Annotated in this window: 60 protein-coding genes, 1 tRNA gene, 2 pseudogenes and 1 riboswitch (2 of these 64 cut by a window edge); of the genes and pseudogenes, 36 read left to right on the top strand and 27 right to left on the bottom strand. The window is 60.5% G+C overall.

The annotated features are described in order from the left end of the window. A protein-coding gene (locus ATY80_RS04990; protein ID WP_088691309.1) for a hypothetical protein crosses the window boundary here: on the bottom strand, nt 1-295 show its 5' portion. Its footprint begins 77 nt before the window's first position; only the first 295 of its 372 coding nucleotides appear in the window; it begins with the start codon at nt 293-295; its stop codon lies off the left edge, out of view. A 365-nt stretch (nt 296-660) separates the two neighbouring features. Between ATY80_RS04990 and ATY80_RS04985 the strand changes: the two are divergent. Next, nucleotides 661-1,618 (top strand): annotated as a pseudogene (locus ATY80_RS04985) (phytanoyl-CoA dioxygenase family protein). A gap of 131 nt (nt 1,619-1,749) precedes the next feature. Here ATY80_RS04985 and ATY80_RS04980 read toward each other — a convergent pair. Then, a complete protein-coding gene (locus tag ATY80_RS04980; protein ID WP_088691308.1) occupies nt 1,750-2,223 on the bottom strand; it encodes a VOC family protein in 474 nt (157 codons plus the stop codon). Nucleotides 2,224-2,425: 202 nt separating this feature from the next. Here ATY80_RS04980 and ATY80_RS04975 point away from each other — a divergent pair, with 202 nt between their 5' ends. From ATY80_RS04975 to ATY80_RS04965, 3 genes are read left to right on the top strand one after another with little or no spacing between them, the layout of a single operon-like run. Continuing rightward, nucleotides 2,426-4,222, top strand: a complete 1,797-nt coding sequence (locus ATY80_RS04975; RefSeq protein WP_088691307.1) for an acyl-CoA dehydrogenase C-terminal domain-containing protein — start codon at nt 2,426-2,428, stop codon at nt 4,220-4,222. Between the two features lie 36 nt (nt 4,223-4,258). After that, nucleotides 4,259-5,467: an acetyl-CoA C-acetyltransferase gene (locus tag ATY80_RS04970; protein WP_088691306.1), complete on the top strand. Its 1,209-nt coding sequence runs from the start codon at nt 4,259-4,261 to the stop codon at nt 5,465-5,467. A gap of 12 nt (nt 5,468-5,479) precedes the next feature. After that, the gene (locus ATY80_RS04965; RefSeq protein WP_088691305.1) at nt 5,480-7,693 is read left to right on the top strand and encodes a 3-hydroxyacyl-CoA dehydrogenase NAD-binding domain-containing protein; all 2,214 of its coding nucleotides are present in this window, start codon (nt 5,480-5,482) and stop codon (nt 7,691-7,693) included. Nucleotides 7,694-7,761: 68 nt separating this feature from the next. Here ATY80_RS04965 and ATY80_RS04960 read toward each other — a convergent pair whose 3' ends face one another. The 5 genes from ATY80_RS04960 to ATY80_RS04940 all read right to left on the bottom strand — a co-directional run bounded on the left by ATY80_RS04960 (nt 7,762) and on the right by ATY80_RS04940 (nt 13,413). After that, on the bottom strand, nt 7,762-8,190 hold the full coding sequence (locus ATY80_RS04960; protein ID WP_088691304.1) for a plastocyanin/azurin family copper-binding protein: 429 nt from the start codon (nt 8,188-8,190) through the stop codon (nt 7,762-7,764). A 131-nt stretch (nt 8,191-8,321) separates the two neighbouring features. Continuing rightward, a complete protein-coding gene (locus tag ATY80_RS04955) occupies nt 8,322-9,437 on the bottom strand; it encodes an NAD(P)/FAD-dependent oxidoreductase (protein WP_088691303.1) in 1,116 nt (371 codons plus the stop codon). A gap of 45 nt (nt 9,438-9,482) precedes the next feature. Continuing rightward, complete coding sequence (locus ATY80_RS04950; protein WP_088691302.1) at nt 9,483-9,956, bottom strand: VOC family protein; 474 nt, start codon at nt 9,954-9,956, stop codon at nt 9,483-9,485. Between the two features lie 70 nt (nt 9,957-10,026). Next, nucleotides 10,027-11,436: a DUF1254 domain-containing protein gene (locus tag ATY80_RS04945; RefSeq protein ID WP_088691301.1), complete on the bottom strand. Its 1,410-nt coding sequence runs from the start codon at nt 11,434-11,436 to the stop codon at nt 10,027-10,029. 354 nt (nt 11,437-11,790) lie between these two features. After that, the gene (locus ATY80_RS04940) at nt 11,791-13,413 is read right to left on the bottom strand and encodes an ABC-F family ATP-binding cassette domain-containing protein (protein ID WP_088691500.1); all 1,623 of its coding nucleotides are present in this window, start codon (nt 13,411-13,413) and stop codon (nt 11,791-11,793) included. A gap of 280 nt (nt 13,414-13,693) precedes the next feature. Between ATY80_RS04940 and ATY80_RS04935 the strand changes: the two genes are divergently transcribed. Then, on the top strand, nt 13,694-14,329 hold the full coding sequence (locus tag ATY80_RS04935; RefSeq protein WP_088691300.1) for a TerC family protein: 636 nt from the start codon (nt 13,694-13,696) through the stop codon (nt 14,327-14,329). A 23-nt stretch (nt 14,330-14,352) separates the two neighbouring features. Here ATY80_RS04935 and ATY80_RS04930 read toward each other — a convergent pair whose 3' ends face one another. Continuing rightward, the gene (locus tag ATY80_RS04930; RefSeq protein WP_088691299.1) at nt 14,353-14,964 is read right to left on the bottom strand and encodes a DUF922 domain-containing protein; all 612 of its coding nucleotides are present in this window, start codon (nt 14,962-14,964) and stop codon (nt 14,353-14,355) included. Between the two features lie 257 nt (nt 14,965-15,221). Between ATY80_RS04930 and ATY80_RS04925 the strand changes: the two genes are divergently transcribed. Further along, nucleotides 15,222-16,142: a sulfite exporter TauE/SafE family protein gene (locus ATY80_RS04925; RefSeq protein ID WP_088691298.1), complete on the top strand. Its 921-nt coding sequence runs from the start codon at nt 15,222-15,224 to the stop codon at nt 16,140-16,142. Beyond that, nucleotides 16,142-16,948, top strand: coding sequence for a TIGR02186 family protein (locus ATY80_RS04920; protein WP_088691297.1), 807 nt, complete (start codon nt 16,142-16,144; stop codon nt 16,946-16,948). The genes ATY80_RS04925 and ATY80_RS04920 overlap by 1 nt, the downstream gene beginning before the upstream one ends. Here ATY80_RS04920 and ATY80_RS04915 read toward each other — a convergent pair whose 3' ends face one another. Further along, nucleotides 16,949-17,455, bottom strand: coding sequence for a helix-turn-helix domain-containing protein (locus tag ATY80_RS04915; protein ID WP_088691296.1), 507 nt, complete (start codon nt 17,453-17,455; stop codon nt 16,949-16,951). It abuts the gene before it with no gap. A gap of 95 nt (nt 17,456-17,550) precedes the next feature. On the opposite strand from ATY80_RS04915, the gene ATY80_RS04910 reads away from it, so the two are divergent. Continuing rightward, the gene (locus ATY80_RS04910) at nt 17,551-18,114 is read left to right on the top strand and encodes a dihydrofolate reductase family protein (RefSeq protein WP_088691295.1); all 564 of its coding nucleotides are present in this window, start codon (nt 17,551-17,553) and stop codon (nt 18,112-18,114) included. 43 nt (nt 18,115-18,157) lie between these two features. Here ATY80_RS04910 and ATY80_RS04905 read toward each other — a convergent pair whose 3' ends face one another. Continuing rightward, the gene (locus ATY80_RS04905; protein ID WP_088691294.1) at nt 18,158-19,225 is read right to left on the bottom strand and encodes a cyclic nucleotide-gated ion channel; all 1,068 of its coding nucleotides are present in this window, start codon (nt 19,223-19,225) and stop codon (nt 18,158-18,160) included. Nucleotides 19,226-19,388: 163 nt separating this feature from the next. On the opposite strand from ATY80_RS04905, the gene ATY80_RS04900 reads away from it, so the two are divergent. From ATY80_RS04900 to ATY80_RS04890, 3 genes are all read left to right on the top strand, one after another. Further along, entirely contained in the window at nt 19,389-19,865 is a 477-nt protein-coding gene (locus ATY80_RS04900; protein WP_088691293.1) for a GNAT family N-acetyltransferase, read from the top strand. A 106-nt stretch (nt 19,866-19,971) separates the two neighbouring features. After that, entirely contained in the window at nt 19,972-20,553 is a 582-nt protein-coding gene (locus ATY80_RS04895; protein ID WP_088691292.1) for a transglycosylase SLT domain-containing protein, read from the top strand. 149 nt (nt 20,554-20,702) lie between these two features. Further along, nucleotides 20,703-20,933, top strand: a complete 231-nt coding sequence (locus ATY80_RS04890; RefSeq protein ID WP_088691291.1) for a hypothetical protein — start codon at nt 20,703-20,705, stop codon at nt 20,931-20,933. A 29-nt stretch (nt 20,934-20,962) separates the two neighbouring features. On the opposite strand, the gene pdeM is transcribed toward ATY80_RS04890, so the two are convergent. The 4 genes from pdeM to ATY80_RS04870 all read right to left on the bottom strand — a co-directional run bounded on the left by pdeM (nt 20,963) and on the right by ATY80_RS04870 (nt 26,438). Then, the gene (gene pdeM, locus ATY80_RS04885; protein ID WP_088691290.1) at nt 20,963-21,688 is read right to left on the bottom strand and encodes a ligase-associated DNA damage response endonuclease PdeM; all 726 of its coding nucleotides are present in this window, start codon (nt 21,686-21,688) and stop codon (nt 20,963-20,965) included. A 118-nt stretch (nt 21,689-21,806) separates the two neighbouring features. Further along, nucleotides 21,807-24,317 (bottom strand): ligase-associated DNA damage response DEXH box helicase, encoded by a 2,511-nt coding sequence (locus tag ATY80_RS04880; RefSeq protein ID WP_088691289.1) that lies wholly within the window; start codon nt 24,315-24,317, stop codon nt 21,807-21,809. A gap of 51 nt (nt 24,318-24,368) precedes the next feature. Then, nucleotides 24,369-25,619, bottom strand: a complete 1,251-nt coding sequence (locus tag ATY80_RS04875; RefSeq protein WP_088691288.1) for an FAD-dependent oxidoreductase — start codon at nt 25,617-25,619, stop codon at nt 24,369-24,371. 63 nt (nt 25,620-25,682) lie between these two features. Continuing rightward, nucleotides 25,683-26,438, bottom strand: a complete 756-nt coding sequence (locus tag ATY80_RS04870) for an ABC transporter substrate-binding protein (RefSeq protein WP_088691287.1) — start codon at nt 26,436-26,438, stop codon at nt 25,683-25,685. A gap of 173 nt (nt 26,439-26,611) precedes the next feature. On the opposite strand from ATY80_RS04870, the gene ATY80_RS04865 reads away from it, so the two are divergent. Beyond that, nucleotides 26,612-27,112, top strand: coding sequence for an Rrf2 family transcriptional regulator (locus tag ATY80_RS04865; RefSeq protein ID WP_088691286.1), 501 nt, complete (start codon nt 26,612-26,614; stop codon nt 27,110-27,112). Nucleotides 27,113-27,137: 25 nt separating this feature from the next. Then, nucleotides 27,138-27,599, top strand: a complete 462-nt coding sequence (locus tag ATY80_RS04860) for a carboxymuconolactone decarboxylase family protein (protein ID WP_088691285.1) — start codon at nt 27,138-27,140, stop codon at nt 27,597-27,599. 44 nt (nt 27,600-27,643) lie between these two features. Here ATY80_RS04860 and ATY80_RS04855 read toward each other — a convergent pair whose 3' ends face one another. Further along, the gene (locus ATY80_RS04855; protein ID WP_088691284.1) at nt 27,644-28,279 is read right to left on the bottom strand and encodes a YitT family protein; all 636 of its coding nucleotides are present in this window, start codon (nt 28,277-28,279) and stop codon (nt 27,644-27,646) included. Between the two features lie 210 nt (nt 28,280-28,489). After that, a complete protein-coding gene (locus tag ATY80_RS04850) occupies nt 28,490-29,422 on the bottom strand; it encodes a methyltransferase domain-containing protein (protein WP_088691499.1) in 933 nt (310 codons plus the stop codon). Nucleotides 29,423-29,567: 145 nt separating this feature from the next. Here ATY80_RS04850 and ATY80_RS04845 point away from each other — a divergent pair, with 145 nt between their 5' ends. The 3 genes and pseudogenes from ATY80_RS04845 to ATY80_RS04835 form a co-directional block, all read left to right on the top strand. Further along, nucleotides 29,568-29,834: a DUF6460 domain-containing protein gene (locus ATY80_RS04845; RefSeq protein ID WP_088691283.1), complete on the top strand. Its 267-nt coding sequence runs from the start codon at nt 29,568-29,570 to the stop codon at nt 29,832-29,834. 1 nt (nt 29,835) lies between these two features. Beyond that, a complete protein-coding gene (locus ATY80_RS04840) occupies nt 29,836-30,333 on the top strand; it encodes a CAP domain-containing protein (protein WP_088691282.1) in 498 nt (165 codons plus the stop codon). Between the two features lie 145 nt (nt 30,334-30,478). Continuing rightward, nucleotides 30,479-30,955, top strand: a pseudogene (locus tag ATY80_RS04835) (MATE family efflux transporter); the annotation flags it as partial. Here ATY80_RS04835 and ATY80_RS04830 read toward each other — a convergent pair. Both ATY80_RS04830 and ATY80_RS04825 read right to left on the bottom strand, forming a co-directional pair. After that, nucleotides 30,931-32,019 carry a quinone-dependent dihydroorotate dehydrogenase gene (locus tag ATY80_RS04830; protein WP_088691281.1) on the bottom strand — a complete coding sequence of 363 codons (1,089 nt, stop codon included), beginning with the start codon at nt 32,017-32,019 and terminating at the stop codon, nt 30,931-30,933. The pseudogene ATY80_RS04835 and the gene ATY80_RS04830 overlap by 25 nt on opposite strands. Then, nucleotides 32,016-32,429: a DUF952 domain-containing protein gene (locus ATY80_RS04825; RefSeq protein WP_088691280.1), complete on the bottom strand. Its 414-nt coding sequence runs from the start codon at nt 32,427-32,429 to the stop codon at nt 32,016-32,018. The genes ATY80_RS04830 and ATY80_RS04825 overlap by 4 nt, the downstream gene beginning before the upstream one ends. A gap of 48 nt (nt 32,430-32,477) precedes the next feature. On the opposite strand from ATY80_RS04825, the gene ATY80_RS04820 reads away from it, so the two are divergent. The 5 genes from ATY80_RS04820 (at nt 32,478) to ATY80_RS04800 (ending at nt 35,597) form a co-directional block, all read left to right on the top strand. Further along, nucleotides 32,478-32,876: a hypothetical protein gene (locus ATY80_RS04820; protein WP_088691279.1), complete on the top strand. Its 399-nt coding sequence runs from the start codon at nt 32,478-32,480 to the stop codon at nt 32,874-32,876. Between the two features lie 89 nt (nt 32,877-32,965). Further along, nucleotides 32,966-33,613, top strand: a complete 648-nt coding sequence (locus tag ATY80_RS04815; protein ID WP_088691278.1) for a response regulator transcription factor — start codon at nt 32,966-32,968, stop codon at nt 33,611-33,613. 102 nt (nt 33,614-33,715) lie between these two features. Beyond that, nucleotides 33,716-34,381 (top strand): helix-turn-helix transcriptional regulator, encoded by a 666-nt coding sequence (locus ATY80_RS04810; RefSeq protein ID WP_088691277.1) that lies wholly within the window; start codon nt 33,716-33,718, stop codon nt 34,379-34,381. A gap of 11 nt (nt 34,382-34,392) precedes the next feature. Further along, a complete protein-coding gene (locus ATY80_RS04805; protein ID WP_088691276.1) occupies nt 34,393-35,130 on the top strand; it encodes a thermonuclease family protein in 738 nt (245 codons plus the stop codon). Nucleotides 35,131-35,183: 53 nt separating this feature from the next. Then, the gene (locus ATY80_RS04800; protein WP_088691275.1) at nt 35,184-35,597 is read left to right on the top strand and encodes a tellurite resistance TerB family protein; all 414 of its coding nucleotides are present in this window, start codon (nt 35,184-35,186) and stop codon (nt 35,595-35,597) included. Here ATY80_RS04800 and ATY80_RS04795 read toward each other — a convergent pair. Beyond that, a complete protein-coding gene (locus ATY80_RS04795) occupies nt 35,594-36,469 on the bottom strand; it encodes a transporter substrate-binding domain-containing protein (RefSeq protein WP_088691274.1) in 876 nt (291 codons plus the stop codon). The two genes, ATY80_RS04800 and ATY80_RS04795, sit on opposite strands and share 4 nt — an antisense overlap. A 275-nt stretch (nt 36,470-36,744) precedes the next feature. Here ATY80_RS04795 and ATY80_RS29450 point away from each other — a divergent pair, with 275 nt between their 5' ends. From ATY80_RS29450 to ATY80_RS04785, 3 genes are all read left to right on the top strand, one after another. After that, nucleotides 36,745-37,353 carry a hypothetical protein gene (locus ATY80_RS29450; RefSeq protein ID WP_245306753.1) on the top strand — a complete coding sequence of 203 codons (609 nt, stop codon included), beginning with the start codon at nt 36,745-36,747 and terminating at the stop codon, nt 37,351-37,353. Nucleotides 37,354-37,401: 48 nt separating this feature from the next. Next, nucleotides 37,402-37,998, top strand: a complete 597-nt coding sequence (locus ATY80_RS30115) for a glycosyltransferase (protein ID WP_348626624.1) — start codon at nt 37,402-37,404, stop codon at nt 37,996-37,998. A 671-nt stretch (nt 37,999-38,669) separates the two neighbouring features. Next, the gene (locus ATY80_RS04785; RefSeq protein WP_088691273.1) at nt 38,670-40,685 is read left to right on the top strand and encodes a methyl-accepting chemotaxis protein; all 2,016 of its coding nucleotides are present in this window, start codon (nt 38,670-38,672) and stop codon (nt 40,683-40,685) included. Nucleotides 40,686-40,819: 134 nt separating this feature from the next. Here ATY80_RS04785 and ATY80_RS04780 read toward each other — a convergent pair whose 3' ends face one another. Next, nucleotides 40,820-41,005 carry a hypothetical protein gene (locus ATY80_RS04780; RefSeq protein WP_088691272.1) on the bottom strand — a complete coding sequence of 62 codons (186 nt, stop codon included), beginning with the start codon at nt 41,003-41,005 and terminating at the stop codon, nt 40,820-40,822. 336 nt (nt 41,006-41,341) lie between these two features. Between ATY80_RS04780 and ATY80_RS04775 the strand changes: the two genes are divergently transcribed. Continuing rightward, entirely contained in the window at nt 41,342-42,367 is a 1,026-nt protein-coding gene (locus ATY80_RS04775; protein WP_088691271.1) for a glycosyltransferase family 2 protein, read from the top strand. 43 nt (nt 42,368-42,410) lie between these two features. Here ATY80_RS04775 and ATY80_RS04770 read toward each other — a convergent pair whose 3' ends face one another. The 3 genes from ATY80_RS04770 to ATY80_RS04755 all read right to left on the bottom strand — a co-directional run bounded on the left by ATY80_RS04770 (nt 42,411) and on the right by ATY80_RS04755 (nt 44,129). Further along, nucleotides 42,411-42,617, bottom strand: coding sequence for a CsbD family protein (locus tag ATY80_RS04770; RefSeq protein ID WP_088691270.1), 207 nt, complete (start codon nt 42,615-42,617; stop codon nt 42,411-42,413). Nucleotides 42,618-42,736: 119 nt separating this feature from the next. After that, the gene (locus ATY80_RS04765; protein WP_088691269.1) at nt 42,737-43,528 is read right to left on the bottom strand and encodes a putative nucleotide-diphospho-sugar transferase; all 792 of its coding nucleotides are present in this window, start codon (nt 43,526-43,528) and stop codon (nt 42,737-42,739) included. Nucleotides 43,529-43,760: 232 nt separating this feature from the next. Beyond that, complete coding sequence (locus ATY80_RS04755; protein WP_141105535.1) at nt 43,761-44,129, bottom strand: hypothetical protein; 369 nt, start codon at nt 44,127-44,129, stop codon at nt 43,761-43,763. 213 nt (nt 44,130-44,342) lie between these two features. Between ATY80_RS04755 and ATY80_RS04750 the strand changes: the two genes are divergently transcribed. Then, nucleotides 44,343-44,717: a hypothetical protein gene (locus ATY80_RS04750; RefSeq protein ID WP_245306752.1), complete on the top strand. Its 375-nt coding sequence runs from the start codon at nt 44,343-44,345 to the stop codon at nt 44,715-44,717. Nucleotides 44,718-44,752: 35 nt separating this feature from the next. Next, the gene (locus ATY80_RS04745; RefSeq protein ID WP_088691265.1) at nt 44,753-45,229 is read left to right on the top strand and encodes an HD domain-containing protein; all 477 of its coding nucleotides are present in this window, start codon (nt 44,753-44,755) and stop codon (nt 45,227-45,229) included. A gap of 42 nt (nt 45,230-45,271) precedes the next feature. Here ATY80_RS04745 and ATY80_RS04740 read toward each other — a convergent pair. Further along, nucleotides 45,272-45,345 (bottom strand) — tRNA-Gly (locus ATY80_RS04740). 260 nt (nt 45,346-45,605) lie between these two features. Here ATY80_RS04740 and ATY80_RS29440 point away from each other — a divergent pair. Genes ATY80_RS29440 through ATY80_RS29410 form a run of 7 tightly spaced genes read left to right on the top strand, consistent with a single transcriptional unit; the run spans nt 45,606 to nt 50,459 of the window. Further along, the gene (locus ATY80_RS29440) at nt 45,606-45,758 is read left to right on the top strand and encodes a hypothetical protein (RefSeq protein ID WP_245306751.1); all 153 of its coding nucleotides are present in this window, start codon (nt 45,606-45,608) and stop codon (nt 45,756-45,758) included. A 17-nt stretch (nt 45,759-45,775) separates the two neighbouring features. After that, nucleotides 45,776-46,297 carry a hypothetical protein gene (locus ATY80_RS29435; RefSeq protein WP_245306750.1) on the top strand — a complete coding sequence of 174 codons (522 nt, stop codon included), beginning with the start codon at nt 45,776-45,778 and terminating at the stop codon, nt 46,295-46,297. Beyond that, entirely contained in the window at nt 46,219-47,643 is a 1,425-nt protein-coding gene (locus ATY80_RS29430) for a hypothetical protein (protein WP_245306749.1), read from the top strand. The genes ATY80_RS29435 and ATY80_RS29430 overlap by 79 nt, the downstream gene beginning before the upstream one ends. 32 nt (nt 47,644-47,675) lie before the next feature. Continuing rightward, a complete protein-coding gene (locus ATY80_RS29425) occupies nt 47,676-48,320 on the top strand; it encodes a hypothetical protein (protein ID WP_245306748.1) in 645 nt (214 codons plus the stop codon). Continuing rightward, nucleotides 48,305-48,952, top strand: a complete 648-nt coding sequence (locus ATY80_RS29420; protein WP_348626623.1) for a glycosyltransferase — start codon at nt 48,305-48,307, stop codon at nt 48,950-48,952. The genes ATY80_RS29425 and ATY80_RS29420 overlap by 16 nt, the downstream gene beginning before the upstream one ends. Next, a complete protein-coding gene (locus ATY80_RS29415; RefSeq protein WP_245306747.1) occupies nt 48,871-50,019 on the top strand; it encodes a glycosyltransferase in 1,149 nt (382 codons plus the stop codon). Before ATY80_RS29420 ends, ATY80_RS29415 begins: the two co-directional genes overlap by 82 nt. Before the next feature lie 2 nt (nt 50,020-50,021). Continuing rightward, nucleotides 50,022-50,459: a hypothetical protein gene (locus ATY80_RS29410; RefSeq protein WP_245306746.1), complete on the top strand. Its 438-nt coding sequence runs from the start codon at nt 50,022-50,024 to the stop codon at nt 50,457-50,459. A gap of 37 nt (nt 50,460-50,496) precedes the next feature. On the opposite strand, the gene ATY80_RS04715 is transcribed toward ATY80_RS29410, so the two are convergent. Further along, nucleotides 50,497-51,591: a 2'-deoxycytidine 5'-triphosphate deaminase gene (locus ATY80_RS04715; protein ID WP_189637083.1), complete on the bottom strand. Its 1,095-nt coding sequence runs from the start codon at nt 51,589-51,591 to the stop codon at nt 50,497-50,499. Nucleotides 51,592-51,663: 72 nt separating this feature from the next. After that, nucleotides 51,664-51,742: riboswitch (SAM riboswitch) on the top strand. 45 nt (nt 51,743-51,787) lie between these two features. Between ATY80_RS04715 and ATY80_RS04710 the strand changes: the two genes are divergently transcribed. Continuing rightward, nucleotides 51,788-52,972 carry an O-succinylhomoserine sulfhydrylase gene (locus ATY80_RS04710; protein ID WP_088691263.1) on the top strand — a complete coding sequence of 395 codons (1,185 nt, stop codon included), beginning with the start codon at nt 51,788-51,790 and terminating at the stop codon, nt 52,970-52,972. A 200-nt stretch (nt 52,973-53,172) separates the two neighbouring features. Continuing rightward, nucleotides 53,173-53,565, top strand: coding sequence for a Co2+/Mg2+ efflux protein ApaG (gene apaG, locus ATY80_RS04705; protein WP_088691262.1), 393 nt, complete (start codon nt 53,173-53,175; stop codon nt 53,563-53,565). On the opposite strand, the gene ATY80_RS04700 is transcribed toward apaG, so the two are convergent. Together ATY80_RS04700 and argF are read right to left on the bottom strand one after the other, a co-directional pair. Continuing rightward, nucleotides 53,566-54,561 (bottom strand): Hsp33 family molecular chaperone, encoded by a 996-nt coding sequence (locus tag ATY80_RS04700; protein ID WP_088691261.1) that lies wholly within the window; start codon nt 54,559-54,561, stop codon nt 53,566-53,568. Between the two features lie 92 nt (nt 54,562-54,653). Further along, nucleotides 54,654-54,821, bottom strand: the end of a protein-coding gene (gene argF / locus ATY80_RS04695) for an ornithine carbamoyltransferase (protein ID WP_088691260.1). Its footprint extends 750 nt past the window's final position; the window shows 168 of its 918 coding nt (coding positions 751-918); its start codon lies beyond the right edge, outside the window; it ends in the stop codon at nt 54,654-54,656.

Here is a 54,821-nt window from a genome sequence, read left to right as displayed (position 1 = left end):
TGTCGGAAACATTGTCGACGCTGGCGCCATCGGCGGGGTGCCAGCGATGATAGTGCGGACTGGTGGTGATCAGCGTGATCGCCTTGCCGGCCATCTTGCCGTCGAGACGGTAGCGCATCTCGGCGAGCGGCCAGATGCGTTCATAGTCATCCATTGAAATGCGGACTTTCAGTGCCTTGCGGCTGACCGCTTCGCTGCGCGAGCCGTCCTCGTGCTCCACCGCCGGCAGTTCCAGCGTGACTTCCTCGGCTCCGTCGAGAATGGAATTGAACTCCTCCGGCCATATCCGTCTCATAAAATCGCTCCTCCAAGCTCTTTCATCGGTCTGCCTGTGAAATGTAGCCGGTCCCGCCGCAGAAGCAACCGGTAGCGGGCGCTGTGAGGAGGATTCGGCCTCCCCCGCGGTGGCCATTCACTGCGACAAGATAACGCGCCGTCGGGAAGAACTATCGGATGGCCAGCGCAACACTCGCCCGACGCAGTGCAAATGCTTCACCGCACTCGACATGGACCAATGACTGCCAGAATAAGGGATACATCAATTATTCTAGAATATACACGGCCTCATATTGCATTGCATCATTGCGGTGAGCTGTCTAGTCTGGACCAGCGTCAGGGGGGAAACGCCATAAGAAGCCATCTTCGCGAGAAGGATGTTAGATGCTTGATACGCCGAGCTCAAAAGACCTGGAAACCATAGCGCGCACAGGTGGGACCTTTAGACGTATGGCCGCCCGCGTTCCGACCTATTTGAAACGGATCTGAGGGAAAACCCCACCTGGTTGCCGATGTTCCTTTTCGCCCGAATGATACCGTTTCGTCGGGCACACTCACCGCCAAACGTGTTCCACCGGTGGTGGACGATGCTCCGTCGATGTTCGGCGAGATAAAAGCGGCGGACGTCGCGGCGGAACTGAGAAGAACCGGTATCTTTTCCGGTCTGACACTCCCCACAGCAGTTCAAGAGGAAATTGCGCGCTTCGCCAACGAGACACCGTGCTTCGGCAACTTCGACCGGAGAATCGAATTTCTAGCCAGCGAGCATGCCGAAGCCGAGCAGCGCTTCGGGCGCACGATATTGAGCGGCCATCATTTCGATCGGATTGTAAGATGCGAGGCAGCGCTTGCCGTGCAGAAGGACCCGCTGCTTCTGAACGTGGCAAAGCATTGTCTTGGCGGCGAAACGAAGCTGATCACAACCCGTACCTGGTGGAGCTTTCCGACCAAGACCGCTTCGGAAGCCGATCTAAGCCGGGCATCGTTCAAGTTCCATTTCGATCTCGATGATTGGCGAATGCTGAAATTCTTCTTCTATCTGTCGGATGTGGACGCCGATGCTGGGCCGCATGTCTACGTCCGGGGCAGCCACAACCGACGTCGCATGAAACACCAGTTGACGCTGCTCGTCGGGCATCCATCGGAAGAGGTCCTGGGCTTTTACGGCGAAGAGAATGCCGTCACGCTGACCGGGAAAGCCGGTACCGGTTTTGTCGAAGACCCCTTCGGCTTCCACATGGGAACCCTGGCGAAGCACACGCCGCGCCTGATGATGGAAGCCGGATTTGGAGTATCGAAACCGTCGAAACGCCGCTATCACGGAGAGCCCGTGATACGTTAGGCGATCACTTCGCCCGCAGGCCACGGCGCCTTTAACCCCAGGGAGCCATTCTCGACCACATGGCCGAAGCGGCTCCCAGGAATTCCCAGTGAGCCGACGTGGCCCACTACGGCCATAGTCGCCGCCGCCTCTTACCGATAGGCCTGCTCCAGTTGCGCGATATCGAGCTTGATCATGCCGAGCATGACTTCGGTAACCCGCTTTGCGCGCTCCCGGTCGGGATCGGCAACCATCTCGATCAGCGCACGCGGAACGATCTGCCAGCAAAGGCCCCAGCGATCCCGCAGCCAGCCGCACTGCTCCTCCGCCGCGCCGTTGTCAAGGAAGGCGTTCCAGATCCTGTCGATCTCCGCCTGCGTCTCGCACTGTACCGAGATTGAGAAGGCGTGGTTGAAGGCATCGAGCGGACCGGCTTGCATGGCCACGAAATCTTGGCTCCCGAGCTTGAACTCGGTGATGATGACGCTGCCCGGAGGGCCGCTAGGTGTCTCGGCCGGAAGGACGGTCGTGCGGCCCCTCGACGAATTTGGAATCGTCGCCACATAGAATTCGACGGCTTCCTGGACATCCTTCTCGAACCAGAGATTCGACGTCACCTTAAGCATGGATTGTCCTCCTCATTGCTGCTCTGACGAAATGTTCGACAGTTCGAGGACGTTCCGGCCCGGCTCTTTCCGACAACGGCGCGGATCATTTTCACAAATTCGCGCGACATCAACATTTGACGTTTACGCAAACGTCAATATTTTGTAAGAGACTCTCAAATGCCGGTTTCGTCCGGCGTGCCGAATTGGAGGAATTCGAACGATGCCAGTCTACAAGGCCCCGGTTAACGACACGCTCTTCGTGCTGAACGACGTGCTCGGCCTGGAACGCTACAATAATCTCCCGGGGTTTGCCGACGCGACGCCTGACATGATCGAGGCGATCCTCGGCGAGGCCGCGAAGGTTGCCGAGGAAGCGCTCTTCCCGCTCAACTATTCCGGCGATCAGGAAGGCTGCGTACGCCACGACGATGGTTCGGTCTCCGTGCCTAATGGTTTCAAGGGCGGCTATGACGCCTATTGCCAGGGCGGCTGGATCGGGCTTGCCGTTCCCGAGGAATTCGGCGGCCAGGGTCTTCCCTATGCGCTGCATGCCGCCGTCGGCGAATATACCTCCGCCGCCAACATGTCGCTGATGATGTATCCCGGGCTGACCCAGGGTGCGATCGCGGCTATCCTCGTTCATGGATCGGACGAGCAGAAGCAGACTTACCTGCCGAAGATGGTCTCCGGCGAATGGTCCGGCACCATGAACCTCACCGAGCCGCATTGCGGCACCGATCTCGGCCTCCTGCGCACCAAGGCGGTGCCTCAAGGTGACGGCAGCTACAAGATCTCCGGCCAGAAGATCTTCATCTCCGCCGGTGAGCACGACATGACGGACAACATCGTGCATCTCGTACTGGCCCGCATCGAGGGTGCACCCGAGGGCACCAAGGGCATTTCGTTGTTCATCGTGCCGAAATATCTCGTCACGGCGGATGGCACGGTTGGCGAGCGCAACCAGGTCTCCTGCGGTGCGATCGAGCACAAGATGGGCATTCACGGCAATGCCACCTGCGTCATGAATTATGACGGGGCGACCGGCTTCCTCATCGGCGCTGAGAACAGGGGCCTCAGTGCCATGTTCGTGATGATGAACGAGGCGCGTCTCAGCGTCGGCCTGCAGGGACTGGCAATCTCCGAGATCGCCTACCAGAACGCCGTCAACTACGCCCGCGAGCGCATCCAGGGCCGTTCTCTGTCAGGCCCGAAGGCGCCGGACAGACAAGCCGATCCGATCATCGTGCATCCCGACATCCGCCGCTCGCTGATGACGATCCGCGCCTTCAACGAGGCCGGCCGCGCCTTCCTGCTATGGACGGCGCTGAAATCCGATATCGCCCACCGTTCGGCGGACGAGAAGGAGCGCCAGACGGCCGACGACATTCTCGGCCTCGTCACCCCAATCCTCAAGGGCGTCCTGACCGACAAGGGCTTCGACCACGCCGTCATGGCCCAGCAGGTCTTCGGCGGCCACGGCTACATCGAAGAGCACGGCATGAGCCAGTATGTGCGCGATGCGCGCATCGCCATGATCTACGAAGGCGCCAACGGCATTCAGGCGCTCGATCTCGTTGGCCGCAAGCTTGCACAGAACGGTGGCCGCGCCGTCATGGCGCTGTTCAAGGAGATCGGTGATTTCTGCGAAGAGAACCGCAACGACGAGCAGATGACCTTCTTCACCAAGAACCTGAAGAAGGGCTTGAACGACGTGCAGGCGGCGACCATGTGGTTCATGCAGCACGCCATGGCCAAGCCTGACAATGCCGGCGCCGGCTCGACCGACTACATGCACCTCTTCGGCCTTGTCGTACTCGGCTATATGTGGGCGAAGATGGCGAAGGCTGCCGAGGACGGCCTTGCGGCAGGAGAGGCGGAGCGCGAGGCGTTCCTTCGCAACAAGCTGATCACCGCCCGTTTCTTCATGGAGCGGATCATGCCGGAAACGGCGCTGCGCAAGGCCCGGATCGAGACCGGCGCGGAAACGATGATGACCTTGGCCGCCGAGGCCTTTTGAGTTCAACGGCGCCCGCGCCGATAGGGAGATAGAGGAATGACCGAGGTTTTCATTTACGACCACGTGCGTACGCCACGCGGCCGGGGCAAGAAGGATGGCTCGCTGCACGAGGTGCCGTCGGTGCGGCTGGCAGCAAAGACGCTGGAGGCGATCCGCGATCGCAACGGGCTTGATACGGCAACGGTTGACGACATCGTCATGGGCTGCGTCGACCCTGTCATGGAAGCAGGCGCGGTGATCCCACGCGGTGCCGCCTTCGAGGCAGGCTACTCCACCAAGGCGCCCGGCATGCAGATCTCCCGCTTTTGCGCCTCCGGTCTCGACGCGGTGAATTTCGGCGCGGCGAAGATCGCCCAGGGTGCCGATGACATCGTCATCGCAGGCGGCGTCGAGAGCATGTCGCGCGTCGGCCTCGGCATGTCCGGCGGCGCATGGTTCATGGACCCGTCGGTGAACTTCCCTGCCTACTTCATGCCGCAAGGCGTATCGGCCGACCTGATCGCCACCAAGTACGGCTTCTCGCGCGACGACGTCGACGCCTATGCTGTCGAGAGCCAGAAGCGCGCGGCAAATGCCTGGGAGAAGGGCTACTTCAAGAATTCCGTCATCCCGGTGAAAGACCAGAACGGCCTTGTTATCCTCGCCCATGACGAGCATATGCGCCCGGGTACAGACATGCAGGCCCTGGCGGCGCTCAACCCCTCCTTCCAGATGCCGGGCGAGATGGGCGGCTTCGAAGCCGTCGCCATCCAGGCCCATCCGGAAGTAGAGCGCCTCAACTATGTCCACCACGCCGGCAATTCCTCCGGCATCGTCGATGGCGCGGCCGCCGTGCTGCTCGGCTCCAAGGCCGGCGGCGAGAGCATGGGCGTGAAGCCCCGCGGCCGCATCAAGGCCTTCGCCAACATCGGCTCCGACCCGGCGCTGATGCTGACCGGCCCGGTCGACGTTACCGAGAAACTGCTGAAGCGCACGGGCATGACGCTTGCCGACATCGATCTCTTCGAACTCAACGAGGCCTTTGCCGCCGTCGTGCTGCGCTTCATGCAGGCCTTCGAGGTCCCGCACGACAAGATCAACGTCAATGGCGGCGCAATCGCCATGGGCCACCCGCTCGGCGCCACCGGTGCGATGATCCTGGGCACGGTGCTGGACGAACTGGAGCGGCGCGACCTGAACACCGCGCTCGTCACGCTCTGCATCGGCGCCGGCATGGGCACGGCAACGGTAATCGAACGCGTCTAAGGGAGAGAGACGATGACCTACAAGAACTTCACCGTCGAAACAGACGCAGACGGCATCGCGCTTGTCACTTGGGACATGCCCGGCAAGTCCATGAACGTCTTCACCGAGGAGGTGATGGACGAGTTGAATGCCATCGTCGACGCCGTGGTTGCGGATGGCGCCGTCAAGGGCGCGGTCATCACCTCGGGCAAGTCGAGCTTTTCCGGCGGCGCGGATCTCTCGATGATCAAGTCGATGTTCTCGCTCTACCAGCACGAGAAGGCCACCAACCCTGATGGCGCCGCCCAGAAGCTGTTCGATCTCGTCGGCCGCATGACCGGCCTGTTCCGCAAGATCGAAACCTCGGGCAAACCCTGGGTCTCGGCGATCAACGGCACCTGCATGGGCGGCGCCTTCGAAATGTCGCTCGCCTGCCACGGTCGCGTCGCCTCGAATGCCAAGTCGGTGAAGATGGCACTGCCCGAGGTCAAGGTCGGCATTTTCCCCGGCGCCGGCGGCACGCAGCGCGTCTCGCGCCTGGCGGATGCCCAGTCTGCCCTGCAGATGATGACGACGGGCCAATCGCTGACGGCAGCGCGCGCCAAGGCGATGAACCTCGTGCATCAGGTCGTCGAGCCGGATCAGCTGATCCCTGCCGCCAAACAGATGATCAAGGACGGACTGAAGCCTGTCGCCCCCTGGGACGAGAAGGGCTTCAAGGCGCCCGGCGGCGGCATCTGGACGCCGGCGGCAGCGCAGCTCTGGCCGGCCGCACCGGCGATCCTGCGCCGCGAGACATCAGGCAACTATCCGGCAGCCCTCGCCATCCTCAAATGCGTGTATGAAGGCCTGCAGGTGCCCTTCGACACCGGCCTCAAGATCGAACAGCGCTACTTCACCGAGATCCTGCAGACCAGCGAAGCCTTCTCGATGATCCGTTCGCTCTTCATCTCCATGCAGGAGCTCGGCAAAGGGGCCCGCCGCCCCGCCGGAGTCCCAAAAGCGGAGTTGAAGAAAGTGGGTGTCGTCGGCGCCGGTTTCATGGGAGCCTCGATCGCCTATGTAACCGCCGCCGCCGGCATCCCCGTCACCCTTGTTGACCGTGACATCGAGGCCGCAACCAAGGGCAAGGGCGTCGGCGAAGGCTTGGTGAAGGACTCAATCGGTAAGGGCCGCCTTACGCAAGATGAGGGTGCAGCACTACTCTCGCGCATCATCCCCTCCGCTGATTATGCCGACCTTGCCGATGCCGATCTCGTCATCGAGGCCGTGTTCGAGGATCGTGAGGTCAAGAAGGCCGTCATCGAGGCCGTTGAGGCCGTGTTGCCTGAAGGCGCCATCTTCGCCTCCAACACCTCGACGCTGCCGATCACGGGTCTTGCTAAGAACTCCAAGCGCCCGGCCGATTTCATCGGCGTGCATTTCTTCTCGCCGGTCGAGAAGATGATGCTGACGGAGGTCATTCTCGGCAAGCAGACCGGCGACAAGGCGCTGGCCGTCGCGCTCGATTATGTCGCCGCGATCAGGAAGACGCCGATCGTTGTCAACGACACGCGTGGCTTCTTCGTCAACCGCTGCGTCTTCCGCTACATCCACGAAGCCTATGATATGCTGATCGAGGGCGTCCCGCCCGCGATGATCGAGAATGCCGCCAAGATGGCCGGCATGCCGGTTGGACCGCTATCCCTCAATGACGAGGTGGCGATCGATCTGTCGCAGAAGATCCTCAAGGCCACCGTCGCCGATCTCGGCGAGGCCGCCGTCGATCCGAAGCACATGGCGCTGATCAACAAGATGGTCGACGAGCTCGACCGTCGCGGCCGCAAGAATGGCAAGGGCTTCTACGATTATCCAGCGAAACCGGCCAAGAAGTCGCTTTGGCCGGACCTGAAGACCTTCTACCCGCAGAAGAAGGCGGAGGAGGTCGATGTCGAAGTTCTGAAGCAACGTTTCCTCGCCACTATCGCGCTGGAGGCGGCGCGTACCATCGAGGAAGGCATCGTTACCGATCCGCGCGAGGCCGACGTCGGCTCCATCCTCGGCTTCGGCTTCGCCCCCTACACCGGCGGCGTACTCTCCTACATCGACGGCATGGGCGTGAAGACCTTCGTGGGGCTCTGCGAGAAGCTTGCGGCAACCTACGGCGCACACTTCAAGCCGACGGCACTGCTGAAGGACATGGCCGCCAAGGGCGAGACCTTCTATGGCCGTTTTGATCCTCATACGAAGGAGAAGGCGGCGGCTTAATCCGCCCCGGGCACTCTCAAGCAAAAGCCAGCCGGTGCTTTCGGCTGGCTTTCGGTCTCCGCTGACAGCTATCTGGTAACCGTCAGGCCGGCCTGCATGCCAGCTTCGTAATGCCCTTTGATATTGCATAGCAGCAGATAGGCGCCGGGGGCGAGTTTCGCTTTCAACTGCCCGTCTGCACCCGGCTTAAGGTCCGAGACTTCGCCGATGCTCTTGAGCTGCTTTTCGTCGACCCGATGTCTGGAAGCAATCACCGGGATCTTCTGGTCGGGAGATTTCAGCTTGACGAGCACCATCTCGTGCTCCTCGGTCATCGCGTCGTTGTGAACGGCGAAGATCGTTTCGCCCGCCTTGATCGTGGTCTGGTCCAGCGTCAGCGTCATCGGCCCTCCGCCCTCGCCACCTTCGGTGACCTTCACGGTCGTCGCCGCCCATGATGGCGAAGCAATTGCGACCGCGGCAGATGCGGCGAGAGCGTACCATGCGTACCTGTTCATCAAATCAGCCTTTCCGTTGCAGCCCGCGCTTCGTGTAGGCAGCACGTCTGACACTCACCTGAAGGGCTGGTTCAACCGTCACAGGCTCCGCAACGCGACGTCGGCGCTCGGAACGGGCGGTGTGCAACGCCTCATCTGCCGGCGATCGATGCGGCAATCTTCTCCGCCTCACGGCCTATTTCCCGGAGCAGGCCGGTCGGCACGGCGGTGAAGCCGCAAAAGTAAAGGCCGTCATTCGCCGGCTGCAGCACGCCGCGGCCAGGGCCGTCGGCGTCGCCAAATCGCTGTGGGAAATCGGGCAGAAGCGCCTCGAGCCCGGGCCGGCAACCGGTCGCCAGGACGATCGCGTCGAAGATCGCGGATCGGCCGTCGACGAAATGCACGCGCCACTCCTCTGACGTCGAGATTGCGGGGAACACCTTGATATCCCCCGACCGGATGCGCTCGATCGTTCCGATATTGATCAGAGGCGTGCGGCCCCGTTCGATGATACCGGCCAGTGGCCCGTCTTTTGCCCGCTTCAGCCCAAATTTCCCGAGATCGCCGAACCGCAGGCTGAGGATCAGCGCGTTCACAGCATCGACCAGGCGATAGGGAAGGAACTGCTCAGCGATGGCGATGCTGGCGCTCGTCAGTCCGAACAGCTCGAGCGGCACGACATTGACCGGGCCGCGCACGGACATCGCGACATCGAAGCCGGCCTCGGCGCATTCAAGCGCGATCTCGCCGGCCGAGTTGCCAAAACCGACAACGAGGACGCGCTCGGCCGCAAGCTCCCCAGCATTCCTGAACTCCGAGGAGTGCAGAAGCTTGCCGGCAAACCGCCCCTGCCCTTCCCAGGTCGGCCGTATCGGCGCGTTCGCGAGGCCGGTCGCCATGATGATATTGCTTGCCTCGAATGTTCCGTCGGAACTCTCCACGGTCCACGTCTTGTGCTTTCGGATCGCCGTCGCGAGCACGCCAAATCTGACCTCGATGTCGTTCGACGAGCTGTAGGTTTCGAGATACTCGATGACCTGCAGCCGCGACGGGTACCTTGGAAACCGTCGCGGCATCGGCATTCCCGGCAGCGCTGAGTGCATCTTGTGGGTGTGCAGACGAAGGCGGTCGTAGTGGTGATGCCAGGACGCTGCCAACGTATCGCCCTTCTCGAGCACCAGAAACGAGCGGCCCCGTACGTGCAGCGCCGCGGCGCAGGCCAATCCCGCCGGTCCGGCTCCGATGATGATCGTCTCTGCATCCGTCATGGAGATCTCGCAGCTGCCAGAGGTCTGCGCGAATTATACTATGGACTAGCCGCGCCGCGCCGCTTCGATCGCCGCGACGTCGATCTTCCTCATGGTCATCATCGCATCGAAGGCGCGCTTTGCCTCGTCACCGCCGATCGCCAGCGCTTCGGTCAGCACCCGTGGGGTGATCTGCCAGGACAGGCCCCATCTGTCCTTGCACCAGCCGCACTCGCTTTCCTGGCCGCCGTTGCCGACGATTGCGTTCCAATAGCGGTCGGTTTCCTCCTGGTTGTCGGTGGCGATCTGAAACGAGAAGGCTTCGTTGTGCTTGAACACAGGCCCTCCGTTCAGGCCGATACAGGGAATGCCGGCAACGGTGAACTCGACCACCAGCACATCTCCCTGCTTGCCGTCGGGATAATCTCCGGGCGCACGGATGACGGCACCCACCGCGCTGTCGGGAAAAGTTTCGGCGTAGAACCGGGCTGCAGCCTCGGCGTCCTTGTCGTACCACAGGCAGATCGTGTTCTTGGCCATTGCGCGAGTCCTTTCGCTCTTCGCTTGCTATTCCCTTCCTTGACATAAGAGGCAAGCCACCTTTCTCCACCTAGCGCGTGGTGATTTTGACCACATCGGGTAGAATCCATTTCTTGTCGAAGAACTCCTTCGTCGGACCATAGGCGCGGAACATCAGTTCGAACGACCGCTTCGGATCGGTCGGCACCCAGTTGGCGTCCTTGCCCTTCGGGGCCTTGGGACCAAAGTAGAGATCGACAGAACCATCGCTGTTCTTCACTAGATCGGGAATCTGCGATGAGCGGCTTGCACGCGCGACATTCTTGATCAGCGCGTGCGTCTGCCGGTCATAGGCCGTCACCGACCAATACTGCTGAACGGGAACATCGGCGGGTATATTCAGGTGATAGGTCCCGCTGCCGTCGAAGGCGTCGCCGTTCTTGTCGCGGATCGAGATCGAATAGAATTGGCCGGCCCCCAGCCTCTTGATGCCGATATAGGCGTAGCTGTAAGCGACGCCGCGATGGTCGACCGGATAGGCGTCCGGCGCATCGAAGTTGGATTGCGCGGCGGTGATAAGATCCGGATAGGCCGGGAAAGTCCATCGGCTCTTTTCGGTAAAGAATGGCGGCAGGCCGGCATCGTATTTTGCCTCCAGCAGCGTCTCGGCCTCCTTGATGCCCTTGGTCAGCAAGGATTTCGTGTGCTGATCCGGCTCAAATGGTTTGCCCTTCTCGATTCCGAGGGACTTCAGCTGGTCGATCATCACGCGGTCGCGGGCGATCCAGGGTTCTTCCTGGATGACACGATTCAGATTGTCGAAAAAGCTCTCGTCCCATCTGATCGTGGAGTCGAACACGGTATCCTTGACGTCGGAGAAGACGGTCTCCGACGGATTGCCTGCGGTCGACAGGGGATAGACCCTAAGCTTCCTTCCGTAGTCGATGGAGGCCTGGACATCGGCATCGTCATGGCTTGCGAGGTTCGAACGAAACAGCATGTAGCCGCCGTAGACTTCGGACTGCAGTGGAATGAACCCGTCCGGCAGCTTTTCCTTGTAGCCTGGAGGCAGGACGACGAACTTGCCGCCCTTGCCCTTGTCGTATCCAAGCAGGCCGGCATCCTCGAGCGGCAACTGCCATGCGGTAACGATGTTGCCGTTGAAGGAGGCCTTTTCCCCGGCCGGTGGCAGATCGAGAACGACAGGGCCATCCTTCGTGCTGAAGAAAACCATGAAGTACAGGGCGTCGGGATTGGGCGTCAGCGTCTGGTTTCTCCAATCCAGCGGACGCCCCCAGTAGATGACCTGTCCGACCTTCCCTGGTGTCTTGGCAAGCATTTCCTGCCGCATCAGATCGTAGTTGACTGCCGGTATTCCCCATACGACGGCCTGGACCGCCTTGCGCTCTATTTCCTGGTCAAATGTCTGCCGCATCGCCTTGTCCGCAGAAAGCGCGGGGCCCGCGAGCAGCAATGTGCACAGTAAAGCGATGAACCTCATGATGGCATTCCTCCGATCCTGATGCGCTTTGGGGAGTGAATGCCTGAGAAACGCAAATCGGAAGTACGTTACGGTAAATCGGCCCGCAAAAGGCGGCGGCCATCCCCGCCTGCTGCCGCGGCCGCGCATGCCGGGCAAGCTGGCGACGGCACAGCACGATTCCGGCTATCACCTCTATTCCCGCCTTACGCGCCAACGAGGACCGGCGCCAGATCATTCACGGCGGAATACCGTGATCTGGAGCGCCGCTTGGCCGAGGCGGCGAGGGATAGCCGGGCCGACCTCAAAGGACGGCATCCCGGCGAGGCATCTGCTTTGTATCGAACGCACAGGCCGGCGGTCGCGACGTTCTTCTCAGCCCTGCAGGCCGGGTGCCTCGTAACCGGTGCGCTCGACGTATTCCGTATAGCCACCGCCATACTGATGGATGCCGTCAGGGGTCAGCTCCAGCACGCGGTTGGAGAGCGCCGCGAGGAAATGCCGGTCGTGCGAGACGAACAGCATCGTGCCCTCATATTGCGACAGCGCCTTGATCAGCATTTCCTTGGTATCGAGATCCAGATGGTTGGTCGGCTCGTCGAGGACGAGCAAGTTCGGCGGATCGAAGAGCATCTTGGCCATGACCAGCCGCGCTTTTTCGCCACCCGACAACACGCGGCACTTCTTTTCGACGTCGTCGCCGGAGAAGCCGAAGCATCCGGCAAGTGCGCGCAGCGGGGCCTGCCCCGCCTGCGGGAAGGAATCTTCCAGCCATTCCAGCACCGTCCGCTCGCCGTCGAGCAGATCCATCGCATGCTGCGCGAAATAGCCCATCTTGACGCTGGCGCCGAGAGCGACGCTGCCCTGATCCGGTTCGGTGGAGCCAGCCACCAGCTTCAGCAGGGTCGACTTGCCGGCGCCGTTGATGCCCATGATGCACCAGCGTTCCTTGCGGCGGACCATGAAGTCCAGACCTTCGTAGATGGTCCGGCTGCCGTACTTCTTGTGAACATTCTTGAGGTTGATCACGTCTTCGCCGGAGCGTGGTGCCGGCAGGAAGTCGAAGGCGACGGTTTGGCGGCGCTTCGGCGGCTCGACCCGGTCGATTTTCTCAAGTTTTTTCACGCGGCTCTGCACCTGCGAGGCGTGCGAGGCGCGCGCCTTGAAGCGCTCGATGAACTTGATTTCCTTGGCAAGCATCGCCTGCTGGCGCTCGAACTGCGCCTGCTGCTGCTTCTCGTTCTGCGCCCGCTGCTGCTCGTAGAACCCGTAATCGCCGGAGTAGCTGTTCAGCGAGCCGGCGTCGATCTCGATGATCTTGCCGACGATGCGGTTCATGAACTCGCGGTCGTGCGAGGTCATCAGCAACGCGCCGTCGTAGGTCTTCAGGAAATCTTCCAGCCAGATCAGGCTCTCGAGGTCCAAGTGGTTGCTCGGTTCGTCGAGCAGCATGACATCAGGGCGCATCAGCAGAATGCGCGCGAGTGCCACGCGCATCTTCCAGCCGCCCGACAGCGCACCGACATCGCCATCCATCATTTCCTGCGTGAAGCTCAGGCCGGCCAAAACTTCGCGCGCACGGCCCTCGAGCGCATAGCCGTCTAGCTCCTCGTAGCGCGCCTGGACTTCGCCGTAGCGCTCGATGATCCGGTCCATCTTGTCGAGCTTGTCGGGGTCGATCATTTCCGCTTCGAGCTCACGCAGCTCCGCTGCGACGACGCTGACGGGGCCGGCGCCTTCCATGACCTCGGCCACGGCGCTGCGGCCCTCCATCTCGCCGACATCCTGATTGAAATAGCCGATCGTCACACCCTTTTCGGCGGCGACTTGGCCTTCGTCGGGCTGCTCCTGCCCCGTGATCATGCGAAAGAGCGTCGTCTTGCCGGCGCCGTTCGGGCCGACGAGACCAATCTTCTCGCCTTTGTTGAGGGCTGCGGAGGCCTCGATAAAGAGGATCCGGTGGCTGTTTTGCTTGCTGATATTCTCGATGCGAATCATGTCTGCGTGGAGTCCGAAAGCGTTGCTATGCCCCTCGACCATGCGGGCCGGGGCGTTTTGCGGCTCTCGCTAGCACGTTCGCCGCGTCATGGCCAATCCCGGCCCGTGCAAAGAAGCTTAAGTCAGGAAAATGAAGGGCGTTTGTCGGCTGGACGGAACTGCAACGGCCGGCAGAACTTTTCCGCAATGCGCCCACGCCACTTGATCAGCCGATCAGCGATCATTTATGCGTTGTCAGCACGCCGGGGGGCGTTTTGCATATGTCAGGGATTGTCACATCATGGAAATCTTCACTTCGGCCGGCTTGCTGGCACTTCTGCAGGTCGTTCTCATCGACCTCGTGCTCGCCGGCGACAACGCCGTAGTCATCGGCCTTGCCGCAGCCGGGCTGCCGGCCGACCAGCGCAAGAAGGCGATTCTCGTCGGTATTCTTGCTGCCACCGTGCTGCGCATCGCGCTTGCCAGCGTCACCGTCCAGCTTCTCGAGATCATCGGCCTGCTGCTGGCCGGTGGTATTCTCCTGCTCTGGGTCTGCTGGAAGATGTGGCGCGATCTGCGCAACGGCAGCAGCGGCGAAGCAGATGGTGCCGAGGGCGGCGCGGCGGCACCGAAGAAGACCTTCTTCCAGGCAGCCAGCCAGATCGTCATCGCCGACGTGTCGATGTCGCTCGACAACGTGCTTGCCGTCGCAGGGGCCGCCCGCGAGCACCCGACGATCCTTGTCATCGGCCTGATCCTGTCGATCGCCATGATGGGGATCGCGGCGAACTTCATCGCACGCCTGCTCAACCGCTACCACTGGATCGCTTATCTTGGTCTGGCCATCATCATCTATGTGGCGCTGAACATGATCTATCGCGGCACCCTGGAAGTCTGGCCGCACCTGGCTCCGGTCGCTGCTGCCGCCTTGGGCTAATCCGGCCTAGGTTCGAACGGCCCTCAGGGGCCGTTCACCAGCTGCAGGACGAGACGGCGGATATTGCCACCCTCGCTCATCTCCAGCTTGTCGAAATCGCGCCCCTGCTGTCGCTGTCGCGCGGAAAGTTCGCCAAGCCGCTTCGTGAGTTCGACCCGGATCTTGCTGCAGTCAGGGTCATCGTCGGCGGAAAAACCGATGCTCATCGCCTCGATGTCCCTGACCATTTCCTTGATATAGTCGCCGTGCACCCGCTCATGCGTTTCAATTCCGGCAATGAAAGTCGCCCAGCTTGCCTGCGTGGCCGTGGGAAGCTTTGTGGCGGGCTTCGGCAGTGTATAGGTGATAATCAGCTTCGGCCGCGCCACGGCAAGTACGCAGGCGTTTCCCCGGCGCTCGTATTTTCTGGTCCAAGTCAGCTTAAACGTCGTATGCGCCACCGCGCGACCGCCGCCAAGCTCGGGACCGTGCTCGCCGATGGAATCGTAGAGCGCCGCACCGGAACTGCCGGTCACCGCATATGTCTGCACCTGTTCAACCGGTTGCCATTCCGCCCTTGCTGCGATCGGCTGCAAGACCGAAGCAGCCAACAACCAACGAACCAATCCTGCCTTCACGCGAATCCCCCGGATCATGCCGTGTCGACCCTAGTTGGCAGGTGCGTCACGTTCAACTGCAACGGATCAAGCATAACGATGGATCGGGCTCACCTCTCTAAAGGTCTGTCATAAAACCCAAAAAAAGCCTGAATATTCGAGAGTGATCACACTATCGAGCGGATTGCACGTCGCGTATCGAAATCCTCTGGCAACGATTTCACCGTATGATGCGCCATTCGAACGGGATGTAGGAACGCCTGCCTGCGGGGGCAGTTCATAGATCGGGGTCTGCTGTGACAATCTATCTGCCTATCGCAGAATTGTCGGTGAACATCTTCATCATTCTCGGCATGGGGGCAGCCGTCGGCTTTCTCTCCGGAATGTTCGGTGTCGGCGGCGGCTTCCTGATCACGCCGCTGCTGATCTTCTACAACATCCCACCGGTCGTCGCCGTCGCCACCGGCGCCAACCAGGTTGTCGCCTCCTCCATATCGGGTGCCATCACGCATTTCCGGCGCGGAACGCTCGACGTGAAACTCGGAACCGTGCTGCTCATCGGCGGTCTGACCGGCGCGACGGTCGGCATCTGGATCTTCTCGCTGCTCAGGCAAATCGGCCAGCTCGATCTTATCATCTCGCTGCTATACGTCATCTTTCTCGGCATGGTTGGCGGGCTCATGCTGCTCGAAAGCATCAATGCCATGCGCCGAGCGGCGAAGAACGTGCCGCCGACACCACGACGCCCCGGCCATCATCATTGGGTGCACAAGCTACCGCTCAAGATGCGGTTCAAGAAGTCGAAGATCTTCCTGAGCGTGATCCCTGTCGTTGCCCTTGGCTTCGGCATCGGCATCCTGACGTCGGTCATGGGCGTCGGCGGCGGCTTCATCATGGTGCCGGCGATGATCTATCTCCTGCGCATCCCGACGAACGTGGTTGTTGGTACATCGCTGTTCCAGATCATCTTCGTGACCGCCTATACAACGGTCGTACAAGCCGCCACCAACTTCTCGGTCGATATCGTGCTCGCGTTCATCCTGATGATTGCCGGCGTGGTCGGCGCACAATATGGCGTGCGTGTGGGACAGAAGCTGCGCGGCGAGCAACTGCGTGCGCTGCTCGGGCTTCTCGTACTCGCCGTTGGCCTTCGCCTTGCCATTGCGCTCGTCGTAACGCCGGCGGATGTCTATTCCGTGGTCATGGGAGCTAATTGATGCGCCGCTTCCTCGCCGCTCTGCTGTTCTGCGCCACGATGCTACCTGGTATCGCGACCGCGCAGATGCTGCTCCCGGGCCAGGCTACACAAGCGACCGCCGAAGGGCTTGAGATCGGTACATCCACCAGCGAAATCGCCATCACCTCGGATTTCCGCGGCGCGGATCTGACGATCTTTGGAGCCGTGACCAACACCGACAGCCTGCTTTTGGCGATCGGCCAGTATGATGTGGTCGTTGTTCTTGAGGGGCCACGGGAAAATGCGACAGTGCGCCGGAAGGAGCGCGTGTTCGGCATTTGGGTCAATACGCGCTCGATGACCTTCGAGGCTGTGCCACACTCCTATTCGATGTCGAGTTCGCGCATGCTGGATGATATCACCACGCCGCTCGACCTGACGGATATGGGGATCGGAATCGACCATATTCCGCTGACACCGGTCGGCTTCGTCGGCAATGCCAGCAATCTCGGCGAGTTTCGGCAGGCCTTTCGCCGGCTGCAGGAAAACGGGGGGCTCTACGATCGCGACCCGAGCGGTGTGCGTTTCGTCAGTTCCAGCCTCTTCAAGGCAAGTCTGCGACTACCGGCAAACATTCCGAACGGGGTGCACACCGTACGCGCCTATCTCTTCAAGAGTGGTAGCTTCGTCACTGAGAAGTCGGTTCCGCTGCGCGTTATCAAGACCGGGATCGAGCAAATGATTACCGACGCGGCGCACGCGCAGCCGATCGCCTACGGCCTGCTCTCTGTCTTCCTGGCGCTGATCACCGGCTGGGGCGCCAGCGTGGTGTTCCGCAAGGATTAGTCAGGCCGATTTCACCTTGCGGGCCACGACATCGAGATAGGCTTCGGTCAGGCGTGCGAGCACGGACGGCGTTCCAGCGGCCAGCTTCTTGCCTAGATGCTTGGCGCGCAACTCGTCCATGAAAGCGTCCCAGAGCTCTGCACCTCCGGTCTCCAGAAGCTCGGCCCGGATGGAAAGCTCCTCGGAAACTGGGAGATGTCGTCTGCCCCAGGCCCCCATATGCGCGAAGATCGGCACCAGCTGGATCGCCATTTCGGTCAGACTGTAGATTGCCTTCTGCTTATGGCTTGGATCGTCCTCACGGGTCAGCAATCCTCTGTCGACCAAGCGACGCAAGCGATCGGCCAGAATGTTCGAGGCAATCCTCTCCTCCGAATTCTGCAGCAGTTCGCGGAAATGGCGTCGATTGCCGAACATGATGTCGCGGATGACAATCAGGCTCCAGCGATCGCCGAGAACCTCGAGCGTCAGATTGATCGGGCAGCCGGAGCGGTGAGCGTCGTCCATTAGCACCTTCCAAGAAACTGCTTGCATTTTGCCACCGGTCGATCTAGCTTTCAACCAGTTGCTAATTGCAATCAGTTTCGAGAGAGGACGAAGGGATGAGAAAGCTTATCGTTTGGAATCTGATGACGCTTGACGGCTATTTCGAAGGCACGAAGCCTTGGGATATCGATTTTCACACTCTTGTCTGGGGTCCCGAACTGCAACAGTACTCCGAGCGTCTTGGCGAAGAGGGCGACCTGCTCATCTTCGGCCGCAAGACATATGAGGGTATGGCCGCCTATTGGCCGACGGCCACGGACGAGGAAGGCGAGAAGATCAAGACCTATATGAACGGCATTGCCAAGATAGCCGTCTCGAGGTCGATGACGACAGCCGACTGGAACAATACCCGCGTCGTGAGTGAACCCGTCTCGGAACTCAAGAAGCTGAAGGCCGAAACCGGCAAGTCGATCTTCATTTTCGGCAGCGCCGAACTGGCGGATTCACTCCTGAAGGAAGGACTGGTGGATGAAATCCGCATCTGCCTTGTGCCTATCATCCTCGGCGGCGGCAATCCGCATTTCAAACCGGCCAAGCAGCGGCTTCCACTGAAGCTACTCGACAGCGCGACGACCGCGGCCGGCGCAGTTATCCTGCGCTATGAGCCGGCCACGGCGTAACGCCGCCGGCTGCGGCAAGCCGCAGCCATCCCCCAGGCTTGAATCAATCCTTCGGCATCCCGCCCCGTCGCTCCAGCGCCGTCTTGCGGATGGTCTCCGCGATCTCCGGACTACTGCTCGACAGCATCTGGAAGTCCACCGCGTAGAGCGACAGCAGCGACACCTCCGTTGCTGCGCTGACCGTCGCTGAGCGCGGTTCGCCACTGATGAGCGCCATCTCGCCGAAAAAGCTTCCGGCACCGAGTTCCACCGGACGGTCGGGTGTCGCCACGCTGACCCGCCCCTCAACGATGAAAAACATCTGATCGCCAACATCGCCCTTGCGACAGATCACAGCACCGGCGGGGACAATGCGCGGTCGCAACGCCCGAACGATCTCGATCAGTGCCGCGGAGCCAAGCTTCTGGAACAGGGGTACGGCGGCGACCAATTGCCAGTTGCGAACGAAGTCCTGGCGGCGAACCTCTTCGTAGAAGCCGGTGGCGAGGATGCCGGCCCAAAGCGCAAAAATGCCGATCCCGCTCATCATCACCAATCCGGCAAGAACTCGACCTGCGAGGCTCTGCGGGATCTCGTCGCCATAGCCGGTCGTCGACAGCGTCACGACCGCCCACCACATCGCCTGCGGGATGCTGCCGAACTTATCCGGCTGGACATCTCGCTCGATGACGTAACCGGCCAGCGCGGCGCCAAAGAGAACGATACCGAACACCGACGTCACACCAAGCAGATTGCGCGATTCGTTCGCGACCACCTTTGCCAGCAGCCTGAAGAAGGTCGAATCCCGCAATGGCTTGAGAAGCCAAATGGCGCAAAAGAGGTTTCGATCACGGGACCCGACGAACAAGAATGCAGCAGCTGGAACCAGAACCGCGAGCAAATCAATCAAAAGGGCCAGCATCCCGTCCGACAGGCGGTGTCGCCGTGAAAGCAATGTGCCGCTCAATTGAAGGACATAGGCCAGCCAAATTGCCGCAAGTAGCAGCTCAAAGGCGAGCCTCTCCTGTTCAGCAAGGCCCTGCGTCGTCAACGCGGCAACGACCAAGAGACCGATTGCAGCGAGCAGCGCATTGAGCGGCGTCGAAATTTTCGAGAAAGGCACTGCCGACATCACATACTCCCAACCGCTCAGGCATTAGTCGACAATAGATGCCTTCGGGCCACACGCAAGGGACACAGGGACTGCGCTGTGTCCTCCGTACCAAGCAATTTGGCAACCTGAATCGCGTTACAGCATTTCCCAAAGAGTGTAGATCATCCAGCCAGCGAAACGGATGCATGCGACCATGCTAACCTTGCGACGCTATGTGCCGGCAGACTGCGATAATGCGGCGGAGATTTTCCTCCGCGCGATCCGCGAGGTTGCATCCCGGGACTACACGCCGGCGCAGATCGAAGCCTGGGCTAGGGTAGACGACCGACAGGTCTGGACGGAGCGCCGGGCAAGCCGGCCAACCTGGATTGCCGAAGTGCAGGATTTGCCGATTGGCTTTGCCGACCTGGAGCCCGACGGGCATCTGGACATGATGTTCGTTCACCCCGACCATCAAGGGATCGGTGCGGCGAGTACGCTGCTGCAAAGGATAGAGGCAGAAGCTCAGAAACTCGGCCTCAAACGCATCTCTACCGAAGCAAGCCTGACGGCCAGGCCCTTCTTCGAACGGCGAGGTTTCGTCGTGTTGGCACGACAAAGCGTCGAGAAGCGCGGACAGACGCTGGCCAATTTCCGGATGGAAAAGCTGCTCTCATAAATGGACTGGCCCCTGTCGCCATTTGCTGCGGCAACTCGCATCGACTAAAAACCGCTCGTTAATATTTACGAGTTAGTAATCTCTCGGAAACGAGAGGTTCCTTGTAATGCGTATCCGTGCCCTCCCCGTTCTCGTGCTTCTGGCACTTGTTGCCGGCTGCGCGACGGCTCCCAAACAGACCCGAAACATCTGCGCCGTTTTCGACCAGCGCGACGGGCTTTTCACGAGCTGGCAGCACGCGGCGGAAAAGACCGAGCGCAAATATGGGGTTCCGGTTCCGATCCTGATGGCGACTATGTACACCGAGTCCGGCTTCCAGCCTTATGCGCGACCGCCGCGCACCAAGCTGTTCGGCTTTATTCCCTGGACGCGCCCATCCACCGCCTACGGCTATTCGCAGGCGCTCGACGGCACCTGGGATCACTATCAATCCGCCACCGGCAGCTGGGCGGCGCGCCGCACCAACTTCGCCGATGCGATCGACTTCATCGGCTGGTACCATTCACAAAACAGCCAGTTGACGGGCATCCCGCTGAACGATGCCTACAACCTCTACCTCGCCTACTATTCCGGCCCGAAAGGCTATATGCGCGGCGACTGGCGCTCGAATGCGCAATTGCAGAAGACGGCGCAGCGGTTCAACAACATGGCAGTGACCTATCAGCGGCAGCTGCAGGAATGCAACTAAACTCTTCGGAGCGAACTGAAACCTAGTAAAAGTCGTATGTAACAGCCCAGTACGAGAAAAAATTGGGTTGATCGGCACATAGCGACAGTATTGTTTGACACTATAAGACTTATCGTGGGATTCCTTCTGACATAGAATCAGGAGAATAGATGGCCGAGCGCTACTTATACGACTACAGCTCGCACCAAGCCGTCATGTATGAGGTTGGCGACTATCTCTATGCGCTTTCTGGCAGCAAGGCGGAGCACTGGATCTCCGGCGACTATATCTTCAGCCTGAAGACCCAGGCGATTTCGTTCTGGATCCTGGGAAACGATGTGTACGGCCATCTCGGCCGCGGCGAGCTGACGCGCCAGCCTCTCTACTATTTCGGTGACTGAGGTGAAGACGGCCGGCAGCCTATGGGTGTTTAGCCCACGAGGTTGCAAAATCTGACGGAGTAGATCCGATCACGCCCGAGGAGATGGGCAATCAGCGCGGTGTGATCGAACAGACCTCTCATCGCCTTGTGGCGAAGGTCGAGGCCGCCGGTCATGACGCCGAATGCAGGCATCAGCAAGCGGGCGCCGTCGGTGGCAAAGCACGGGCGGCGGACCGATTTTTCGCGGCGCCGCACGGTTGCGGCTGGATGCAGGTGTCCCGCGATCTCGCCTTTCTGCAGGCCGCCTTTCGGCTCGTGGCGGAAGGTCAGGCCGCCATAATGCATTTCATCGGCAGATGTGCCCGGCAGGTCGACTGTGCCATCCGGATCGTGGTTGCCGTTGATCCAGATCCATTCGCGACCGCGCGCCATTTCGGCAATCAGGCTGCGGAATGCCTCGGGCAGATGCGCCGAGCCGACGCGGTCGTGGAAACTATCGCCGAGCGACACCACCAGCTTCGGGTCGTAGCGGGTGATGACGGCCGAAAGCACGGTCAGTGTTGCCAGCGTGTCGTAGGGCGGCAACATCATGCCGCGGCGGGCGAACGCCGCGCCCTTCTCGAGATGCAAATCGGAAACGACGAGAATGCCGGCATCGGGCATGTAGAGCGCGCCGAGCGGATCGCAAACAGCGGCGACGCCATGCACGGAGGTCTCGACGCCCGGTAGCGCGGCCAGTCCGTTCAGTTCACGCGCGAGCGCCAAGCGGTTCATCACGTCTCGTATCTTTCCAGTGTGCGGGCGGCGTGTTGCCGTCGGTTCCTTTTGTTCGATTGCCCGAGGATCCAAACGCAAACCCAGTGTCACGCCGGCTTTCGCCGTTAAATCGTCTTCACGCCATCGCTTCCGCAATCAAGTCATCTGCGGCTTCCGCCAGCACCGCATCGTGGGCCTCGCCATGCACCGGCTCCTTGCCGATCTCCAGCATGACCGGCACCGCCAGCGGCGAGATGTGGTCGAGCGCACGATGCGTGATGTGGCCCTTGATTCGCCTGAGCATATCGCCAAGCCGGGAGATATCCAAAAGCCCGGTTGCCGCATCCTGCCGCGTCGCTTGCAGGAGGATGTGATCCGGCTCGTGGGTTCTGAGCACATCATAGATCAGATCGGCCGAGACCGTGACCTGTCGCCCGGTTTTTTCCTTGCCCGGGTGACGGCGCTCGATCAAGCCTGCAATCACGGCGCAGTTGCGGAAGGTGCGCTTCAAAAGGAAGGATTCCGCGAGCCAGCTTTCGAGATCGTCGCCCAGCATGTCCTCGTCGAAGAGATCAGCGAGGCTGAGCCGGCCGTTGCGGATCATCAGCCCCATGTCTTCGAAGCCCCAGATACCGAGCGAATAGTCCGTCGCGACGAAGCCGAGGGGCTTGGCGCCGGCCCGCTCGAGCCGCCGCGTCAACAGCATGCCGAGCGTCTGGTGCGCCAGCCGCCCCTCGAAGGGATAAATGACCATGTAGCAGCGGCTGCCGCGTGGGAAGGTTTCGATCAGCAGTTCGTCGCGCTTCGGCAGCATCGACTTTTCCTGCTGGATCGCCAGCCAGTCGCGCACCTGCTCCGGCAGGCGGCGCCAGCGATCGGGATCGGCGATCATCGAGCGCACCTGGTCCGCCAGATAGGTGGAAAGAGGAAACTTGCCGCCGGCATAGGATGGGATCTTCGGATCCATCGAGAAGGCCTGCGAGGCGAGCGCCTCGTTCTCGCGGATGCCCTCGAAGCGGAGCACCTTGCCGGCGAAGATGAAGGTGTCACCGGGTGAGAGCTGCTCGAGGAAATATTCCTCGACCTTGCCCAGCGTCGCGCCACCGCGACCGATCCGGCCGCCTTCGCCGCGTTTGACCATGCGCAGATTGAGCATCGGACTCTCGACGATGGTGCCGAGATTCAGCCGGTATTGCTGCGCGACCTGCGGATTGGAAACACGCCAACGTCCCTCCTTGGTCTTGCGGATCCGGGCGTAGCGCTCATAGGTACGCAACGCGTAGCCGCCCGTTGCGACGAAATCGACGACGCGCTCGTAGGTCTCCCAGGAGAGATCGGCGTATGGCGAGGCGCTTGATATCTCGTCGTAGAGTTCCAGCATGTCGAAGGGTTCGGCGCAGGCCATGCCGAGCACATGCTGCGCCAGCGCATCGAGCGCGCCCTTCCCGACCGGCGGCGTATCCTGCGCGCCGATATAGTTCGCGTCGAGTGCTGCCTGACATTCCATCACCTCGAAGCGATTGGCGGGCACGAGGATCGCCTTCGAGGGCTCGTCCATGCGGTGGTTGGCGCGGCCGATGCGCTGGGCAAGCCGCGAGGCGCCCTTCGGCGCGCCGACATGGACGACGAGATCGACATCGCCCCAATCGATGCCGAGGTCGAGCGTAGAGGTAGCAACGACAGCGCGCAGACGGTTTGCCGCCATCGCGACCTCCACCTTGCGTCGCTGCCCGACATCGAGCGAGCCGTGATGCAGCGCGATCGGCAGGTTCTCCTCGTTGACAGTCCAGAGTTCCTGAAACAGCATCTCGGCCTGCGACCGGGTGTTGACGAAGAGCAGCGTCGTGCGGTGGTCGAGAAGTTGCTTGTAGACGTCGGGGATCGCGTATTTCGCCGAATGGCCCGACCAGGGGATGTGTTCCTCGGTCGACAGGATCGAAATGTCAGGCTTGGCGCCGCCTTCGACGATGACCAATCCGGCGTGGTGATCCTCGCCTTCCCGCTGCGCGACCAGCCATTTCTGCAGGTCCATCGGGTCGGAGACGGTGGCCGAAAGGCCGATCGTCTGCAAGGCGGGCGCCAGCCGGCGCAGGCGGGCAAGGCCGAGCGAGAGCATGTGGCCGCGCTTCGAGGTAACGAGCGAATGCAATTCGTCGAAGACGATGTATTTGAGATCCTTGAAGAAGCGCTCCGCCTCGCGATTTGCGAGCAGCAGGGCCACCTGCTCCGGGGTGGTCAGCAGAATATCGGGCGGATTCAGCTTCTGGCGCTGGCGTTTGGCAACAGGTGTGTCACCGGTGCGGTTCTCGACCGTCACCGGCAAACCCATTTCTTCCACCGGTTTCATCAGGTTCCGCTCGATATCGACGGCAAGCGCCTTCAGTGGCGAGATGTAGAGCGTATGAATGCCTGTGAAGGCGGAGCCCGGCGGAATCCTGCCGCGGCGGGTCAGATCGGTCAGCGACGGCAGGAAGCCGGCGAGCGTCTTGCCGGCGCCGGTCGGCGCGATCAGCAGTGTGCTTTCGCCCGCCTCGGCGCGGGCCAACAATTCCAGCTGATGGGCGCGCGGGCGCCATCCCTTGTCCGCGAACCAGCGGGTGAAAGGCGGAGGCAGGACAACGCGGGCTTCGGAATCGATCTGGTCCACGGCGCTAAAGGTAGTGCACCGGGAACCGAAATAGAATGGCGGGCCCGCGAACTAGAGAAAGCGATGCGGATGGAAGGGCTTGGGATCGGCGAAAGTGTCGTTGCCTGCCATCTGCTCGGCCAGCAGCCGGCCACATGCCGGGCCAAGCGTCAGGCCGTGATGGGCGTGGCCGAAATTGAACCAAAGGCCGCGATGGCGCGGCGCCGGGCCGATCACCGGGCGCATGTCAGGCAGACAGGGACGCAGACCCAGCCAGGGCGTCGCCTCTACCGGCTCGCCGAGCGGAAACAGCGCGCGGGCATGTTTCTCATCGCGGCGGAGTTGGATGGTATTCGGCGGCGCATCGGGCGCGGCGAATTCGATGCCCGTCGTCAGCCGGATGCCGCGCGCCATCGGCGCCAGCACGTAGCCGGCTTCCTCGTCGACCACGGAATGATCGAGCGGCTGGCCCTCCCGCTGCGCATAATGCCGGTGGTAGCCGCGCTTGACCGCCAGCGGCAAGGAATAGCCGAGCTTGCGGAAGATCAGACCGGATTGCGGTCCGAGGGCGACGACAACCTCGCCTGCTTCGATGATCTCGCCATCGGCGGTGGCAATCGACCAGCCACTCTTCTCCTCGCGCAGAGCGGATGCGTCGGCGCGAACAATCTTGCCGCCAGCAGTCGTGAAGAGGTTTGCATAGGCCGCCGTCAGCGCCTGTGGGTCGGTCACGGTCTTCGGGTCGAGCCAGTGGACGCCGCCGGCGATGCGGCCGCTCGCGGAGAAAGCGGGTTCCAGCGCCAGAAACTCGCGGGCGTCGAGAATGCGGATAGCCAGACCATGAGCGGAGAGGCTTTCGGCCTCCGCACGCGCGGCCTCGAAACGCCGCGGGTTCCTGTAGAACGACACCCAGCCGCGTGCACGGATGAGGTCCGATGCGCCGGCCCGGCCAATCAGCTTGTCGTGCTCGGTGACGCTGGCTTCGATCAACGGCAGCAACGCCCGCGTCGCCTTCTCCAGATTGGTCGGCGAGGAATGCCACCAGTAGCGCGCCAGCCATGCGGCGATGCGCGGAAGGTAGGTCGGATCGTAACGGACATCCGACGAGCCGTTCAGCGCATACTTGGCAATGGCGCCGAGCTGCCGCGGGAAGGCGTAGGGGACGACGGAGGAACGCTCGATCAGCCCGGCATTACCGTAGCTGGTGCCACCACCCGGCTCGCCGCGATCGGCAAGCACGACGGAGCGGCCGCGATCCTGCAAATGAATGGCCGCGCCGACGCCGACAATGCCGGCACCAAGAACGAGAATATCTGTTTTCATCGGATGGACTTGGTCAAAGGGCGCGGAGGCTTTCGGCCTCCGCGCGATTGGATCGACGAGCGATCAATAGATGTCGAAGGGGAAGTACTTCTTGGTGATCTGCTGATACTTCCCATTGGCGACGAGCGCGTCGATCGCCTTGTTGAAGCGCTCCTTCAGCTCGGTTTCGCCCTGGCGGATGCCGATGCCAGCCTGCGTTTCCGTGCCAGGGACATCGCCGAGCAGCTTGCAGCAATCCTTGCCTGCCTTGTTCAGCCAGTCGACCACCACGAACTTGTCGGAGATCAGCGCGTCCATACGGCCGTTCTGGAGGTCGGCCACGGCTTCGTCCTGCGTCGGATACATCTTCGCTTCAGCGCCACCCTTGGCGTAGACGTCGTTGGCATAGTCGGCCTGCGTGGTCGAAGCCTGCGCGCCGACGACCTTGCCCTTCATGTCGTCGACCGTGACGCCCTTGAGCGGACTATCCTTCGGCACGGCGATCGCAAGCGGCGTCGTGTAGTACTTGTTCGTGAAGTCGATCTGCTTCTTGCGCTCGTCGGTAATGCTCATCGACGCGATGATGGCATCATACTTCTTGGCCAGAAGCCCCGGGATGATGCCGTCCCAATCTTGCGCGACGATCGTGCACTTGGCCTTCATCTCCTCACAGAGCGCATTGGCCATGTCGACGTCGAGGCCCTTCAGGCTGCCGTCGGATTCGACGTAGTTGAAGGGAGGATAGGCACCCTCGGTTGCGATGCGGATCGTGTCCTCGGCGGAGGCGAGGTGCGTCGCCGCAAGCAAGGCAGCGGCCGCCAGGAAAATGGTCTTTCTCATTGCTGTTCCCTTATTGGAATTGTTTTTGCCCAACAGAGACAACTTTAGCGAATCCTTGCCGCTTCACAACCCCGCACCCACAAAACAGGCCTCCATTTGATCCTTCACATATAGCCGCTTGACACACCCAAAAATCATGGATATTTTTTATCCATGAATTGAGGAGATGTCCGATGAAACTGGGTGATGGTGTCGAGCAGGCGATACACAGCGTTGCGATGCTGGCCGGCCTGTCAGACGGTGGCGTGCTTTCAGCCGCCGCACTGGCCGAATTCCACGGCGTCTCGACCAGCTATCTTCTGAAGCATCTGCAGGCACTCTCCGGCGCCGGCATCGTGAACACGGTTCCGGGACCGAGGGGCGGGTATCGGCTGGCGAAGCTGACGGAAGAGATCAGCCTCCTCGACATCGTCATTGCGGTCGAAGGGCCGGAGCCGGCGTTCCGTTGCAGTGAGATCCGCCAGCGCGGACCGAACCAGCTGCCGGGACGCTATTTCACGAAACCATGCCAGATCAGCGCGGCAATGTTGAAGGCCGAGCGCGCCTACCGCGCCGAACTTGCCAAGACCAGCATCGCCGACATCCTGGCGCAGCTTGCTGCTGATGATGACGGCGGGATCGCCGCCCGCGGCTGCGCCTTCCTTGAAATGAATGAACGCAGAACGGCTCGCTGAGCCCGAAACCAAAGGAGAATGAATCATGCAAGCACGTTTCAACTTCGCTAAGGCATCGCCGGACGCGTACAAGGCTGTCGCCGCACTGGAGCAGTATGTTCAGGGATCTGGCCTCGAGCGCCGCTTCATCCACCTGATCAAGCTGCGCGCCTCGCAGATCAATGGCTGCGCCTATTGCGTCGACATGCATGTCAAGGAAGCCCGGCACGACGGGCTTAGCGAACAGTGGATCAACCTGATGTGCGTCTGGCGGGAATCCCCGGTCTACGACGCCAGGGAACGCGCCCTGCTCGGCTGGGTCGATGCCGTCACCCGCATCGCCGAAACCGGCGCGCCGGACGCCGATTTCGAAGCCCTGAAGGCCCACTTCACCGAAGAAGAGATCACCAAAATCACGGTCGCCATCGGCACGATCAATATCTGGAACCGGCTCGCCGTCGGCTTCCGCTCGCAGCACCCGATCGACAAGCCTGCGCAGGCTGCGTGACAATCGCAGCCCCTCTCCCCGTGGTACGGGGAGAGGGAGTGTATTTACAGCGCGATATAGCGATCGGCGCGGTGGTTGATAGCCACGAAGAGGTTGAGCACCACCGCGCCGAGCACGGAATAGAAGACCACCGGCGGTGTGGCGACGAAGAAGGCGGCGGCCAGCACGCAGAGGTCAATCGCCATCTGCACGAGGCCGGCACGGATGCCGAAGCGCTCCTGCATGTAGATGCCGAGAATGCCGACTCCGCCGAGGCTGGCACGGTGGCGATAGAGCGCCAGAAGGCCGAAGCCCAGCAACAGCCCGCCGAGAAGCGCCGCCCAGGCCGGATGGATGGCGGAAATGTCCATGACCTTCGGCTGCAGGCTGGTCATCAGAGATGTCAGGCCGATGGCGATGAAGGTCTTGATCGTGAAGGCCACGCCAAGCCGCGTCCATGAGAGATAAAAGAACGGCAGGTTGAGCAGGAAGAAGGCGAGGCCGAAGTTTACTCCGAAGGCGTAATGCAGCAGGAACGCTATACCGGCGGTGCTGCCGGTCAGCAGACCGGCGCTGGCCAGAACATAAAGCCCGAGCGCCGCAACGAGGCTGCCAGAGAAAATCCCCTGAACGTCTTCGATCGGGGTATGGCGGCTGGCGCTGGTATTCCAGAAGCCGAGGGCGTTGAAAAGTTGTGCCATTGTTTTTGATCCCCAAACGGCAGACATGTTCAAATGCGCCCGAGCAAGACCCGAGCGTGACGAAACGTGCTTGATGAATGATGTCGGACGCCTCAAACTCCTGAGGACATTCCTAGTGAATTAGCCAGCATTATCAGTGGTTTTTGCAGTGCAATCAAGCGAAATACGTAAGTAATGCTGACCTATTATCACTTCGCAAGAATCGTTCCGCTATGCCGCCTTGCGCGTAAGGAACAGAATGCCTGAAATGATGTTTGCGCCATCTTTGCGAATGGCCGTCTTGCTGACGGCGACGACCCCAAAGCCAAGGTGGGCGCAGAGCGCGCGGACGTAGCTTTCGGAATGGGTGTAGCGCAATGACTGCGCGAGGTGGAAACCATCCCCCTCGCCCGCGTCCTCGACGGAAAAAGCGAAATCGGCACCCGGCAAAGCAAGTGCTGAAACAGCCTCGAACACACTCTCGAGATTGCCGAGATACATCAAAACGTCAGCGGCGGTGACGAGGGCGGCACGATGCATCGTGCCCTCGGCAAAGAGGCCCGTCGCCTCAGGAGGCAGCGACAGGTCGGCTTGTGCCAGATGATCGTAGACGTGCTTCTCGGCGGCCTTGGCAAGCATGTTCTGAGATAGGTCAAACCCCTCGAGGCGCGCAACGCGTTCACGGATTTCCGGCCCCAGCAGGCCGGTGCCGCAACCAAGGTCCACGGCCAGCGCATAGCTCCTGCCGGTCGTCGCAACGAGTGCCGCAAGCTTGGCTGGTACGCTGTAATCCAGTTTCTCAATCAGCGACGTCTCGAAGCGATCGGCATAGTCGTCGAAGAGGCGTTCGACGTAGCAGCTTGGTGGCTGGTTCGGCGTCTCGACATCGCCGAGCAGAGCTAGCTTAAGCTCGGCGCCGAAAATATCGACCGGGCTTGCTTCTAAGGTCTGCCTGTAGGCCTCGATCGCGCCCACCTTGTTGCCTGCCTTCTCGCGGTAGCCCCCCAGCCGATACCAGCCGGCCGCCCAGCGCGGCACCAGCTCCAGCGCCTGTTCCATGAGTTCGGCGGCCGCATCCGGCTCGCCGCTTTCGTCGAGCATCTTGGCATAGTCGGCACGGCGGTCGGCGATGACATCGCCTGAAGTGAACTGGTTGGGCTGCATGGTGAAGACCTGTTGGATCGACCCGCATTTGGCTGCGGCCACAAAAAAACTCAAGTCCTATTTCAGAGGCGGGAACGCCAGACCTGAAAAAGGCTTGCGAGCGACGATTCGCGCCCGTATTTCAGGGATAAACAGGAGATGGCGCATGTCCGATCAGATGAACAAGTTTCTCGGCGATTCCCTCGGCCGCACATTGGTCAAGCTTTTGGTCGTATCGCTGATCGTCGGCTTCATCATGGCCGTGTTCGGCTGGGCGCCGCTGGATTTCATCTACGGCTTCCGCAATTTCGTTCTGGAAGTCTGGCATCGCGGCTTTGCCGCTTTGGGACGCGTCGGTGATTATCTGCTGCTTGGCGCGACCGTCGTGATCCCGGTCTTCCTTATCATCCGTCTCTTCAGCTATCGGCGATAATATGACCTCTCTCATCCTCTCGCGGCGCGGCCTGCTGCACATATCCGGCCTCGTACTGGTTGCTGGCGTTGCAAGCTGCACCACGGCGCCCAAGTTCTCTTCCACGCCTTCGGACGGCGAAGACGAAACGGCCGACGCATTGCCACTGGTCAACCAGTTGCGCGCCAAGAATGGACTGCCGCCGCTTTCGGCGGATCCCGCGGCCAAGGACGCGGCGATGTTCCAGGCCAAGCGCATGGCATCGGCCGGCAAGATGAAGCACGTGATGGGCATCGGCGACGGCTTCGGCCCGCGCGTCAAGGCAAGCGGCGTGCAGATGCCAGCCGCGGAAAACATCGCAGCCGGCCAGCAGTCGGTTCCCTCCGTCGTGACCGCCTGGATCAACTCTCCGCACCACCTGGAGAACATGCTCGGTCGTTACAATGGCCTAGGCGTTGCTATGGCGCGCAATTCCGCTTCCAAAAACGTCCCCTACTGGGCCATGGTGCTTTCCGGCTGAGGCGATTCCGCCTCGCCTCTCAGAGGCAGACATGGATACTCACGGTCACCAGAACAGGCTGGCATTCGACGTGACGCACCGGCTGGTGTTGTCGATCGCGATCCCGATGACGCTCGGCTTCATGACGACGCCCCTCCTTGGCCTCGTGGATACACTTGCCAACGCGGCCGAGCAAATCACCGGTCGGGCGATCGGCGCGCGCTACCGGCCGGCGTTCGACCGCGGTCTGAAGCTGACGGCGCTCTGGTCTTTCGGGCTCGCCGGTATTATTTCGGTATTCTTCCTGTTGGCTGGTCCATGGCTGATTTCCGTGCTGACGACGTCACCGGAGGTGCAGCAGGCGGCCGAAACCTACCTGCCCTGGGCGGCTGTCACCGGGCTAACCGGCGCCTTGGCCTTCCTGATGGACGGCGTATTCATCGGCGCCACCTGGTCAATCGACATGCGCAACCGGATGCTCATGTCGTTTGCCGGCTATCTGATAGCGCTGGCCGTCTTCGTGCCGCTATTCGGCAATCATGGCCTATGGCTGGCGATGAACGGCTTCCTGCTGTTTCGCGGTGTCTTCCTGGCGATGCTCGTGCGGCCGCGGGCGGATCAGACGTTCCGCGCCGCCCAGTAATCCGTCCTCGTGTCCCTGAGATCACGGATGGATCTGACCTGCTCGCGATCGAGCAGCTTCGAGAGACCGCGAACGATCGTGCCCGGCAGGCCCGGCCCCTCATAAACCATGCAGGAATAGAGCTGCACGAGATCGGCACCGGCCTTGATCTTCTCGAGCGCCGTTTCCGCGGACGAGACGCCGCCGACGCCGATGATCGGGAGGCCTGAGCCGACGCGCTTGCGCATCTTCGCTAGTACCGCGGTCGACTTGTCGAACAGCGGCTTGCCGGAAAGTCCGCCCGCCTCCTTGGCCTGGCGCCGGTCCCTGAGGCCCTCACGGGAAAGCGTGGTGTTCGAGACAATCAGGCCATCCAAGGCATGCGCCAGCGCTTCGGCGGCGATATCGTCCAGCCCCTCTTCGGTAAGATCTGGCGCGATCTTCAGGAAGACCGGGATCTTTCTGCCTGCCTTCTCGGCTTCGGCGTCGCGGGCGGCAAGCACTGCCGACAAGAGCGCGGCGAGGCTTTCCCGCGCCTGCAGATCGCGCAGGCCCGGCGTGTTCGGTGATGAGATGTTGGCGGTAAAATAGCGGGCGACGGAATAGAACCGGCGAATGCCAAGGACGTAGTCGCCGATGCGGTCTTCGCTGTCCTTGTTGGCGCCGATGTTGACGCCGATGATGCCGTTGCCGCGAATGGCCGACAGACGCGCCAAGGCGGCATCGTGGCCCTCGTTGTTGAAGCCGAGGCGATTGATGACGCCTTCGTCCTCGACCAGCCGGAAGATGCGCGGGCGCGGATTGCCGGGCTGCGGCTTCGGCGTCACGGTGCCGATCTCGGTGAAGCCGAAGCCGATCTTCAGCAACGCCTCCGGCACCTCTGCGTTCTTGTCATAACCGGCCGCCATGCCGATCGGGTTGATGAAATCGAGCCCGGCAACGCTCTGTCTCAGGCGCGGATCGGGCGCGATCCGGCAGGCCGGCACAGCACCCGCCTTCAGTGCGGCAATCGACATGCCGTGCGCCGTTTCGGGGTCGAAGAGGAACAGGCCCTTGCGGGCGGCGTGCTTGAAAAGATCGATCATGGCTGAAGGTCCGGAAAGATATGCTGGCCGGCGACATCGAGCGGCAGCGGCGCCTCCCACAACACGGCCGAAAGCGGCAGTTCGGCATAGAGATGCGGAAAGAGAGCACCGCCGCGCGAGGGTTCGAAAACGAGCTCGTCGCCGAACTTGCTGCTGTCGACGGCAACGAGCAGGAGCCCGGTCTGGCCGGCGAAGTAGAGTGCTGCCGTCTGCCTGACCTGTGTGGCGGTCGAGAAGTGGATGTAGCCGTCCGTAAGGTCTATCGGAGCGCCGTGAAAAACGCCGACCGCCCTTGCCTCCTGCCAAAGCGTTTCCGTCACGATCTTGTAAAGCGTGGGTGTCAGGGTCATGATGGCCTCAGAATGGCTGGTCTTTCCCGGGCTTTGCCGCAAAGCGGCGGCGATGTCCACGCCTCGCCGTGAAAAATGCGGTGGCCACCGAGATTTCCGGAGGAAACCATGAACAATATCGCAATCGGCCTTTTCGCGCTTCTCCTGCCGCTCGGCGTTCATGCGGCCGAAACCGACGCATCGCGCTTCCAGCTGGAGCGCAGCGGTGACCACTTCGTGCGCCTCGACAAGCAGACCGGCGCCATGTCGCTTTGCGAGGAGAAGGACGGCGCCCTGGTCTGCCGGATGGCCGCCGATGAGCGCGCCGCCTATGAGCAGGAACTCGACCGGCTTTCGGCCCGTGTCACGGCGCTGGAGAACAAAAGCATCGTCAACAAGGCGCTGCCCTCCGACGAGGAGATCAACCGCTCGATCGGCATCATGGAGCGCTGGATGCGCAGCTTCATGGGGATAGTCAAGGAATTCCAAAGCGAAGAGGAGCGCAACGCCCTTCCGCAAAAGACATGATTTGATATAGTCATATCAGAATGGCGGGATGTATCGCGTGGGAGCGCGAGGCATGACGCGGCGATCGAGCTCTTGGGAGGGAGTTATCGATGCAGGAACAGACAATCATCATTGCCGACGACCATCCGCTTTTCCGGGATGCGCTACGCCAGGCAGTGATCGGCATGGAAGGCCAGCCTGTTATCGTCGAGGCCGGCGATTTTGCTGCGGCACGGATGGCCGCCGGGAAGCACCCTGAAGCAGACCTGATGCTGCTTGATCTTTCGATGCCAGGTGTCAGCGGCTTTTCCGGTTTGATGGCGCTGCGCTCCGAATTTGCCGGACTGCCGATCGTCATCATTTCCGCGACTGACGATACCACCACGATCCGCCGCGCGCTGGAACTCGGCGCATCGGGCTTCATCTCCAAATCCTCGGGGATCGACGATATTCGCCGCGGCATCCAGACGGTCCTTGCCGGCGATATCGCCACACCCGAAAGCTACCGCGGCGGGCAGGAGCAGGACCCTGATGTCGCCGACCTGATCCACCGGCTGCATACGCTGACGCCGCAGCAGAGCCGTGTGCTGACAATGCTGGCGGAAGGCCTTCTCAACAAGCAGATCGCCTACGAGCTCGGCGTTTCCGAGGCGACGATCAAGGCGCATGTTTCGGCGATCCTCCTCAAGCTCAATGTCGACAGCCGCACGCAGGCGGTGATCCAGCTCGGCAAAATCAACATGGCCATGGTCGCCTGAGGCGAGACAGGATTTTATTCCTTTCTTCTCTTTACTCCAACTGGGCTTGCGGTTAATATTTCGTCGTTAAAGGATGGCGCAGGCGCGCAGGAATCAGGCGACATGCTGTCACACGAGCAGATCTGGGGCGCGATCGACAGGCTTGCCGAACGGCATGACCTGACGCCATCCGGTCTTGCCCGGCGGGCGGGGCTCGATCCAACCTCCTTCAACAAGTCCAAGCGGCTTTCTGCCGATGGGCGGTTGCGCTGGCCGTCGACGGAATCGATCGCCAAGGTGCTGGATGCAACGGGCGCCAGCATGGAGCAGTTCCTGACCTTCATGCGCCCGGCCGGCGGTTTTTCCAGCCTTCCGGACGGCGCCTTCCCGCCGCAGGGCAGCTCGATCCCACTGCTCGGCTTTGCGCAGGCTGGAGCTGGCGGTTTCTTTGATGATGGCGGTTTTCCGGCCGGGCAAGGCTGGGATGTCGTGGAATTTCCTGCGGCGCCATCGCAGAAAGCGGGCGTCTACGCGCTCGAGGTGCAGGGCGAGAGCATGATGCCGCTCTACCGCGACGGCGACGTGCTGATCGTCGAGCCTGGCGCGCAGGTTCGCCGCAACGATCGCGTCGTCGTCAAGACCCGCGAAGGCGAGGTCATGGCCAAGGTGCTGTGGCGCCAGAGCCCGCGATCGATCGAATTGATGTCGCTCAATCCAGAACATCCGAACCGGACGATCGAGCTTTCCGACGTCGATTGGATCGCCCGTATCATCTGGGCCAGTCAGTAGGAAGATATTCCATGCGTCCTGCGGCCATTCTGACGGCTATTGCAGGAATCGGAACGGTCGCCGGTCTGATCGCGGCGGGCGGACAAATGCTTGGCTCGGCCATTGATCCGGTGGAAACGACAGCTCCGACGGAAATCCACGCGCCGCCGCCCGCGCCAGTTGCTCAACCGACGACAAATCCCGAGGCCAGCATGCATGCCCGGCGCGTCGACGATGCCAGCCAGTTCTATCCTGCTGTTATCAACGGCAAGCCACTTGAACGCATCGCGGCGGTGAAGCCGCAGCGACCGGCGAAGCCTGCCGAAAACAGAGGCGTGGACCTCGTTCGTCCGATCGCCGAAAGCGCCGGCGTCCTTGCCTTTGGCAACCGCCGCCTACGGCTTGCCGGCATCACCCCCACGGCGGCGGACAAGACTTGCACCGACAGCAAGGGCCGGGAATGGCCATGCGGAATGCTGGCAAAAACCAATGTGCGACTGTTTCTGCGCTTGAGAACCGTCCGCTGCGATCTCGACGGCGCCGATTGGACCGGCACCGTGACGACCGCCTGCCGGATCGGCACGCAGGACATTTCGCGGTGGCTGGTCGAAAACGGCTGGGCAGAGGCAGAAAAAGGATCAGCGCTTACCGAGGCCAGCGAGACAGCAAGACAGGCAGGCAAGGGCATCTATGGTGACGCCCCTCGCAGCGTCGCAGAAACCGGCAACCTTGAGAATCTGCCTGCCGATCTGCCGCCCAACGGCTTGTAATGTCGCCGGTCAGTTCCTAGACTCTTGGCTCATTTCAGAGGGATCATCGAGATATGAGCAAGCCGCTTTCCGCCCATGACGCACTGATCTACGTGATGGTTATGGCATCCGCCGTCGACAGCACGATGAACGATCGCGAGATGGAACGTATCGGCCAACTGATCGGTTTCCTGCCAGTTTTCCGTGATTTCGACGACGAGAAGCTGATTTCGGTTGCGCGCGATTGCGCGGCACTGCTGGCCGGCTCCGAGGGACTCGACATCGTGCTTGAAATCGTCAAGGACACCCTTCCTTCGCGCCTTTACGACACGGCCTATGCGCTCGCTGTCGAAGTTGCCTCGGCCGACCTCTCGGTAAAGGCGGAAGAACTACGGCTTCTCAGCCTGCTGCGTGACCGCCTCGGTCTCGACAAGTTGACCTGCGCCGCCATCGAGCGCAGTGCGATCGCACGCTTCCGCAAGGGCTAATACAAGCCGTAAGGGAAATAGCGCAGATAGATTTCCTGCAGCCGGCCGCTGCGCGAGAGCGCTGCCAGGGCGTGGTCCAGCGCGGCCGTCAGCACATCGTCCTTCTCGCGCAGCATGATCGTCATGCCTTCGCCAAGAAACTGCTCGGAGAGATAAGGCCCGTCAAACAGCGCGCAGCATTTCGTCGAAGCCTGCGACGAAACCCAGAACGAAAGCTGGAGAGAATCGGCGAAGGCGGCATCCACCTTGCCGTCTCTCAATGCCGCCAAAAGGGCATCCTTGCTGTCGAAGGGTACGGCCTTCACTTTCGGGAAATAGGCGGACAGCATGGCTTCGTGCGCCGTCGCCTTGACCACGCCAACCGAATGGTCCGCGAGAGCGCCCGCATCTTCACCCTTGATGGGAGCCTTCAAGTTTCGAACAAAGCGAGCGGGCAGCATCAGATACGGTCGCGAAAAGGCGAACTGCTGCCGCAGTTCTTCGCTCACGGCAATACCGGCGATCACGGCGTCGCCTTGTGATGCCGCCAGCGCAACTTTCAGGTCGGCGAACGGCAGCGCCTGGATCTGGCATTTGCTTGCAATCTCCAGTTCGTTACAGATCTCGCGCGCAAGATCGATGTTGAAACCGGCCAACTTGCCATTCTGATCCGTAAAGTTGAACGGCGGAAAATCGATCGTCGTCAGGAAGCGCAGCCGCACGAGCGACGAAAGATCCGGCTTTGCAAGCCGCTCCCTGGAATCGAAAAGCAATGGCAAGTTTGGCGTTGCCTGCTGGGCCGACAACGAGAACGGGCAAAAAAGCACAACCAGAAACAGCCAAAAGCTGCATAGTCCCTTAAGATTTAGGGATGCTAGTTTAAATTGCATCATTATGATCGGCCTCGGGGACAAGCATGCACTGCCATTCTGGAAACGGTGTATCAGAGTCATGCCTATCGGGGAATATGCGCCGGCCGGGATCGATGACCGCGTGCGCCTGGATGATCGTTCAACACGCCATGACGCACCGCCGACGGTGCGCACGATCAACGATTCCTACTAGCAGGAAGCAGAGGTTCTGCTGCAACTCGGCATCGGCAAGCCGATCATCGCGCGGGCGATGTTGCTCGCCCGCCGCAATGGCACCAGCATCGAGCAGGAACTCCTTGCAGGGGGTTCCATCGACGCCGACAGCTACTACGCGTCGCTGGCGCGGGCTTCGGCTTCCCTTTCTTTCGGCAATCGACAGTTCCCTTGTCAACGACGACAAGGCACCCGACAGCCAGCTCCTGCAGGCTCGCTGCATCCGGCTAAACTATATTAGCAAATGCATGCTCGCGATTGTGCCGGAGGCCCGGAACCTCGCGGCACTCTCGCAGACATTCGAGAAGAAGCCGGGATTGGCCGACAGCATCGTCGTCACGACGCCCGCAGCATTGCGGGCCGCGGTGTGGCGCGCCGGTAGCAGCGTCAGCACCCTCTTCGAGGACAAGGCGCGCTTCAGCGCGCGGATCGTTCTTTCAGGCAAGCAGGGATTTCTCGCGGGCGCAGGCATCTGCGCATTTGCCTTCGCCCTCACCACCGGCACGCTCACGCTGGTCGCCCTGCACGCAGCGATCTCGCTGCTCTATCTGGCCGTCATCCTTGTCCGTGCCGCAGCACTTCTCGACCACAGGTGTCGGGAGCCGGACCCGCCCCCTTCAGACCATCTCCCGGTCTACACCGTCCTTTGTTGCTCTCTATCGGGAGGCAGACGTCGTGGCTCAACTCGTTAGGTCCCTTAGCCGGCTGAACGGCCACCTTCGATACTCGATATCAAGCTGGTGTGCGAGGCGGACGATCACGCGACGATCGATGCTCTAAGGGCTGAGCGGCCTGGACCGCAATTCGAGATCGTCGAGGTGCCGCCGGCCCACCCGCGTACGAAACCCAAAGCGTTGAACTATGCGCTGGCCGGTGCCCGCGGCGAATTCGTCGTGATCTACGACGTGGAAGATCATCCTCATCCCGACCAATTGCGTGCAGCCTATTCGCAGTTTGCCACAAGCCCTCACGACATCGTGTGTCTTCAGGCGCCGCTCGTGATTTCCAACGGGGCGGCATCCTGGATCACCGCGGCATTCGCGTCGGAATATGCGGCGCTGTTTCGCATGCTGCTGCCGATGTTGACTCGGCGGCGCATGCCGGTTCCGCTCGGCGGCACCTCCAACCATTTGCGCGTTGCGGTTCTGAGGGAATGCGGCGGTTGGGACCCGTATAACGTGACGAGGATGCCGATCTTGGCATGCGGCTTCATAGGCTCGGCTACAAGTGCGGCGTCATCGATTGCCCGACCTATGAGGACGCTCCGGCCACATTCAGGGTCTGGCTCAACCAGCGGACTCGCTGGTTCAAAGGCTGGTTGCAGACATGGCTGGTGATGATGCGAGAGCCGACGCGTCTCCTGCGCGAGATGGGCACGGGCGGCTTCCTGATGTTCCAGTTGCTGATCGGCCGCATGCTACTGTCCTCGCTCACCCATCCCTGGCTGATCATGCTTCTCATCACTACCGCCGGCTACCTAGCCCTCGGTTTTCCACCCACCGATAGCAGCGAAGGCGCGCTCCTCCTCCTCGATCTCGCCAATATGGCGGCAAGCTATGGGCTTTTTTTGCTGCTCGGCAGGGTCGTGATGCTGCGCGAAGAGAAACGCAGCATTGGCTGGCGCTGGATCTATGTCCCACTCTACTGGCTGATGATCTCAGTCGCGGCGTGGCGTGCCCTTCTTGAGCTGCCGAGAAGGCCCTTTTCTGGGACAAGACGCCTCATGTCCCGGTCAGCACCAGTGAGAAGTTGCGCCGCGCTTAGCACTGCTCATCCTTTGGCGGCGGGGTCGAAATTTTTCCGGGGACAGGCCGCATGCGTTAGGAGCACATTAAGCAATCTCCCATTCTATTCGCCGGGACGACGCCGGCTCACGGGCCGAATGCATGATGCGCATGTCGAGCCTTTTGGGCATCCCACCATGCCGTTTCCTGCGACATGCCCTGCATCTCAAAATGCTTCAATAGCCGGCCGCCCAATCGGCCGGATCAAGCGATTGGACATATCCATGCTGAAGAACCTCAAAATCCGGACGAAGATCATATCCGTCGTCGCGCTTCTCGGGGCGATCGCGCTCGGGGGGCTCGTTTACGTCATCACCGAATTCCGCGGCGCCGACGCCACCTACAGCGCCTTCATCGATCACGAGGCGCTGGCCGCCATGCTGGCATCGCGCGCCAGCGCTTCGGCAAACGCAGCCGTGCTCCAGGTGACGCTGATCGCCGGCCTCAAACCGGACACGCCCGCTTTCAACACGGCGCTCGCGACGCCAAGCAAGATGTCGCAAGCGCGCGAACGCCTCGAACAGGCGGCCGCTTTGGTTCCGAGCCGCAAGCAAGCGATTGATGACATTCTCGTCGGCATCGGCGAGATGGAAGCGCTTTCCAGCAAGGTCGTCGACCTAGCCAAGGCACAGGACAGCGCCGGCGCGCAGCTCGCAGCCAGCATGCTCAACGCCAAGCTGAGCACAGTCACTCCGAAAATGATCGCCAACAATGATGCACTGATGGCATTGCTCAACGATGGCGGCGACGCGCTCTCCGCGACTGTCAACCAGCGCATCACCCTCTGCTTCGCGCTGATCGGCCTCGCGGTACTGGGCGCGCTCTGCCTTGCCGTATGGGTTGCTCAAGCGGGGATCACTGCCCCGATGGCCCGTTTGCGTGACCGCATGACACAGCTCGCTCAGGGCGATACACAGAGCCCCATCGACGGTCTCGATCGTCGCGACGAGGTCGGCCAGATGGCCGGCGCCGTTGCCGTCTTCCGCGACAATGCCGTCGATCGTATCCGGCTTGAGGGCGAGGCCGAAAAGAGCCGCAATCTCGGTGACAGTGAACGCCGTGAACGCGAAGCGCAACGCGCAACCGAGGCGGCGGACCTTTCGCGCGCCGTCGGCGCACTTGGCGAAGGCTTGCGCCGGCTGGCGGCCGGCGACCTCGCATCACGGATCGACGCGGTTTTCGTCGGCGACCTCGACACGCTGCGACAGGATTTCAACAACTCGATCCTGAGGCTGAACGACACGATGCAGACGGTCGGCGCGAACGCCCGCGCCATCACCGCCGGTGCAAGCGAAATTCGCGCCTCGGCGGACGAGCTTTCGAAGCGGACGGAGCAGCAGGCAGCGTCCGTCGAAGAGACGGCGGCTGCTCTCGAAGAAATTACTACCACGGTCAAAGATGCCGCACGACGCGCCGAGGAAGCACGCGGGCTGGTGGCGCGCACGCGCGAAGGCGCGGAAAAGTCCGGCCAGGTCGTGCGCAAGGCAGTCAATGCGATGCAGAAGATCGAGCAGTCCTCCGCAGAGATCGGCAACATCATCGGCGTCATCGATGACATCGCCTTCCAGACGAACCTGCTTGCCCTCAACGCCGGCGTCGAAGCCGCCCGCGCCGGCGAGGCCGGCAAGGGCTTTGCCGTCGTTGCCCAGGAGGTGCGCGAACTCGCGCAGCGCTCCGCCAACGCTGCCCGGGAGATCAAGTCGCTGATCACGACATCCGGCGGCCATGTCCAGACGGGCGTCTCGCTGGTCGGCGAAACCGGCAGGGCGCTCGATGCGATCGTTCATGAGGTTCAGGAGATCAACCAGCATGTCGACGCGATTGCGGAAGCCGCCCGCGAACAATCGACCGGCCTGCACGAGATCAATACGGCCGTGAATACGATGGACCAGGGAACGCAAAAGAATGCGGCCATGGTCGAGGAAAGCACCGCTGCGAGCCACAGGCTCGCAACGGAAGCGGCGACATTGAACAATCTGCTCGACCAGTTCAAGCTCACCGGCACCGGCGGCTTCAGCGCGACGGCTGTCGCAGCGCCGCTGCAGAGCGCTCCGATCCACTCCGCGCCGCGCCCGGCCGCACCGCCGGTCGCAGCCAGAAAGGCGACAGTCCGCATCGCCACTCCAGGGGTCACGCGCCCCTCCAATTCGCCAGCTCGGGCACTTGGGCAGAAACTTGCAAGCGCATTCGGTAGTGCGCCTTCCAGCCCGGGCGACGACGCCGACTGGACAGAGTTCTAATCTCAGCAAGGGTAGAAAAACGAAGGGCGGCTCGATGCCGCCCTTTTCGATTACGGTTTTCTGATTTCATGCAACAGACCATGGCTTCGCTGCAGGGCGCGAGCTCGCGCCGGGACAAAACGAAAAAAGGAAACTCAGGCGAATCCCAGCGGAACCTGCTCTACCTTACGGCCGCGACCATAATCACGTTCGTAGGATGCACGATCGTCATTGCGCGCAGACGCAAGAGCTACCTCAGGCGCAAGGTAACCGTCGGCGTATGTGCCGGTATCGCCATTGTCCCGGATTTCGCGCTTTGCCGTGAAAATCTTCAAAAGCATTCTGCAACTCCTCCTGATCATGCCGACAACAACCAAGGGTCGTCTGCGTTCCCGTGATATCGGAGAATAGTTAAAAATTAACTATGTTTATTAGAAGATTGTCAACTATCGTAATTTCTCTTCGGCTTACTTCTTAGGGGGCATCCTCCCTTGGTGCTCAAGCCCTCAAGACAGGCTGGCAACGTGGGTCGTTGCATTTCCGTGGCAACGAAGTAAACCAGCGGGGATCTGGTGTCCCTGCACATCGGCCTGATCGATGAAGTTGCCGTGGTGCCGTACCGATGAATGTCAGGTCTGTGGTAATATTTCCGGTTCTAGGAGTCCTGTGTTCCTCTCATGAATTACCCATTTCCATCCGGCGCGCCGGACCTTACGCGCTCCTTTCTGGATCGCCTCCGGACGGCCTACGACACATTTCGGGTAACTCGTCGTGAACGGCGCAATCGGGCCGATGTGAGCATTTCGCCCGTCGGCGAGATCCGGCCCCTGGGGGCAACCGATGTGCCGCTTGTTTTTGTCACGCATAACGACATCGTTCTTCTCAATGCTTTCATTCACCATTATCGCCAACTGGGTGTGACGCGGTTCATCTGTGTCGACGACGTCTCGACCGACGGGACAAGAGAAGCGCTGTTGAACGAGCCGGACATTGACGTCTGGACTTCTCCGGTGAGGTATGGCCAAGCGAGGCGTGGCCGGAATTGGCGAGAACGCCTCTTCTCCGAGTACGGCTTCAACCGATGGTACCTGAACGTCGATTCTGACGAATTCCTTGTCTACGACGACTGCTTCGAAAGACCATTGCCTTCACTCATCCGCGCACTTGAAGCCGCAAACCTCCGCCGAATGGCGGCACCGATGTTGGATATGTATCCCAACCTGAGCGAAGTCGCCGGAGGGCAGTCTTTCGTCGACAGGCCATGGCAGTTCTCGCGCTATCTTGATGGCAACAGCTATGTGTCAATGCTCACGAAGCGCGGCATCAGCATCAAGGGCGGACCAAGAGGTCGGAAATTCTCCGAGGGCAATGAGCTTATCAAGTACCCCGTCATTTACTGGGACAGGAAATGCTTTTTCGGAAGCAGTCCGCATCAACCGCTGCCCTACGAGCGCAATTTCCCCTCTGTCTGGGGCGGCATTTTGCATTTCAAGTTCTTCACCAATTACAAGGCGAAGATTACCGAGGCGGCTGAGGGTAAACAGCACTATAACTCCTCCGAACACTACCAGAAGATGATGAATGTGCTTCACCGCGAAGGGGAGATAGATTTCAGCTACGATCAGTCAATTCGTTATGAAGGGCCGCAGCAACTGGTCGAGCGCGGCTTCATGACGAAGATCGACTTTCCGCAGGAACGCTAGTGGTGTGAGGCCCGGAGAAGCCGTCTCTCCGGGCTTACCCTGATCAATGCCAGGTTTGATGGCCGTACCAGTCATCGATATCGCGCCGTGCGCGATCGCGTGCGATGCCGTAGCGCTCCTGGATTTTGCCCTCCAACTGATCGCGCTTGCCGGCAATCTGATCAAGATCATCGTCCGTGAGTTTGCCCCACTGCTCCTTGATCTTGCCTTTCATCTGCTTCCAGTTTCCTTCGACGCGGTTCCAATCCATGAGGTCGTCTCCTTGTGTGTTGGACTGGAGGCTAAACGACCGAGGCATGGGAGTGTTCCGCAACGACGCATGCGCTTAGACAAAAGGAGCTAGCTTCAGCCATGTGCCAAGCGTCCGCGCTAAAGCTTCGGTCGTTCGTCGGTTTTTGCGTCCATCAAAGGCGCGAGGATCGTTTCGATCGTTGCGATGCGTTCCTTGCGCCGCTCGAGCATTTTGTTGCGGCCTCGCTTCTCGTTGGCCTTGGCCTGCCGACTTGCCTGCAGTTGCTCGATATAAACCGCCTCGGCCTTTGTGTTTAAGAGCCGGTCGAAGATCCAACAAAACGAAGAGGGAAGGTCGCCGACCTGATATTGCGGTGTCTCGCTTGCGCGATCTTCATCAAGAATTTCCTGCAGGACGACTTGATCCCATATGTCGGGATCCTGGTCGCACCGTTCTTTCCATACTTCCAGCAGGCGCAACGTCGCCGGCGTGTCATTCAGCAGGATGGTTGCGGAAATCAACCGGTCCGCTTCTCGATAGACCGCTAGATCGCAGTTGTAGCTCGTCAAAACCGGCCAAGGATCTCGGTGAAACACCGCGTCCACATCGACGTAGAGCAGCGGGCCGCGATGGTTTCTACGCGCATCGAGGAGAAAGGTGGGCTTCAGCGCCGCGTTGCGAACCCAACTGCCGGTGCTATCCACCGCGGTTGTGTGAACTGGCAACCCAAGGCGTTGAGCGGATGCGACCATCCGTGCAGCCTCATGCTCATAGAACGAACTTGACGTATAGAAGCCGACAATTTCCCCATGCGTGGCCTGAGATATGATGATCTGTGAATCGATCGGGAACGGCACGATATGATCACGATACTTGGATTTGGACGCACTGAACAAATCGATGAATCGATAAAGCAATTTCGGGCTCATTTTATGCGGGGATCCATTGAACTCGGAAGGATGGCTTGCAATGCTCGGCTACCCTGATCGCGCGATGCTCGCAAGGCAATTTTTGTTGAAGGAACCCGCAACTCATCCCGGAGCAATCGAACAGCACTTGCCACTTCTCCTGAGGAAGGGCTGGGCCTTTGCCTGCAGCCAGTCGGCCAAGTTCCTTCCAGGTCGGATCACGAGATATCACTTGTATTAACGGTGAGGGTCGCTACTCCTTCGCTCCCTGTTGTTGCCTATCCTCGCCCCATGGGCCTTCTTCGCGGCTTCTCGCCAATTGCACCCTAGTGGCAGGACCCAGGGACCTGTCGATCTCCTGCACTAGCAATCTTACTTCCTTGATGGGGCAGTGATATTCGTTCAATACCTCGACCGCGAGCGTACCCCCTGGTACGCGTGGCAGTCCCTCGCGGGCAAGTTCGGCAAGAGCAATGCGTGCCTCCTCAATCGCGTCCTCGGCCGAGGCGCAATCGTAGCGGAGATCTCCCGCCTCGACACATTCCTTATCAATCAGGCGCAAGAAGAATGTCGGCATAGCGGCAACTCCCCTGTTCCAACGGCTGACGAACATGTTGGTCAAGTCGATATCCTTTTGGGACTAAAGACTTGTTCAGCACTCCAAAGGGAACCGATTATCGAGGCGAGCGTTCCGTTCTAGGACTTCAGTCCGAGGGCGCGAGGACTTTGGTCCTAAGCGACGAAACGACAGGAACTCTCGGATGTTTCAACCGTTAATGGCGCGGAGGAGATCCGGTTCGTCGGCCTCCCCGATCAACAGGCGGAGGCAACGCAGTTGCGAAGCGGCCTAGTTCTATCCCTGTTTCTCATGTTTCCTGCCGCCGCATTCGCGCAGTCGCGGGACCTTGAGGCGACCTGTCAATCCGTCGCCAAGGGCTTCTTCATGATGGACAAGCTTGCGATCGGAACCGTTCAGTCCTTTCCGGAATTGAAGCCGCCGGGCGTGAGGATGACCTATTCCACGCGAGAAGGCACCGCGCCGACCGACATGACTGACACATTCGAATGCGAGTTCGACAAGACGGACAAGCCGCATCATCTCGTGAGGTTCTGCGTATCGAGCACGTGCTATTCACCGAACGAGGCAGACGGCGATCGGAAGCGCCGTTTTGAAGAGGCGCGAATTCTCCTAGAGCGGTCGGAAAAATAACGCTCCGGCCAATGGTAGCTCGGAGGAAGAAAGGTATGACCGCAGGTCAGCGACAATGGATCAATGAACACGACGATCAACCGGCCGTAGACCTGCTGAATGCGGCAAAGATCGCGTTCAAGGCACACGCGGATCAGACCGACAAAACCGGAGGACCGTATTTCCTGCATTGCAGACGCGTGGCTGATGCCGTCGAGGCTGGAGAAGAGCGCGTGGTCGCGTACCTACACGACGTTGTCGAAAAGGGACCCGGTTGGACGCTGGATCGATTACGGGAACAGGGCTTCAGTTCCACGATCGTCGATGCTGTCGATGCATTGACCAAACGACCCGACGAGAACGATGACGAATTCGTCATGCGGGCCTTGAGGAACCCGCTCGCCCGTCCGGTCAAGGTCGCCGATCTCAAGGACAATCTCGAGCAAGCCGAGAAGATTGGATCCGACCCAGGCAAGTATCAAAAAGGGCTGAAAATCGCCGCGCAGATGTATGGTCGTACCGCGCGAAGCTGAACGGTCGGCGCGCGTTGGCAGGAGTCTTTTGGCCAGATGGTTTGGAGCGGGTGAAGGGAATCGAACCCTCGTATTCAGCTTGGGAAGCTGCTGCTCTACCATTGAGCTACACCCGCGCACAGCCGAGACTTTCAACAGATGGCGGCGTCTGTCAAGCTGGCATACCTGGCTGACAAGAAGTTGCCTGAGAGGATTGCGGCCTCCGCCCACTCCTGCGACTTTACCGCAACGTTCAATCAATACCTCCTTTTAATAATAATATGTCATTTTACCGATAGTAACCCCGATGCTATAAGCGCAGACAGAAACAAAACAAAATAACTATGGAAACGCCCTTCAGTTCATTGAGATCGTGACAACGTCAGGATTGAAGAAAATGAAGGACGAAACTGCAGGACTTGATCATCGCGATCACAGGATACTTTTTGTATCCCGCATTCTAGGCTACTCATTCGCCTTTATGCTTATCTTCATCATCGCAATGGCGATGATTCCCAACCAGTTTTTATCGTTTCAACGCGTGCGGTGATCAACGCGCCGGTTCAGATGATCGCCTCACCAATCTACGGCAGGGTCGACAAGATCTCGCTACAGGTTGGCCAGGTCGTCAATCTCGGCGACGTCACGGCAACGGTTTCCAACCCCAATCAAGACCAAACATCGTTGACGGGCCTTCGGCTCGAACGGCTGGACTGGGCGGAGAAACTCAACAACACGACGAGCGTCATTGCCGAACGCAGCGCGCAGTTGGAGAAGGTCAAGGCCCAGATCGACAATGTGAAGGACGGCGTGCTCAGCGAATTGTCCAGTGATCGACAACGCGAAATCCACGGTCCAAACCTACGAGGCGCGGCTGAGAGAGCAGGACGCGCTATTGCAGCGGCAGATGGTACTCCTGAAAAAGGGACTGGTGTCGGAAGCGAGCATCGAACCTCAACGGCAGAAACGGAACGCGGGCGCAGTATGAACTCGAATCCGCAAGAGGCGAGTTGCGACGCAACGAGATCGTTCGCTCGCTGGTTAGCCGCGATATCTATACCGGTGGCACGGTTGCCGCCAATCTTCTGACGCTGGAGATGCAGCGATCGAAGCTTACTGGCGACATCGCTGAAGATACCATTGAACTCAATCAGATGTCGGAGCGCAAGCAACAGGTCGAGAACCTCGTTTCACGTGAAGAGGGGCGCCTGGGCAAGACTGGTGCCGCGGAAGTCATCGCGGAACACCACGGCCAAATCGTCAGTGTGGACGCGTCGTTCGGCGACTTTGTCATGCAGGGCCAACCGGTTGCCAAATCGCTTGATTGCAACGATGCCTTTGCGGCCGCGGTCTATCGGAGTCGAGACGTCGCGTCGCTTGAGATTGGCATGCCTGCAATGGTCAATTTTCGCAGTCTCGGGGTCAAGCGAAGCGGGCACATTCACAAGATTGTCCGATACTTCAACTCCGGTCCGGAAAACCGATACTTCGCGAAATTCCCCGAGGCCGAGGGCCACGAAGTCTACGTGCTGATCAAGATGGATGAGCCGGCGGCCGACGAGGGAGGCGCCTCGCAACGCAGCGACGACAAGTTCTTCGGATGTCACGTCGGCGAAGACGCAATCGTTTCGCTCGGGGAGACGATGATCTCGCGCGTCACACGATATTCGAAGCTTGCCGTGGCCACGCTCTTCTCATCGAGCAGTGGCTCTCCGCTTCGGCGCTGTTCGACGAAACCGTTCGCCCGCGTGCTGCGAACGCCACGACCTCTGCTCAGTAACACTCATGCCGATCTCAAATTCGTATTGCGAGGCACGATGAAGCGTGTGGAGTGGTGGATACCGTGCTGGCCGATCCTGGCGATTGCGCTTGTCGGCGCGGCCTTTTTTCCCTTTGCGCATCCCGCGCTAGCTGACGAGACCGCGCGCAAGCAGCTTGCCTGCTCACTCTGCGACGGCCTGGCCGCCCAAATGAACGGCGAGCCGGGGCAACCCTTCGTCCTTCGAAGCTTCGAGCCTGCCAATGGCGGATCGGCGTTGCACCCGGCACTCGAAAATACAGGCTTCACCTACGACAATGCGGTTGCCTTGATGGCCCTTTATGGCTGCCAGCGGAAAGCAGAGGCGCGTCGGATCGCCGACGCGCTTGTGCTCGCGCTCGAAACCGACCGCCACGATGGACGATTGCGAAACGCATACCGGTCGGGACCTGTGATTCCAGGTAAGGAAGGCATGCTGCTTCCGGGATATTGGAACGCCACCAGCAACTCCTGGATCGAGGATGGTTATCAGGTCGGCACGGCGACGGGCAGTACTGCTTGGGGTGCACTTGCGCTGCTGATGGCTTACGAGGAAACCGACCAGCCCGCGTATCTCGATGCCGCCCGCAAGATCATGGCTGGATTCATCGAAACACCGCTGATCCCCGAAATGTAGGCTACTTCGGCCACGAGCCGACGCCCGAGCGCATGACGTGGAAATCGACCGAGCATAATCTGGATATCTATGCAGCGGACAGTTGGCTTGCCCGCCTCGACAGCGGCGGGGATTGGCAACACCGTGGCGACAGTGCTCTGCGGTTTCTGAAGGCAATGTGGAATGAGGGCGAAGGGCGCTTCTTTATTGGTAGCGCACCGGACAGCAACGCACCGAATGTCGCCATGTCGGGCCTCGACGCGGAGCTTTGGCCGCTGATCGCGGTTCCAGACTTCAAGGCGAAGGCCGATCGCGTGATTGAATGGACTGAAGTTCACCATGGGGTGGATGGCGGCTTCGACTTCAATAGCGACCGCGACGGGATCTGGCTCGAAGGGACGGCGCAGGCCGCGCTCGTGCTCCGCCTTAGCGGCCAAGAGGCAAAGGCCGAACCCCTGCTCAAGACGATCCAGGGGCAGATTACACCTGGCAACCTGATTTACGCGACGGTCAACGAGCAACTTTCAACCGGACTCCAGGTGGGGCCGAACTCGTCGCCGGGCGACTTCAAGTATTATCGCCTCCCACATATCGGCGCTACGGGGTGGACAGTTCTTGCTGCGCTTGACCTCAACCCCTTTGTCGGCCGCGCAGGTCAAACATCGAGCGACAAGGAGCCCCCATGTCCCCGGAATTAGTCACCCTGTCCGACTCCATTCTGTTCGCCGTGCCTGCAATTTCCCTAATATTGGGATGCACTTGGCTTCTTGACAGCCGACGGGGCATCGACCGGATTATCTTCGGCGCGATCCTCATCGTCATGCTGGTGAACTACCCTTACTTTCGCCTCACAAAGACTCTGCCGGACTTCGAATGGAGCGCGTATGCCATTTGGCCTCGGATCTATTTGTCCTTCGAGCTCGTCGTGATCTTCTACACGGTCTTGTCGATCGTTTTCTTCTTCCGACGCACCGATCATCGCGGCGCGGCAGACGCCAGCGAGGCGCTTCTGGGAAGACTTGAACGACAGCCTGCCGTCGATGTCTTTATTTGCACATACAACGAAGAACTCTCCATTCTTGAACGAACAATTCTTGCCGCAAAGGCCATCGACTACAGCAACTTCACAGTCTGGGTACTTGACGATGGACGGCGTGATTGGCTGGAGGATTATTGTTTTGACGACGGCGTTCGCTATCTCAGACGAGAGGACAATGTTGGCGCGAAAGGTGGCAACATCAACAACGCGTGCGTCAATCAGCAAGGGAAACCAACGCACCCTTCATTCTCATTCTTGACGCGGATTTCGCGCCGCAGCGGGCGATCCTGAACCGAACGATCGGGCAGTTCGTCAACACTAATATCGGCCTCATCCAGACGCCGCAATTCTACTGCAATGCAGACCCGGTCCAGCATCATCTTCTGGCGTCGAGGGCTTGGGTCGACGACCAGCGCATCTTCTTCCATGTCATGCAACCTTCGAAAGACGGTTGGGGCACAGCGTTCTGCGTCGGGACTTCCTGTGTCGTTCGCCGCGACGCCCTGACGATGATCGGTGGCATGCCGCAAGAAACGGTCACCGAAGACATTCATCTGACATATCGCCTGCTGCAAAAGGGCTTAAAGACGCGCTGGCTGAACGAGCGCTTGAGCGTTGGCCTCTCGGCCGAAAGTCTCTCCGGCTACATCACCCAACGCTGCCGGTGGTGCCTCGGAACAATTCAGGTGGCGCTCCTTCGCGATGGTCCCTTCCTCGGCAAAGGATTCACGATCCTCCAACGGCTGCACTGTTTTCACGGGCTTCTTTTCTGGTTCTGCCGCCCCTTCATCCTGCTGCTCATGGCGGCACCGCTACTCTACTATTTCCTTGGCCTGCCAGCGATCCTCATGGAGCCCGAAGCATTCTTCCTCTATGCGCTGCCGATGGTTGCCGGAATGTGGGCGTTCCACGCATGGGTTTCGGGCTGGCGCAGCCTGCCCCTCTTTACCGAGGTGTCGCAGATGGTATCCGCGATTCCGATCACCATCGCACTCTTCCATGCCCTGCTCCACCCCTTCGGTCGAGCCTTCAAAGTGACCGCCAAGGGCGAGGACCGCGGCCGCGTCGAAGTCATCTATCCAATCGCCGGGACCTTTCTTGCTGTGATCGTCCTGACATTTATCGGGATGCTGAACGGGCCCCTGCTTGGAACTTACAATGACCTCGACGGCTTCAGCGTCGCTTGGGCATGGTCGTCATGGTCTACGCGTTCGTGTCGCTGCTCGTCTGTATCGAACTTCCGAGAGAAGCGCTCGACAAGATCCAGTTTCCACTCGACCGCCAGGGACATGTCGCGAGCAGCGGCAGATCGTCTGCTTGCACCGTCGATACCATATCCATCGGCAAGGCAACGTTGACGATGCACGATGAGGCTGCGTTCGGTCAGACGCGGTTGGGCGATATTCTTATCTTCACTCCTTTCCCCGATCTTGATGTTGCCGGCCAGGTCTCGGCGATGGATCGCATGTCCCTGTCTATCGTCGGCATCAGAGACCGGCGCGATGCCTGGAAAATCACCAAGACCGCCCAAGGCGTTCGCGAGAAGATGGTGCAGAGGATATTCAGTGAGATGCCGGAGGTTATGCCCCGGCGCGCCCACCCGCTTGCGGCCGGAAAAGGCCTTTGGAAGCGTGTGTTTGCGCGCCCATCTGTACTGATAGGCGACCTCGAACCCAATACCGTCACCGCACAGGCGCAGCATGGCTCACCGCGGCACCACAAGCCGCGCTTTTTCACCCGCCGAACGCCATTCCTTCAGATCGGCGACAGAAGCGTGGCTCCGCCTTTGGCCGAGTAGCCAGCATCGCGGTGGCGCCGAGGTCTAGGTTCGGGCGCTAGATGCGGAAATGCTTCGAGAGCTTCAGGCCCTGTGCCTGATAGTTTGAGCCGAGGCCGGTGCCGTAAAGACTTTCCGGGTGCTCCCGCATGTGCTCGTAAACGAGGCGGCCGACGATCTGGCCGTCTTCGAGGATGAAAGGTACCTCGTGGCTGCGGACTTCGAGCACCGCACGGCTGCCGCGGCCGCCAGCGGGCGCATGGCCGAAACCGGGATCGAAGAACCCCGCATAGTGCACACGGAATTCGCCGACCAGCGGATCGAAAGGGGTCATCTCGGCCGCGTAGTGCGGCGGCACATGAATGGCTTCGCGGGAAACCAGGATGTAAAACTCGTCCGGATCCAAAATCAGTTCGTTGCGGCCGCGGCTATAGAGCGGTTCCCAGAAGTCATAGATGTCGTGCTGCGCCTTCTTGTCGACATCGACGACGGCGGTATGGTGCTTGCCGCGGTAGCCGATCAGGCCGTCCTTGTCGCCGGCAAGATCGATCGACAGCGCAATGCCGCCGCCCGATACGTTCGGCTGCTTGCTGGCAACGAGCGTCTCGGCGTCATGCAGCGCCAGCAGTTCGGGCTCACCGAGCACGGAATGGCCGACCCGGAAGCGGATCTGCGACAGGCGCGAGCCGCGGCGCACGACGATCGGGAAGGTGCGTGGACTGATTTCGAGATAGAGGGGACCGGAATAGCCGGCCGGGATCTTGTCGAACTCCTGTGCATAGTCGGTGATGACGCGCGTGAAGATATCCAGACGCCCGGTTGAGCTTTTGGGATTGGCCGAGGCCGACATATCGGCCGGCAGGTCGAGGCGCTCCATCAAGGGAACAATATAGACGCAGCCGGTCTCCAGCACCGCACCTTCGGAGAGGTCGACGACGTGGAGGCTCAGGCGATCGAGCTTGTCGGAGACGAGATGCGAAGGGCCAGGCATGAAGCTCGCGCGAACGCGAAAAGCCTTGGCACCGAGCCGGAGGTCAAGGCTTGCCGGCTGGATCTGGTCGTGATCCAGATCGCGCTCCGAGCTGAGACGCCCGGCCTCGAAAAGCCCAGCAATCGCACGATCTGCCAAAATTCCTGTTACGCGAGCCATCATGCCCCATCCATATTTGTCGGAGACAAAACCAAACTCAAGGAATTGACGCAAGCATAGAACGGCAGTATTGCACCTTTATCCCGTGGTGATTTGGCCGGTCGGCTTGCAGCCACGTTAAACAAGTGGCTAAAAGGACCGGGTGCAAAACCGGTCTGCTTTCGCGGCCGGTTTTTTTGTTGTTTGAAAGTGGTGATTCATGAGCAAGACCTGGCGCCCGGCAACCCAACTCGTCCACGGCGGTTCGCTGCGTTCGCAATATGGCGAGACCTCCGAAGCAATCTACCTCACACAGGGATTCGTCTATGAAAGCGCGGAAGCGGCGGAAGCACGCTTCAAGGGCGAGTCGGACGGCTACATCTACGCCCGCTACGGCAGCCCGACCAACGACATGTTCGAGAAGCGCATGTGCGCCCTCGAAGGTGCCGAGGAAGCCCGTGCCACGGCCTCGGGCATGGCAGCCGTCACCGCTGCAATCCTCTGCCAATTGAAGGCCGGCGACCACATCGTTGCCGCCCGCGCCCTTTTCGGCTCGTGCCGCTGGGTCGTGGAAACGCTTGCGCCGAAATACGGCATCGAGTGCACGCTCGTTGATGGTCGCTATCTTGAGAACTGGGAAAGGGCGATCCGCCCGAGCACCAAGGTATTCTTCCTGGAAAGCCCGACGAACCCGACGCTTGAGGTGATCGATATCGCCGGTGTTGCGAAGCTCGCCAACCAGATCGGCGCCAAGGTCGTGGTCGACAACGTCTTCGCCACCCCGATCTTCCAGAAGCCGCTCGAACTCGGTGCCCATATCGTCGTCTATTCGGCAACCAAGCACATCGACGGCCAGGGCCGCAGCCTCGGCGGCGTCATCCTCTCCGACAGGGAATGGGTCAACGAGAACCTGCAGGATTATTACCGCCACACCGGCCCGGCCATGTCGCCATTCACGGCATGGACGCTGCTCAAGGGCCTCGAAACGCTGCCGCTGCGCGTCAAGCAGCAGACCGAAAATGCGTCGAAGATCGCCGACTTCCTGGCCGATCAACCGAAGGTCGCCAAGGTCATTTACCCCGGCCGCAAGGACCATCCGCAGGCCGACATCGTCGCCAAACAGATGAAGGGCGGCTCGACGCTCGTCGCCATCGAACTCAAGGGCGGCAAGGAAGCGGCCTTCGCGCTGCAGAATGCACTGCAGGTGATCAAGATCTCCAACAATCTCGGCGACGCCAAGAGCTTGATCACGCACCCGGCGACGACGACGCACAAGAACCTGAGCGACGAGGCGCGTGCCGAACTCGGTATCTCCGGCGGCACCGTTCGTCTCTCTGCGGGCATCGAAGACACCGACGACCTGATCGAGGATTTCGCCCAGGCACTCGCCAAAGTGAACGCCTGATCAGCCAAATATCGGCCGGATTGACGCAAATCCGGCCGGTAGTCCTCCGCTCTTTGCCGCAAGCAAGGCGGTCAAAAATCGGATCTAACACGCGAAACTTCTTGCCATTACAGGCATTTCGGACGTGATCGACTATCGGTTTATTGACGGAACGGCCGTCGTATAAGATACCGGTAACGTATGTTGACTATGGTGTAGGCATGTACCGCGCCCTTACACGAGACATTGAAGTCGTTGTCGAACCCTTTTATCTGGAGGAGCAATCCGATCCGGACGACGATCGCTATGTCTGGGGCTACAAGATCGTCATCAGCAATAATTCCGACAAGACCGTGCGGCTGATGAACCGTTATTGGAATATCACCGACCAGAACGGGATCGTCGACGAGGTCACGGGCGCCGGGGTTGTTGGTGAACAGCCGCGGCTCGCGCCGGGCGATACCTATGAGTATTCCTCGGGCTGCCCGCTGGATACGCCATCTGGGCTGATGTTCGGCCACTATCAGATGGAAACCGATGAAGGCGAGCTTTTCAATGTCGAAATACCCGCCTTCTCGCTGGATTCGCCAGGGCTACTCAGAGTCCTGAACTGATCACTCGGCAGCCTCCGCCACCTCTTCCACTTCGAAGCGATAGGTCGTCGAGCAAAATTCGCAGGTGACCGAAATTGTGCCGTCTTCCTGGCTGGCATCAATTTCTTCTGCCGAGAACCCCTTCAGAACGCCCTTGATCTTCTCGCGGGAACAGCTGCAACGATCGAAGACCTCGCGCGGTTCGTAGACGCGAACGCCGCGCTCGTGGAACAGCCGGTAAAGCAGCCGCTCGGTGCCGACCTGCGGATCCGTCAATTCGTCGGCATCGATCGTGTCGACGAGGGAGCGGGCTTCAGCCCAGGCATCGTCTTCCTTGTGGGAGCTGCCAGCCGTGTCGCCATCGCCGCCGTGAAGATCCGGCTGGCGCATGCGCTCCGGCGCTTCCGGCAGGAACTGGGCAACAAGCCCCCCTGCCCGCCAGCGGTGACGCGGCTTGCCGGCCTCGTCGCGGTCGAAGAGTTCGGCTGCGGCAAGACGTACGCGCGTCGGGATCTGCTCCGATTGGCGGAAATAGGTGCCGGCAATCTCCTCCAGCGTCGCCCCATCGAGCGCAACAATGCCCTGGTAGGGTTGGCTGAATTTGCCCTGATCGATCGTAAAGGCCAGCATGCCCTTGCCGAGCAGCTGTTCAGGTTCAACCTGTCCGGCGGCAACGGCCTTGTCGAGGAGGCCGTGATTGAAGCGAGCGTAGGCCCGCACGTTCTCCGGCGTCGAGAAATCGCAAACCAGCAGGTCGACCGGGCCATCGCCCTTGGTCTGCACCGTGAACTTTCCTTCAAATTTCAGCGACGTGCCGAGCAGCACCGTCAACACGACGACTTCAGCAAGAAGCCGCGCGACAGGCGCAGGATAGCGATGACGCTCAAGAATCGCGTCCAGCATCGGGCCGAGCTGGACAGCGCGACCGCGCACGTCCAGGCCTTCCACCTGAAAAGGAACGACATGATCATCGCCGGCGAAATTGAATTCGCCGAGGGTGGCTGCAGGTTCTGCCATGGTCTTCTCCTAGTCTGAGAGCGGCGGACAAGAGTGTCCATCCGCTCGCACGGCCACTGGCCCTTCGGGCCCGATGTGGCGTCCAGTATGGTTCAGATCGCGCCCAGGCACCAAGCAAGAATCGACTTCTGTGCATGAAGACGGTTTTCCGCTTCATCGAAGACCACGGATTGCGGGCCGTCGATCACCTCGTCCGTGACTTCCTCACCACGATGGGCGGGCAGGCAATGCATGAACAATGCATCCTTGTCGGCCTGCGC

The organism is Rhizobium sp. R711 (assembly GCF_002211365.1).
Classification (GTDB): domain Bacteria; phylum Pseudomonadota; class Alphaproteobacteria; order Rhizobiales; family Rhizobiaceae; genus Rhizobium.
Note: the sequence above shows the minus strand (reverse complement) of the source record. Positions and strands in the feature narration are given on the sequence as shown.

Coding starts and splice junctions, on each gene's coding strand:
- ATY80_RS04980 (WP_088691308.1), bottom strand. CDS start 2,223: ATGCTTAAGGTGACGTCGAATCTCTGGTTCGAGAAGGATGTCCAGGAA.
- ATY80_RS04975 (WP_088691307.1), top strand. CDS start 2,426: ATGCCAGTCTACAAGGCCCCGGTTAACGACACGCTCTTCGTGCTGAAC.
- ATY80_RS04970 (WP_088691306.1), top strand. CDS start 4,259: ATGACCGAGGTTTTCATTTACGACCACGTGCGTACGCCACGCGGCCGG.
- ATY80_RS04965 (WP_088691305.1), top strand. CDS start 5,480: ATGACCTACAAGAACTTCACCGTCGAAACAGACGCAGACGGCATCGCG.
- ATY80_RS04960 (WP_088691304.1), bottom strand. CDS start 8,190: ATGAACAGGTACGCATGGTACGCTCTCGCCGCATCTGCCGCGGTCGCA.
- ATY80_RS04955 (WP_088691303.1), bottom strand. CDS start 9,437: ATGACGGATGCAGAGACGATCATCATCGGAGCCGGACCGGCGGGATTG.
- ATY80_RS04950 (WP_088691302.1), bottom strand. CDS start 9,956: ATGGCCAAGAACACGATCTGCCTGTGGTACGACAAGGACGCCGAGGCT.
- ATY80_RS04945 (WP_088691301.1), bottom strand. CDS start 11,436: ATGAGGTTCATCGCTTTACTGTGCACATTGCTGCTCGCGGGCCCCGCG.
- ATY80_RS04940 (WP_088691500.1), bottom strand. CDS start 13,413: ATGATTCGCATCGAGAATATCAGCAAGCAAAACAGCCACCGGATCCTC.
- ATY80_RS04935 (WP_088691300.1), top strand. CDS start 13,694: ATGGAAATCTTCACTTCGGCCGGCTTGCTGGCACTTCTGCAGGTCGTT.
- ATY80_RS04930 (WP_088691299.1), bottom strand. CDS start 14,964: ATGATCCGGGGGATTCGCGTGAAGGCAGGATTGGTTCGTTGGTTGTTG.
- ATY80_RS04920 (WP_088691297.1), top strand. CDS start 16,142: ATGCGCCGCTTCCTCGCCGCTCTGCTGTTCTGCGCCACGATGCTACCT.
- ATY80_RS04915 (WP_088691296.1), bottom strand. CDS start 17,455: ATGGACGACGCTCACCGCTCCGGCTGCCCGATCAATCTGACGCTCGAG.
- ATY80_RS04910 (WP_088691295.1), top strand. CDS start 17,551: ATGAGAAAGCTTATCGTTTGGAATCTGATGACGCTTGACGGCTATTTC.
- ATY80_RS04905 (WP_088691294.1), bottom strand. CDS start 19,225: ATGTCGGCAGTGCCTTTCTCGAAAATTTCGACGCCGCTCAATGCGCTG.
- ATY80_RS04900 (WP_088691293.1), top strand. CDS start 19,389: ATGCATGCGACCATGCTAACCTTGCGACGCTATGTGCCGGCAGACTGC.
- ATY80_RS04895 (WP_088691292.1), top strand. CDS start 19,972: ATGCGTATCCGTGCCCTCCCCGTTCTCGTGCTTCTGGCACTTGTTGCC.
- ATY80_RS04890 (WP_088691291.1), top strand. CDS start 20,703: ATGGCCGAGCGCTACTTATACGACTACAGCTCGCACCAAGCCGTCATG.
- pdeM (WP_088691290.1), bottom strand. CDS start 21,688: ATGAACCGCTTGGCGCTCGCGCGTGAACTGAACGGACTGGCCGCGCTA.
- ATY80_RS04875 (WP_088691288.1), bottom strand. CDS start 25,619: ATGAAAACAGATATTCTCGTTCTTGGTGCCGGCATTGTCGGCGTCGGC.
- ATY80_RS04870 (WP_088691287.1), bottom strand. CDS start 26,438: ATGAGAAAGACCATTTTCCTGGCGGCCGCTGCCTTGCTTGCGGCGACG.
- ATY80_RS04865 (WP_088691286.1), top strand. CDS start 26,612: ATGAAACTGGGTGATGGTGTCGAGCAGGCGATACACAGCGTTGCGATG.
- ATY80_RS04860 (WP_088691285.1), top strand. CDS start 27,138: ATGCAAGCACGTTTCAACTTCGCTAAGGCATCGCCGGACGCGTACAAG.
- ATY80_RS04855 (WP_088691284.1), bottom strand. CDS start 28,279: ATGGCACAACTTTTCAACGCCCTCGGCTTCTGGAATACCAGCGCCAGC.
- ATY80_RS04850 (WP_088691499.1), bottom strand. CDS start 29,422: ATGCAGCCCAACCAGTTCACTTCAGGCGATGTCATCGCCGACCGCCGT.
- ATY80_RS04845 (WP_088691283.1), top strand. CDS start 29,568: ATGTCCGATCAGATGAACAAGTTTCTCGGCGATTCCCTCGGCCGCACA.
- ATY80_RS04840 (WP_088691282.1), top strand. CDS start 29,836: ATGACCTCTCTCATCCTCTCGCGGCGCGGCCTGCTGCACATATCCGGC.
- ATY80_RS04830 (WP_088691281.1), bottom strand. CDS start 32,019: ATGATCGATCTTTTCAAGCACGCCGCCCGCAAGGGCCTGTTCCTCTTC.
- ATY80_RS04820 (WP_088691279.1), top strand. CDS start 32,478: ATGAACAATATCGCAATCGGCCTTTTCGCGCTTCTCCTGCCGCTCGGC.
- ATY80_RS04815 (WP_088691278.1), top strand. CDS start 32,966: ATGCAGGAACAGACAATCATCATTGCCGACGACCATCCGCTTTTCCGG.
- ATY80_RS04810 (WP_088691277.1), top strand. CDS start 33,716: ATGCTGTCACACGAGCAGATCTGGGGCGCGATCGACAGGCTTGCCGAA.
- ATY80_RS04805 (WP_088691276.1), top strand. CDS start 34,393: ATGCGTCCTGCGGCCATTCTGACGGCTATTGCAGGAATCGGAACGGTC.
- ATY80_RS04800 (WP_088691275.1), top strand. CDS start 35,184: ATGAGCAAGCCGCTTTCCGCCCATGACGCACTGATCTACGTGATGGTT.
- ATY80_RS04795 (WP_088691274.1), bottom strand. CDS start 36,469: ATGATGCAATTTAAACTAGCATCCCTAAATCTTAAGGGACTATGCAGC.
- ATY80_RS04785 (WP_088691273.1), top strand. CDS start 38,670: ATGCTGAAGAACCTCAAAATCCGGACGAAGATCATATCCGTCGTCGCG.
- ATY80_RS04780 (WP_088691272.1), bottom strand. CDS start 41,005: ATGCTTTTGAAGATTTTCACGGCAAAGCGCGAAATCCGGGACAATGGC.
- ATY80_RS04775 (WP_088691271.1), top strand. CDS start 41,342: ATGAATTACCCATTTCCATCCGGCGCGCCGGACCTTACGCGCTCCTTT.
- ATY80_RS04770 (WP_088691270.1), bottom strand. CDS start 42,617: ATGGATTGGAACCGCGTCGAAGGAAACTGGAAGCAGATGAAAGGCAAG.
- ATY80_RS04765 (WP_088691269.1), bottom strand. CDS start 43,528: ATGAGCCCGAAATTGCTTTATCGATTCATCGATTTGTTCAGTGCGTCC.
- ATY80_RS04745 (WP_088691265.1), top strand. CDS start 44,753: ATGACCGCAGGTCAGCGACAATGGATCAATGAACACGACGATCAACCG.
- ATY80_RS29440 (WP_245306751.1), top strand. CDS start 45,606: ATGAAGGACGAAACTGCAGGACTTGATCATCGCGATCACAGGATACTT.
- ATY80_RS29435 (WP_245306750.1), top strand. CDS start 45,776: ATGATCGCCTCACCAATCTACGGCAGGGTCGACAAGATCTCGCTACAG.
- ATY80_RS29425 (WP_245306748.1), top strand. CDS start 47,676: ATGACGTGGAAATCGACCGAGCATAATCTGGATATCTATGCAGCGGAC.
- ATY80_RS29420 (WP_348626623.1), top strand. CDS start 48,305: ATGTCCCCGGAATTAGTCACCCTGTCCGACTCCATTCTGTTCGCCGTG.
- ATY80_RS29410 (WP_245306746.1), top strand. CDS start 50,022: ATGCACGATGAGGCTGCGTTCGGTCAGACGCGGTTGGGCGATATTCTT.
- ATY80_RS04715 (WP_189637083.1), bottom strand. CDS start 51,591: ATGATGGCTCGCGTAACAGGAATTTTGGCAGATCGTGCGATTGCTGGG.
- ATY80_RS04710 (WP_088691263.1), top strand. CDS start 51,788: ATGAGCAAGACCTGGCGCCCGGCAACCCAACTCGTCCACGGCGGTTCG.
- apaG (WP_088691262.1), top strand. CDS start 53,173: ATGTACCGCGCCCTTACACGAGACATTGAAGTCGTTGTCGAACCCTTT.
- ATY80_RS04700 (WP_088691261.1), bottom strand. CDS start 54,561: ATGGCAGAACCTGCAGCCACCCTCGGCGAATTCAATTTCGCCGGCGAT.